Source organism: Krasilnikovia cinnamomea, from assembly GCF_004217545.1.
GTDB lineage: Bacteria > Actinomycetota > Actinomycetes > Mycobacteriales > Micromonosporaceae > Actinoplanes > Actinoplanes cinnamomeus.
Genome location: NZ_SHKY01000001.1, coordinates 2,065,607 through 2,122,034, shown reverse-complemented (window position 1 = coordinate 2,122,034; position 56,428 = coordinate 2,065,607). Strand labels below are relative to the sequence as shown.

Annotated in this window: 53 protein-coding genes and 1 pseudogene (2 of these 54 cut by a window edge); 31 read left to right on the top strand and 23 right to left on the bottom strand. The window is 71.1% G+C overall.

What is annotated here, in order from left to right:
* Nucleotides 1-36: the final stretch of a nucleotide sugar dehydrogenase gene (locus tag EV385_RS09395; protein WP_130509118.1), read on the top strand. 1,263 nt of this gene lie to the left of the window's left edge; the window shows 36 of its 1,299 coding nt (coding positions 1,264-1,299); the start codon falls outside the window, past its left edge; the stop codon is at nt 34-36.
* 253 nt (nt 37-289) lie between these two features.
* Here the strand turns inward: EV385_RS09395 and EV385_RS09385 are convergent, their stop codons facing one another.
* Together EV385_RS09385 and EV385_RS09380 are read right to left on the bottom strand one after the other, a co-directional pair.
* A complete protein-coding gene (locus EV385_RS09385) occupies nt 290-904 on the bottom strand; it encodes a TetR/AcrR family transcriptional regulator (RefSeq protein WP_130509117.1) in 615 nt (204 codons plus the stop codon).
* Entirely contained in the window at nt 901-1,971 is a 1,071-nt protein-coding gene (locus tag EV385_RS09380; RefSeq protein ID WP_130509116.1) for a saccharopine dehydrogenase family protein, read from the bottom strand. The genes EV385_RS09385 and EV385_RS09380 overlap by 4 nt, the downstream gene beginning before the upstream one ends.
* Before the next feature lie 430 nt (nt 1,972-2,401).
* Between EV385_RS09380 and EV385_RS09375 the strand changes: the two genes are divergently transcribed.
* Complete coding sequence (locus EV385_RS09375; RefSeq protein ID WP_242624794.1) at nt 2,402-3,490, top strand: glycoside hydrolase family 26 protein; 1,089 nt, start codon at nt 2,402-2,404, stop codon at nt 3,488-3,490.
* A 272-nt stretch (nt 3,491-3,762) separates the two neighbouring features.
* On the opposite strand, the gene EV385_RS09370 is transcribed toward EV385_RS09375, so the two are convergent.
* Nucleotides 3,763-4,383 (bottom strand): DUF6518 family protein, encoded by a 621-nt coding sequence (locus tag EV385_RS09370; RefSeq protein ID WP_130509115.1) that lies wholly within the window; start codon nt 4,381-4,383, stop codon nt 3,763-3,765.
* 320 nt (nt 4,384-4,703) lie between these two features.
* Entirely contained in the window at nt 4,704-4,853 is a 150-nt protein-coding gene (locus EV385_RS33840) for a hypothetical protein (protein WP_165449430.1), read from the bottom strand.
* 596 nt (nt 4,854-5,449) lie between these two features.
* On the opposite strand from EV385_RS33840, the gene EV385_RS09365 reads away from it, so the two are divergent.
* From EV385_RS09365 to EV385_RS09350, 3 genes are all read left to right on the top strand, one after another.
* Entirely contained in the window at nt 5,450-6,088 is a 639-nt protein-coding gene (locus EV385_RS09365; RefSeq protein ID WP_242624793.1) for an RDD family protein, read from the top strand.
* Between the two features lie 986 nt (nt 6,089-7,074).
* On the top strand, nt 7,075-8,463 hold the full coding sequence (locus tag EV385_RS09355) for an NsdA family TPR-like regulatory protein (RefSeq protein ID WP_242624792.1): 1,389 nt from the start codon (nt 7,075-7,077) through the stop codon (nt 8,461-8,463).
* A 32-nt stretch (nt 8,464-8,495) separates the two neighbouring features.
* The gene (locus EV385_RS09350) at nt 8,496-8,978 is read left to right on the top strand and encodes an SAM-dependent methyltransferase (protein ID WP_130509113.1); all 483 of its coding nucleotides are present in this window, start codon (nt 8,496-8,498) and stop codon (nt 8,976-8,978) included.
* Nucleotides 8,979-9,346: 368 nt separating this feature from the next.
* On the opposite strand, the gene EV385_RS09345 is transcribed toward EV385_RS09350, so the two are convergent.
* Complete coding sequence (locus EV385_RS09345) at nt 9,347-9,580, bottom strand: hypothetical protein (protein ID WP_130509112.1); 234 nt, start codon at nt 9,578-9,580, stop codon at nt 9,347-9,349.
* A complete protein-coding gene (locus tag EV385_RS09340) occupies nt 9,577-9,918 on the bottom strand; it encodes a hypothetical protein (RefSeq protein WP_242624791.1) in 342 nt (113 codons plus the stop codon). Before EV385_RS09340 ends, EV385_RS09345 begins: the two co-directional genes overlap by 4 nt.
* Before the next feature lie 193 nt (nt 9,919-10,111).
* Between EV385_RS09340 and EV385_RS09335 the strand changes: the two genes are divergently transcribed.
* The 5 genes from EV385_RS09335 to EV385_RS09315 all read left to right on the top strand — a co-directional run bounded on the left by EV385_RS09335 (nt 10,112) and on the right by EV385_RS09315 (nt 15,307).
* Complete coding sequence (locus EV385_RS09335) at nt 10,112-10,984, top strand: helix-turn-helix domain-containing protein (RefSeq protein ID WP_130509111.1); 873 nt, start codon at nt 10,112-10,114, stop codon at nt 10,982-10,984.
* 15 nt (nt 10,985-10,999) lie between these two features.
* A complete protein-coding gene (locus EV385_RS09330) occupies nt 11,000-11,197 on the top strand; it encodes a DUF397 domain-containing protein (RefSeq protein WP_130509110.1) in 198 nt (65 codons plus the stop codon).
* Between the two features lie 107 nt (nt 11,198-11,304).
* Entirely contained in the window at nt 11,305-11,907 is a 603-nt protein-coding gene (locus EV385_RS09325) for a GNAT family N-acetyltransferase (RefSeq protein WP_242624790.1), read from the top strand.
* A 227-nt stretch (nt 11,908-12,134) separates the two neighbouring features.
* Nucleotides 12,135-14,660 (top strand): P-loop NTPase fold protein, encoded by a 2,526-nt coding sequence (locus EV385_RS09320; protein WP_130509108.1) that lies wholly within the window; start codon nt 12,135-12,137, stop codon nt 14,658-14,660.
* The gene (locus tag EV385_RS09315) at nt 14,657-15,307 is read left to right on the top strand and encodes a hypothetical protein (RefSeq protein ID WP_130509107.1); all 651 of its coding nucleotides are present in this window, start codon (nt 14,657-14,659) and stop codon (nt 15,305-15,307) included. The genes EV385_RS09320 and EV385_RS09315 overlap by 4 nt, the downstream gene beginning before the upstream one ends.
* 7 nt (nt 15,308-15,314) lie before the next feature.
* On the opposite strand, the gene EV385_RS09310 is transcribed toward EV385_RS09315, so the two are convergent.
* A complete protein-coding gene (locus tag EV385_RS09310) occupies nt 15,315-16,208 on the bottom strand; it encodes an ATP-binding protein (RefSeq protein ID WP_130509106.1) in 894 nt (297 codons plus the stop codon).
* A gap of 175 nt (nt 16,209-16,383) precedes the next feature.
* Nucleotides 16,384-17,124: an ATP-binding protein gene (locus EV385_RS09305; protein ID WP_130509105.1), complete on the bottom strand. Its 741-nt coding sequence runs from the start codon at nt 17,122-17,124 to the stop codon at nt 16,384-16,386.
* 183 nt (nt 17,125-17,307) lie between these two features.
* Here EV385_RS09305 and EV385_RS09300 point away from each other — a divergent pair, with 183 nt between their 5' ends.
* The 4 genes from EV385_RS09300 to EV385_RS09290 all read left to right on the top strand — a co-directional run bounded on the left by EV385_RS09300 (nt 17,308) and on the right by EV385_RS09290 (nt 19,610).
* Nucleotides 17,308-17,838: a TIGR03086 family metal-binding protein gene (locus EV385_RS09300; RefSeq protein ID WP_165449429.1), complete on the top strand. Its 531-nt coding sequence runs from the start codon at nt 17,308-17,310 to the stop codon at nt 17,836-17,838.
* Between the two features lie 128 nt (nt 17,839-17,966).
* Complete coding sequence (locus EV385_RS33835) at nt 17,967-18,119, top strand: hypothetical protein (protein ID WP_165449428.1); 153 nt, start codon at nt 17,967-17,969, stop codon at nt 18,117-18,119.
* A gap of 106 nt (nt 18,120-18,225) precedes the next feature.
* Nucleotides 18,226-18,873: a G5 domain-containing protein gene (locus EV385_RS09295; RefSeq protein ID WP_130509103.1), complete on the top strand. Its 648-nt coding sequence runs from the start codon at nt 18,226-18,228 to the stop codon at nt 18,871-18,873.
* Entirely contained in the window at nt 18,870-19,610 is a 741-nt protein-coding gene (locus EV385_RS09290) for a class I SAM-dependent methyltransferase (RefSeq protein ID WP_130509102.1), read from the top strand. The genes EV385_RS09295 and EV385_RS09290 overlap by 4 nt, the downstream gene beginning before the upstream one ends.
* Before the next feature lie 19 nt (nt 19,611-19,629).
* Here the strand turns inward: EV385_RS09290 and EV385_RS09285 are convergent, their stop codons facing one another.
* The 4 genes from EV385_RS09285 to EV385_RS09270 form a co-directional block, all read right to left on the bottom strand.
* Complete coding sequence (locus tag EV385_RS09285; RefSeq protein ID WP_130509101.1) at nt 19,630-19,950, bottom strand: hypothetical protein; 321 nt, start codon at nt 19,948-19,950, stop codon at nt 19,630-19,632.
* A gap of 155 nt (nt 19,951-20,105) precedes the next feature.
* Nucleotides 20,106-20,843: a class I SAM-dependent methyltransferase gene (locus tag EV385_RS09280; protein ID WP_130509100.1), complete on the bottom strand. Its 738-nt coding sequence runs from the start codon at nt 20,841-20,843 to the stop codon at nt 20,106-20,108.
* Nucleotides 20,844-20,886: 43 nt separating this feature from the next.
* The gene (locus EV385_RS09275; RefSeq protein ID WP_130509099.1) at nt 20,887-21,534 is read right to left on the bottom strand and encodes a hypothetical protein; all 648 of its coding nucleotides are present in this window, start codon (nt 21,532-21,534) and stop codon (nt 20,887-20,889) included.
* Nucleotides 21,535-21,649: 115 nt separating this feature from the next.
* A complete protein-coding gene (locus tag EV385_RS09270) occupies nt 21,650-22,501 on the bottom strand; it encodes an oxidoreductase (protein WP_130509098.1) in 852 nt (283 codons plus the stop codon).
* A 67-nt stretch (nt 22,502-22,568) separates the two neighbouring features.
* Between EV385_RS09270 and EV385_RS09265 the strand changes: the two genes are divergently transcribed.
* Entirely contained in the window at nt 22,569-23,096 is a 528-nt protein-coding gene (locus tag EV385_RS09265) for a P-loop nucleotide/nucleoside kinase family protein (protein ID WP_207229786.1), read from the top strand.
* Nucleotides 23,097-23,753: 657 nt separating this feature from the next.
* Here the strand turns inward: EV385_RS09265 and EV385_RS09255 are convergent.
* The 3 genes from EV385_RS09255 to dapD form a co-directional block, all read right to left on the bottom strand.
* Complete coding sequence (locus tag EV385_RS09255) at nt 23,754-24,917, bottom strand: helix-turn-helix transcriptional regulator (protein WP_423203029.1); 1,164 nt, start codon at nt 24,915-24,917, stop codon at nt 23,754-23,756.
* A 124-nt stretch (nt 24,918-25,041) separates the two neighbouring features.
* Nucleotides 25,042-27,747 (bottom strand): alpha/beta hydrolase, encoded by a 2,706-nt coding sequence (locus tag EV385_RS09250; protein ID WP_130509096.1) that lies wholly within the window; start codon nt 27,745-27,747, stop codon nt 25,042-25,044.
* A 123-nt stretch (nt 27,748-27,870) separates the two neighbouring features.
* On the bottom strand, nt 27,871-28,818 hold the full coding sequence (gene dapD, locus EV385_RS09245) for a 2,3,4,5-tetrahydropyridine-2,6-dicarboxylate N-succinyltransferase (protein WP_207229785.1): 948 nt from the start codon (nt 28,816-28,818) through the stop codon (nt 27,871-27,873).
* Nucleotides 28,819-28,895: 77 nt separating this feature from the next.
* Between dapD and dapE the strand changes: the two genes are divergently transcribed.
* The gene (dapE, locus tag EV385_RS09240) at nt 28,896-29,969 is read left to right on the top strand and encodes a succinyl-diaminopimelate desuccinylase (protein WP_130509095.1); all 1,074 of its coding nucleotides are present in this window, start codon (nt 28,896-28,898) and stop codon (nt 29,967-29,969) included.
* Between the two features lie 39 nt (nt 29,970-30,008).
* Here the strand turns inward: dapE and EV385_RS33830 are convergent, their stop codons facing one another.
* Entirely contained in the window at nt 30,009-30,185 is a 177-nt protein-coding gene (locus EV385_RS33830; RefSeq protein WP_165449330.1) for a hypothetical protein, read from the bottom strand.
* A gap of 193 nt (nt 30,186-30,378) precedes the next feature.
* Here EV385_RS33830 and EV385_RS09235 point away from each other — a divergent pair, with 193 nt between their 5' ends.
* The 4 genes from EV385_RS09235 to EV385_RS09220 all read left to right on the top strand — a co-directional run bounded on the left by EV385_RS09235 (nt 30,379) and on the right by EV385_RS09220 (nt 38,767).
* Nucleotides 30,379-31,149 carry an LOG family protein gene (locus EV385_RS09235; protein ID WP_130509094.1) on the top strand — a complete coding sequence of 257 codons (771 nt, stop codon included), beginning with the start codon at nt 30,379-30,381 and terminating at the stop codon, nt 31,147-31,149.
* A gap of 1 nt (nt 31,150) precedes the next feature.
* Entirely contained in the window at nt 31,151-31,696 is a 546-nt protein-coding gene (locus EV385_RS09230) for an LOG family protein (RefSeq protein ID WP_130509093.1), read from the top strand.
* 112 nt (nt 31,697-31,808) lie between these two features.
* Nucleotides 31,809-35,321 carry an ATP-dependent helicase gene (locus EV385_RS09225; protein ID WP_130513179.1) on the top strand — a complete coding sequence of 1,171 codons (3,513 nt, stop codon included), beginning with the start codon at nt 31,809-31,811 and terminating at the stop codon, nt 35,319-35,321.
* Nucleotides 35,318-38,767, top strand: coding sequence for an ATP-dependent helicase (locus EV385_RS09220; protein WP_423203028.1), 3,450 nt, complete (start codon nt 35,318-35,320; stop codon nt 38,765-38,767). Before EV385_RS09225 ends, EV385_RS09220 begins: the two co-directional genes overlap by 4 nt.
* A gap of 55 nt (nt 38,768-38,822) precedes the next feature.
* Here EV385_RS09220 and EV385_RS09215 read toward each other — a convergent pair whose 3' ends face one another.
* Nucleotides 38,823-40,493 carry a GGDEF domain-containing protein gene (locus EV385_RS09215; RefSeq protein ID WP_130509092.1) on the bottom strand — a complete coding sequence of 557 codons (1,671 nt, stop codon included), beginning with the start codon at nt 40,491-40,493 and terminating at the stop codon, nt 38,823-38,825.
* A 398-nt stretch (nt 40,494-40,891) separates the two neighbouring features.
* Between EV385_RS09215 and cspE the strand changes: the two genes are divergently transcribed.
* A complete protein-coding gene (gene cspE, locus EV385_RS09210) occupies nt 40,892-41,095 on the top strand; it encodes a transcription antiterminator/RNA stability regulator CspE (protein WP_130509091.1) in 204 nt (67 codons plus the stop codon).
* Between the two features lie 150 nt (nt 41,096-41,245).
* Here cspE and EV385_RS09205 read toward each other — a convergent pair whose 3' ends face one another.
* On the bottom strand, nt 41,246-41,956 hold the full coding sequence (locus tag EV385_RS09205; protein WP_130509090.1) for a lysophospholipid acyltransferase family protein: 711 nt from the start codon (nt 41,954-41,956) through the stop codon (nt 41,246-41,248).
* A 103-nt stretch (nt 41,957-42,059) separates the two neighbouring features.
* On the opposite strand from EV385_RS09205, the gene EV385_RS33825 reads away from it, so the two are divergent.
* Genes EV385_RS33825 through nudC form a run of 5 tightly spaced genes read left to right on the top strand, consistent with a single transcriptional unit; the run spans nt 42,060 to nt 46,766 of the window.
* Nucleotides 42,060-42,200 (top strand): hypothetical protein, encoded by a 141-nt coding sequence (locus EV385_RS33825; RefSeq protein ID WP_165449427.1) that lies wholly within the window; start codon nt 42,060-42,062, stop codon nt 42,198-42,200.
* 52 nt (nt 42,201-42,252) lie between these two features.
* A complete protein-coding gene (locus EV385_RS09200; protein WP_130509089.1) occupies nt 42,253-43,122 on the top strand; it encodes a hypothetical protein in 870 nt (289 codons plus the stop codon).
* A 34-nt stretch (nt 43,123-43,156) separates the two neighbouring features.
* On the top strand, nt 43,157-44,464 hold the full coding sequence (locus tag EV385_RS09195; RefSeq protein WP_130509088.1) for a M16 family metallopeptidase: 1,308 nt from the start codon (nt 43,157-43,159) through the stop codon (nt 44,462-44,464).
* Nucleotides 44,461-45,780, top strand: a complete 1,320-nt coding sequence (locus EV385_RS09190; protein ID WP_242624789.1) for a M16 family metallopeptidase — start codon at nt 44,461-44,463, stop codon at nt 45,778-45,780. Before EV385_RS09195 ends, EV385_RS09190 begins: the two co-directional genes overlap by 4 nt.
* Nucleotides 45,777-46,766: an NAD(+) diphosphatase gene (nudC, locus tag EV385_RS09185; RefSeq protein ID WP_130509087.1), complete on the top strand. Its 990-nt coding sequence runs from the start codon at nt 45,777-45,779 to the stop codon at nt 46,764-46,766. The genes EV385_RS09190 and nudC overlap by 4 nt, the downstream gene beginning before the upstream one ends.
* Before the next feature lie 88 nt (nt 46,767-46,854).
* Here nudC and EV385_RS09180 read toward each other — a convergent pair whose 3' ends face one another.
* Complete coding sequence (locus EV385_RS09180; protein ID WP_130509086.1) at nt 46,855-47,118, bottom strand: mycoredoxin; 264 nt, start codon at nt 47,116-47,118, stop codon at nt 46,855-46,857.
* 82 nt (nt 47,119-47,200) lie between these two features.
* Between EV385_RS09180 and EV385_RS09175 the strand changes: the two are divergent.
* The 3 genes and pseudogenes from EV385_RS09175 (at nt 47,201) to EV385_RS09165 (ending at nt 50,261) form a co-directional block, all read left to right on the top strand.
* Nucleotides 47,201-49,373 (top strand): annotated as a pseudogene (locus EV385_RS09175) (ATP-dependent DNA helicase UvrD2).
* A 106-nt stretch (nt 49,374-49,479) separates the two neighbouring features.
* Entirely contained in the window at nt 49,480-49,761 is a 282-nt protein-coding gene (locus EV385_RS09170) for a hypothetical protein (RefSeq protein ID WP_242624788.1), read from the top strand.
* 140 nt (nt 49,762-49,901) lie between these two features.
* Nucleotides 49,902-50,261 (top strand): WhiB family transcriptional regulator, encoded by a 360-nt coding sequence (locus EV385_RS09165; RefSeq protein WP_130509083.1) that lies wholly within the window; start codon nt 49,902-49,904, stop codon nt 50,259-50,261.
* A 294-nt stretch (nt 50,262-50,555) separates the two neighbouring features.
* Here EV385_RS09165 and EV385_RS09160 read toward each other — a convergent pair whose 3' ends face one another.
* The 3 genes from EV385_RS09160 to EV385_RS33820 all read right to left on the bottom strand — a co-directional run bounded on the left by EV385_RS09160 (nt 50,556) and on the right by EV385_RS33820 (nt 53,482).
* On the bottom strand, nt 50,556-51,902 hold the full coding sequence (locus EV385_RS09160; RefSeq protein ID WP_130509082.1) for an ABC1 kinase family protein: 1,347 nt from the start codon (nt 51,900-51,902) through the stop codon (nt 50,556-50,558).
* An 88-nt stretch (nt 51,903-51,990) separates the two neighbouring features.
* The gene (locus tag EV385_RS09155; RefSeq protein WP_130509081.1) at nt 51,991-53,106 is read right to left on the bottom strand and encodes a ThiF family adenylyltransferase; all 1,116 of its coding nucleotides are present in this window, start codon (nt 53,104-53,106) and stop codon (nt 51,991-51,993) included.
* A gap of 214 nt (nt 53,107-53,320) precedes the next feature.
* Nucleotides 53,321-53,482 carry a DUF5679 domain-containing protein gene (locus EV385_RS33820; protein ID WP_015625326.1) on the bottom strand — a complete coding sequence of 54 codons (162 nt, stop codon included), beginning with the start codon at nt 53,480-53,482 and terminating at the stop codon, nt 53,321-53,323.
* A 475-nt stretch (nt 53,483-53,957) separates the two neighbouring features.
* Here EV385_RS33820 and EV385_RS09150 point away from each other — a divergent pair, with 475 nt between their 5' ends.
* Together EV385_RS09150 and EV385_RS09145 are read left to right on the top strand one after the other, a co-directional pair.
* Nucleotides 53,958-54,491, top strand: coding sequence for a M48 metallopeptidase family protein (locus EV385_RS09150; protein WP_130509080.1), 534 nt, complete (start codon nt 53,958-53,960; stop codon nt 54,489-54,491).
* Nucleotides 54,492-54,579: 88 nt separating this feature from the next.
* A complete protein-coding gene (locus EV385_RS09145) occupies nt 54,580-55,176 on the top strand; it encodes a hypothetical protein (protein WP_130509079.1) in 597 nt (198 codons plus the stop codon).
* Nucleotides 55,177-55,371: 195 nt separating this feature from the next.
* Here EV385_RS09145 and EV385_RS09135 read toward each other — a convergent pair whose 3' ends face one another.
* Nucleotides 55,372-56,428: the 3' portion of a zinc-dependent metalloprotease gene (locus tag EV385_RS09135; RefSeq protein ID WP_130509078.1), read on the bottom strand. The gene runs 209 nt beyond the window's last position; only the last 1,057 of its 1,266 coding nucleotides appear in the window; its start codon lies off the right edge, out of view; its stop codon occupies nt 55,372-55,374.

The window sequence follows — 56,428 nt, the reverse complement described above, 5'->3', positions numbered from 1 at the left end:
CGGCTGGGGGAGCTGACACACCGCAGCGTGCTCTGAGCACCGGCCCCTCGGACATGGCACCGCGTGGGTCTTCCCGCGTGCAAGGCGCCATGTCCGAGGGTGATCCCCTACCTACTGCCACAGTCCATCCTTCGCCGGTTCCACCTCACCGATCCGACGGACCTCAACCTCGGCGCTCGCCGCCCCCGTGACAACCCTGCCTGGCCCGAGGTGGGCATCTTCGGGCACCGCATCAACTGGCTCGGGGTCTCCCGTTGCCGCCTGACGAAGCCGGAGTAAAGACAGCCACTCAGGTTTCGCCGTCGTGGCGGCTGTTGTCGGTCAACAGGGTGCCTGCCAGGCGGCGCACCAGTGCGTCGCTGCGGCCGTCGGCGTCTGCGATCAGTCCGGAGCGAAGCAGCGACATTCCCTCGAGCAGGCCGACGAAGACTCGCGCCCGTGCGTGCGCAGTGCTGGCGGGCACGTTCGGCGCGACGGTGCTGATCAGCTCGGCGACCGCGGTGAGATAACGGTCGTAGAAGCCGCGCACCGCCTGCGCCACGGCTGGGTCGTGTGCGGCCATCGCCCAGAGTTCGTAGAACACCGCGGCGATGTCGCGGTCGCACTGCTCAGCGAGCAGCATGTCGATGGCCGCGTGCGGGTCCGCCGGCGCGGACAGCGGGGCGCTGATCCGGTCGGACGCGGCGCTGAGATGCCGGTCGAGCAGGGCGGTGACCAGGTCGGCGCGAGTGCGGAAGTAGTACTGCAGGTTGCCCAGGCTGATGCCGGCAGCGGCGGCGACCGACCGTACGGTGAGCGCGGCATGGCCGTGCTCGACCAGGATCCGGGCGGCGTGGTCGAGCAGCGCGTGGCGCCGCGCCAGGCCCTTTGCGGTGCCGGGCGTGCCGGGGCGGCGCTGGCTCATGCCGCCCGCTCGGTGTTGTGGGTGGCGAACTCCGCGTCCACGTCGACGCCCAGCATCCGCAGGTCGGCGAGCAGGTCCGGCGTGGCGGCCAGTTCGGGGAAGGCGACACCGGCGCTGGCATCTGGGTTGAGGGCGTCGCGCAGCGACAGCAGCGCACCGACCGCGGTGAGATGCGCCTGGCCCGCGGGATCCCGGACCGTAGCGGCGACGGCGCCCTCACGGCCGGCGACGTCGACGCGCAGTCGCGCCTCGCCGCCGGAGCCGGGGCGGTGCAGCAGCGCCCGCCGCAGCCCGCGCAGGCGCTCGCCGGTCGCGATCCGGAAGAAGCCGAGCCGGCGCAGCGCCAGCAGGCCGGCCGTCGCCGAGCCGTCGCTGAATCCGAGCCTGGTGACCGCCTGCCGGAGGCCGAGGGTCAGCGGCAGGGTGAACTGTTCCGGAGTGTCGATCCGGGCGACCTTGACCAGGTCGGCGCCGATCGCCACTCGACGCACATCGGTCAGGGGCGTCACGGTGCGCTCGGCACCGGTGGCGCCCGCCTCGAAATCGAGGCCGAGGCGGTCCATGAAGTCCACCGAGTCGGCACCGGAGCGGTCGGCGGTGTCGTAGCGCACCGCGACGTCCACGTCCACGGCGCCGCCGACGAGTCCGCCGAGGTGCCCGGCGAGGCGGGGAACCAACCCGCCCATCCAGCCGGAGGAGAGCATCACGCAGGCGCCGCCCGGCTGGGCGGCGACCACCGCGAGCGCCCGCTGCAGCCGGGCCGTCCAGCGCGTCACGTCGACATACGGGATAGCGGCGGCCAGGCAGGCCCGCATCGCCGTGTCGGTGTTGTCGTTTGCCACGGTCACGACCGCCCGCACAGCGACGTCGGGCACCACGGCCGAGTCCAGATCCCACCGCAGGACGGTGACGCCGGGCTCGGTGGCCCCGGCGCGTTCGGGGTGGCGCCCAGTCAGGACGAGAGGCCACTGCCCGTGGTGGCGGCGCAGCAGCGCGGTGAGTTCGCGGCCCACCACGCCGTATCCGCCGGCGAGCAGCACCGGCCCGTGTGGATCGAATGTCAGCATGAACCACACATTAGGTCACCTGACCTAGAAGCGCCAGCTGAGGGTGTCGGTAAGGAACGTGTCAGGAACCGCAAACGGAGGCGGCTCTCCCCACGCGCCTGTTCCTCAACCTTCTCGACCATGGGCGAGGGCGGATAGGCGGTTGCGGGTTCCGGCTCGTTGTCAGTCATACGCCCAGGGGCGGGACGACGCGCTCGACGCCAGAGCATCCCCCGGGCAGGGCTCAGCCTCGCCGCCGTCGCTGAGCTGCATCTTCGCGACCGCGAATCTCTTTAGATGGGCATGTGGCCTGCCGATAGGCCAGGCGACCAGACCCGGTTTTGAGTGCAACCGTTAGGAAACCTTCCTGGACCCGGGGGTGCTCCCCCCGACCCCGAATCTTCTTCATGTGACCGGCCGACGTGGGCCGGACCAAACGGAGGAGATTCGCTTGAGCCGCAAGGTTCGCAAGGCCGTCACCCTGCTCGGCGCGATGCTGGCCGGCACCACCGCCGTGATCGGCGCCGCCGGAGCCGCGCACGCCGCCCCGGCGAAGGCGGGTAAGACGACCAAGCCCACCGCGCAGCGCTGCGTCACCGACGCCAAGCTCGTCCCCTCGTGTGGGGTGCTGTGGGGCGCCGCCGCGGGTGGGTTCACCAGCGCGCCGCGTGACGCGGAGCTGAAGAAGTGGGAGAAGCTGTCCGGTCGTACCGCGTCGATCTTCCACACCTACCACAAGGGTGACGAGGTCTTCCCGACCAAGAGCGAGATCGCCATGACCTCGGATCCGGCCAAGCCGCGGGTGCTGCTGGTCAACTGGAAGGTCGCCTACGGCTCCACCTGGGCCAAGGTCGCCAAGGGCGAGCAGGACGCCCGGATCGACAAGTTCGCCCAGCGGGTGAAGAGCACCTACGGCGACAAGAAGTTCTTCCTCGTGCTCAACCACGAGCCGGAGAACGACGTGAACCCGCGCAAGGGTTCCGGGATGGAGGCCAAGGACTTCAAGGCCATGTACCGGCACACCATCGCGCGCCTCGACAGCAAGGGTGTGGACAACGCGATCAACGTGATGGCGTACATGGGTAACGAGAAGTGGATGGCGCAGTCCTGGTGGAACGACCTGTACCCGGGCGACGACGTGGTGGACTGGATCGGCCTGGACTCGTACGTGTCCGCGGAGAAGGGCTACTACCACTACGGCCAGTTCGCCGACCTGCTTGACCGTAAGGCCAAGGGCGGTAAGGGTCAGGGTGGTCTGGGCTGGTACGACTGGGCGGTCAAGAACCACCCGTCGAAGCCGATCATGATCGCTGAGTGGGGTGTGTACCACCGCATCGGCCAGCCGGTCGACAAGACCGCCGGCTACAACAGCGTGCTGCCGGAGCTGGCCAAGCGGCCCGGGATCAAGGCGATCGTGTACTTCGACACCAAGCACGACGACGAGGGCAACCGCGACATCAGCATCGACTCCACCAAGAAGAACCTGGCCGCGTTCCGGACGCTGGCCGCGAACCCCATCTTCAACGTGAAGATCGCCTGACCCAGGAGCACACAGCAACCCCACGAGCCGCCCGGCACCAGCCGGGCGGCTCGTGCCATGCCCGGCCCAGCGCGAGGGCAGCGGCCGGGTGATTCTGACGGTCTAACTGTCCCCCGGACGGCTCCACCGCAGCCACAAGCGTTACTGGGGTGGATGGCGTTGAGGCGCTGCGCGGCCAGCCGGTAACTCCCCGGTTATGCCAATTGCCGGGGTCATATTGGACAGGAACTGAATCATCATGGTGGGGCCAACTAACAGCCTGCCTTCAATCCCTAGCGGAAGCCGGTGAGCAACAGCAGGACGTATCCGACCGCGGTCAGCGGCAGGGTCAGCAGCAGTGCGATGCCCCGCTGGCGCCAGGAACGGCACACCAGGAGGGTGACCGCCACGCCGGAGGCGAGAAGGACGGCGATGTACCCGACGAGCGACGCGGTCTCATAGTTGGGGTCGCCGATGCGCCGGCCCTGCATCACGGCCTCGGCGAACAGCACCGCGCCCGGCATGGCCGCGGCGGCCAACCGGACGAGGCCGTCCCCGGTCCGCGCCAGGACGCCGGCCGCGCCGAACACCGTGCCGGCCACCACGCCGAGCCCCATCCAGAGCAGCGCGACCGCGTTGTACATGTTCGCCGGGTTGTCATTCTGGATCAGCGTGGCAGCGAGGTAGTAGCTCGGCACCGCCACAACCAGGCAGATGGCGCCACCGAGAATGCCGGCGGAGAGCGTCCATCGGTTACCGAAGGTGAGCAGGAACGCGACGACCGCCCAGACGGCGATGGAGTTGCCCAACTCGCCGAACGGTGACGGTACGTACTTGATCCAGACGAAATCGAGGACCCCGAGCGCCACGCCGGCCAGTGGTGCCACCAGGGCAACATTTCGGCTTTTCACCATGATCACTGTACTGGAGAGGGCAAAGCTGATCGACGCTCCACTGCAGACGGAGTCGGCAAGGGCACCGTTCAGGAATCCAATCCCTGGTTCACCGAGTTCGGCCCGCGAGGCGAGGTCAGCCAAGCGGACTGGTCGACGAAGATGCTTTCGGTGTCGGGCTACGGCTTGAAGTGCAGAGCCATGTACGCCACCGAATACATAGAGCTCGTGGCCGAGCTGACAGGAACGGCCGACCACACGCAGTCACATCGGCAGACCCGGCCAAGTCCGGATCTGCCGATGTCTGGACGCGGCGAACGCGGCACCGGGCCGAGGATGAACTACTTGCCACCGTCGGCCAATCGGTTCTTCACGTTGTAGAACGCCTTGTCCCCGAGGCCGTCGACCGGCTCCGCCAGGGTGCGGAACGACTTGGTGAACGAATCTTCGGTCCAGCCGTCGCCGTTGGGGTGCTGATACCAGGTTTCCAAGGCCCCCGTTCGCACCACAGGATCGGCTTGTCATTGGCGAAGCACTATAGGGGGTGTTCGCGGGTCAAGGACTGTTCCCATTGGGGCAGCCTCGATGTCGTCGACTCTGCCCGTTCGGGCCGTGATGGGCACCCGAAAGCTCCACCGCGCTGGAACGGCATTTGCCCGTTCCAGCGCCAACGGCGGCCCAGCAGCTGTGGACCCGTCCGCCGTCCGGGACGCTGGCGTATAACCCTTCCATGTGGGCGAACCAACCCATCCCTGAAGCGCATAGCGCCTGCTAGCTGCTCTGCGCGGCTGCTGGCCCCAGTAATCCAGCCGCACTCATCTGGAGCGCCAAAGCCGTCGATGCGTGGTTGAGCTCGTCACGTTGTGTGTCGGCGAGGTGCCAGCATGTGCGTTCACGATATGCCCGACGGCTGCCCCGCGTGGAGGCGGCGGGCGTATTGCGTCTGGGCTGGTGGCCGAGCTGGCCCGTCATAGCGCTTGGAGCCGAAAGTCGAGCACGCGCCACATGCAGGAAAGTGTCTAAACTGCTTCAGCTTCTCACGGGCGTCTCCCCAACCGGGACGTAAACCGCACCGTACCTACCAGAAATGGAACACAAGATGGCCAATCCCGACCCCTTCGCGGGGCCACACGGCAACGAGTCGGCACCTCCCGCATCTCCGCCCCCGCCGCCTGTCTACGGTGCTCCGCCATCGGCGACCGGTTACACACCGCCACCCTTCACCTCGCCAATGAGCGGCGCTCCGGGAATGCCCATGAACGCAGTTGGCCAACCGGGCAGCTTGATCGACCGGTTCGTGGCGAGGTTCATCGACGGTGTCATCGTCGGTGTCACGGGCGTGATCCTCAACATCGTGCTCGCGTTCATCTCGGATTCCTGGCTCCTCACCGGGTTCATCTCTGCAGTTGCCACCGCAGCCCTGTATCTCGGCTACTTCGCCTACCTCGAGTCCAGCCGGGGCCAGACGATCGGTAAGCAGGTGATGAAGCTCAAGGTGTTCGGCCCAGATCACGTCAGCAACCCGACGCTGGAACAGGCCGCCCGCCGGAACATCTTCATGGCGTTCGGCATCGCCGGCGTCGTTCCGATCATCGGCAGCCTCCTGGGCGGGCTGGCCACGCTGGCAGCGGTGGTCTTGATTTTGGTCAACATCAACAGCGACCCGCAGCGTCAGCACTGGTTCGACCGGTTCGCCGGTGGCACCCAGGTCCTCAAGGTCGGCTGAGCGGTGTCACGCTCACGTCGGTGACATGTTCACGCCCGCCAGCCGGTGCTCAAGTTGCCTTCGCCTGAGCACCGGCTGAGCGGGCGCCGGCATGAGCTCAAGCCGGCCGCTACCGGCCAGCCGTGCCAAGCGCGAACGGGTCCCGCAGACGTCAAGCTCGAACCGTTCGACCCAGCCGAGGCAATTCCTTCCGCGCATCGCGTCCGCCATGGACAGGCGGCGTCTCGCTGGCGCGTCCGAGCACGTTGGACAACGGGCCAGACGCATGCGGCGAACGCGCGATGAGCCAAAGCGGTTCCGGTGGAGGACTACCGCAGCCAGCCGAGGAACCGGTCGTACAGATCTCGTACTGGTCCGGGGTTCTCGGTCAGATCCTCCAACGCGTCGTACATACATGAAGCGAGGTAGAGCGTGAGACTCGTTGGGCAGCCGTGGTGCTGCTCTGCGAGGTTGATTCGGGCATCAGCACACGGCCATGGATCTTCGCACTCTGCACAGCGCCAGGACGGGCGAGCGGCAACATGCTCGGAAGCCGTACCCGGCATCACTTTCGCCGCATGGCGAGGCGAGCGGCGCCGTCGGGGATTGGCTCGCCTGATTGCCAGGCGCCGCCGTCGGGGCACGGCAACCTCAGGCCGCATGAGCAATGGCGTCGCACTCCACGCCATATCTTGCGGTGCGGCGACACACCTCGGCCGGCCTTGAGCTCCGCGATCGCACTTGGGTGACCGTCTCGCCGCCGCTGCCATGAGGAAAGTCCCACCCCTATCCAGCGGGCGATGGCTGGGGGAATCCCATTCAGGTACAAGCGCCAGACCTCCTCGAATTGACTCTCAACGCTTCGGGGGCCTCCACCGGAGGCTTCTCCTGCGCTACGTTGAGCCAACCGCGGATCACCTGCCATGGGCACTATGTCATGCGGGCCACTGTGGTGAACGAGGTGAAAGATCGACAGGCGAAGGGGGCCGACCGTGCGGGCACGGCGGGTGACCAATGCCAAGCTTCTGTCGATGATCGCTGCCGCTGATCTCACCCACGGCCAGGTGGCACGCGATATCCAGCGCGTTGCCGGGGAGATCGCGGACGACAGCTCGCCTCCGACTGACGTGGCGGGCATCGGACGCTCCCACGTCTCACATTGGGTCGCGGGCGTGACGCCTTCCGGTCGCCTGCCCGCACTGCTGTGCGAAGTTCTCTCACGCCGACTGAGGCGGGCGGTAACGCCCGAGGAGATCGGCCTGACCTGCGCTGCCCGGCCAGCGGACGGCATGCTGGGATGGGATACGGATACGCTGGTCTCGCTGAGGGATCTTGGGGGAGCGTACGTGGACGCTGCGCGACGGCGCGTGCTTGCCACCACCGCCTACTCGCTGGCCGCGTTGGCGTTGCCCGATCCGGCCTGGTGGGCACGCATGGCAGCGCTCGTGCGCGCGCCGTCCGAGGGAGCCCAGGTCGGCAGGGGCGACGTTGCCGCCGTCCGGGAGGCCGTCGCGTTGTTCTCCCGGATGGATCAGCGGCGGGGCGGCGGACATGCTCGATCCGCTGTGGTTCAGTACCTGAATTCGGACGTTGCGGTCTTTCTTCGTGGTAGATATTCGGACGACGGTGTTCGCCGCGACATTTTTTCGGTCGGCAGTGAACTCGCATATCTGTCGGGTTGGATGGCATTCGACAATGGCGAGCACGCTGCCGCGCAGGGCTTTTTCAATGTGTCCGTGAAGCTTGCCGCTGAGGCTGATGATCCTGCTATGGCCGCGCATGTGCTGCGAGCGATGGCGCATCAGGCTGTCGACCTTGGTCATCATCGTGAGGCGCAACAGCTGGCGGCGGCCTCAATGGACCGGAATAGATACAACGCTGCCTGTTATCGGGAACGCGCACTGTTGGGCATCGTGAACGCACGCGCCCTTGCGGCGGGCAAGCAAAGCAAGGATGCCGCGCAGGCGCTACTGCGTGCCGAGTCCGACCTGAGAAGCGCGGAATCCGGCGATGATGAGCCGCAGCGCGTGTTCTTCTTCGCCGAGGCGAGCCTGGCCCATGAAACCGCATGCACCCTGCGTGACATGGGAGACCTGCGTGGAGCGGTGCAGCAGTTCAGGCGCAGCGTACGGACCCGAAGCGCAGCCTCCTTCACCCGCACTCACGCCGTGACCTTGGGGTACCTGGGTGCGGTGCAGGCGCGCCAGGGGGAAGTTGAGGCGGCTTGCAGAAGCTGGGGCTGTGCACTCGACGCGATGGAAGGCGTCAGGTCCGGCCGGACCCGGCAGGTCGCTGCAACGATTCGCGGGACGCTGTCTCCGCTGCGTGGGCGCCGAATCCGGCTCATCGACGACGTCGACGCCCGCGCCGCAAGTTATCTAGCTGCACATTCGTAGCGCGTAGCGGAATGCTGGGGAGGAGTTCAAGGATGACGGCCGAGGCGTTCATGGTCGAACCGGTGGGGCACGTGGTAGGTGGCCGCGTCGAACCGACCGATGACTACTGGGGAGGGACGCAGGCGATCATCCGGATAGACGCCGACAGGTTCACGCCGGATTCCACGAAGGGCCTGGAGGCGTTTTCCCACTTGGAGATCGTGTTTCGGTTCCACCTCACCGATCCCACCGATCTCCACCTCGGCGCGCGACGTCCTCGGGACAACCCGGCCTGGCCCGAGGTGGGGATCTTCGGCCATCGCAACATGCGCCGCATCAACTGGCTCGGCGTGTCCCGGTGCCGCCTGACGAAGGTCGACGGCCTCGACCTGCACGTTGAGGAACTGGACGCGGTCGACGGCACGCCGGTGTTGGACATCAAGCCCTGGTTCACCGAGTTCGGCCCGCGCGGCGAGGTCAGCCAAGCGGACTGGTCGACGACGATGCTCTCGGACTACTTCGCCCCCGAGCGGTAGCAGCTCCTGCCTTCCCCTGCAGTTCCTCGGTGCAGGGCGTCGGGTGGGGGCGCGGATAGGCCTGCCGCCGGGGGGTTCAGCGGCGCCATCGTCCGCTGGAGCGATGCTGTTGCCCCGGAGTAAGGCTTCCCGGCCGACCCACCTGCGGGTAGGCCTGCGTGACGACGGTCCAATGCGGGGCGTCAGTCGGTGCTGAGAACGTCGAAGACCGGCGGAGCGCTTGCAGCTTCAGCTCAAGGCACGGCCAAGGCAATCCGCAGGTGCAGCGTGCGCGGCGCAGGATCCGGCGCCTCCTCTGGTGCATCCTTCACTCCCGTCAGCTCGCGAGATGCGAGAACTCGGATTCGCCGACTTGTCTTGCTGACGATTCACGTGGCCGAGACGATTCGGCGGACCGCTTCGGTCTTGGCGAAGGTGCCTAGCAGCCGACCTGGAGTGGTCGGGCCGGTTCGCTGGTAGGCGTTCCATTCACCATCGCGGCTGGAGTGGATCCAACCTTTGAAGACGCCGTCGACACGTATGGCGTAACCACCCAGCACGCTGCGGGACAGCTCGACGCCAGCCGGAAGGCCGTCGTCGTGCGGCACCGGGCGCGTGGTCACACCATCCCCGTCGCCGGTCGTTGCCGCTGCTGGGGCACGGCGGCGCGGACCCATCCGAGGAAGCGCTCGTGCAGATCGCGAGGCATCTCGCCGGTCTGCGCGACCAGATCCTCCAAGGCCTGGCCGTGCTGAGCGCTCAGATAGACGGCCAGGCTCGGCGAGTGGCCCGCGTACTCGGCCGCGAGCGCCTCGCGGGCGGGATCGCACGGCCACGGGCGGCCGCAGGCGAGGCAGTCCCAACCGGGGCGGCCGGGTAGGTGCTCGCACCTTGGTGCCGGCGGGTGTATCGATGGCTTGACCAGGGCTTCTGTGCCCGCTCGGCCGTGCCGGTGCTGCATGAGTTGCCTCCTGACGGGTGCTCGGCAGGCGGCGCCCAGCTGGCCTGGGCGTCATCGGAAAGATCACCAGCTGTGTTCAACCATGCGCAGGAGTGAACCATACAAGTATCACTGATACTTTTGCTACGCGCTCTAATGTCACCCCGCCGGGGGCGCGCTGCGGCATCGCGGGACACTCGTGAGAGGACAACGGATGGAGATCGAGCCCATGCCGACGCGCAGGCAGCCACCAACGGTCCGCCGACGTCGACTCGCCGCGGAGCTTCTCAGCCTGCGCAGCGAGGCGGGATTGACCAGAGAGCAAGTTGCCGTTGAGACAGGGCTGTCGACCGGCGCCCTGTTCCGCATCGAGAAGGCCCAGACCCGACCGCAGAAGCGGACCCTCCGCGCCCTGCTCGATCTCTACGGCGTCAACGCCAAGGACCGCCGAGACGAGCTTGAGGCCCTCCTCCGCCAGTCCGGCGAGGTTGGATGGCTCCAGCTGTTCGAGGGCAACCTCGTCGAGAGCTACGCCACGCTGATCAGCTTCGAGGCTGAGGCGTTCCGGGAGTCGGTCTTTGAACTGAGCTTCGTGCCAGGGCTCCTTCAAACCGAGGCGTATGCAGAGATGGTCACCCGAGCGCTGATGCCCGAGGCCGAGGACGACGAGATTGAGCGGCGGGTCGAGGTGCGGATGAGGCGTCAGCAAGCGCTCACCAAGCCCTCGAAGCTGTCCCTCTGGGCGATCCTCGACGAGGCAGTGATCCGGCGTAAGGTCGGAGGTGACGCATTAATGCGCGAACAACTGGAGCATCTCATTGCAGCTTCGCGCCGACCGAACGTCACAATTCAAGTCGTCCCCTTCGGCGCGGGAGCACACCTTGGTATGCCTGGGTCCTTCCTCACGCTGGAGTTCTCGGATCCCGACCCGCCGCTCATCTACACCGAGAACTCGGGAGGGGGTCTGTTTCTGGAGCAGGACGCAGACGTTGCCCGGTACCGCTCAAGCTTCCAGCGCCTCGCAGCGCAGGCGCTGAGCCCGGACGACACCTTAAGAATGATCAAGGAAGCGGCGGAGGCCGCATAGCGGAAGGAGCGACCGATGGATCTCACCGGTGCGCGCTGGCACAAGAGCACCCGCAGTGGCGCCAACGGCAACTGCGTCGAGGTAGCAGAGAACCTGCCCGGCATCGTCGCGGTTCGTGACACAAAGGACCGCGACGGCGGAACGCTGGTCTTCACCGACGCCGAGTGGGCTGCGTTCATCGGCGGCGTCAAGGCTGGCGAGTTCGATCTCTAGGCCCCACGGAGGTCTGATCGGGCCCGGCCCCACCAACGTGGGGTCGGGCCTCGTTTGCCAGGGGAATTCCGGCATGCTGCCGGGCGCGCAATGACACGATGATCGACGTGTCATCTGAGCAACAGCGGGAGCTGCATCCCACCTATCCGATCCGTACCGAGCGCCTGCGCCTGCGCCCGCTGACCCCCGACGACGTCAACGCCCTGCTGGCCTATCGGAGCCTGCCCGACGTCTGCCGCTACGTACCCTTCGCCCCGATGGACCGCCAGCAGGTCCTCGACCGGATGGCGACGATCTGGGCCAACACCGGGCTGACCGACGAGGGCCAGGCCCTGACGCTCGGCGTCGAACTGGCCGCCAGCGGCGCCCTCATCGGCGATGTGATCCTGTTCTGGCACAGCCGCGAACACCTGGGCGGGGAGATCGGGTACGTCTTCAACCCCGATCACGCCGGCCACGGCTACGCCACCGAGGCGGCGCACGCGATGCTGCGCCTCGGCTTCGAGGGGCTCGGCCTGCACCGCATCATCGCCCGCCTCGACGAGCGCAACGGCGCGTCCGCGAACGTCGCCCGCAGGCTGGGGATGCGCCAGGAGGCCCGCCTCGTACACAACGAATTCTTCAAGGGCGAGTGGAGTACGGAGCTGGACTTCGCGATGCTCGCCGAAGAATGGCCCTCCCACCGAGAGCTCCCGGCGGGACGTCGCTAGTCCGCGTCGCCGGGCGACGAGAAGCGGCGGCCTCCTCGCCGCGCCGGCGGATCGTCAAATCCTCCTGCGAACCCGCATAAGTGTCGGGTGAACGACAGTCGCGGTCTTTCCCGCGGAAGAACCGCACGTCTGTCCACATCGTTCGACGAATGCGCACGTGCCGTCCGGTACAAGACAGGTAATCTCTGTAAGCGTGTAGTGCCGGACGGTACGTTCCGGGAGGATGCATGGCAGTCCAATTCGGTCATTTCGTTGAATCCGGACCAGTCGAGCCTGAAGATGACGTCCTGTTCAGTACCAGACCCGATTTCGTGCACAATCTCAGAAGCATCGCCGAGCACATCGTAACGGCGAGTCGCGCACCGCGCCCGTCGCCGATGATCTTCGGGCTGTATGGGAAGTGGGGTGCTGGGAAGTCTTCCGCATTGCGGCTCGTGGAAGATCTGGTCAGGGAAGCGGCGGAGCAGGCGGGCGTGAGCGTCTTCATTTCTGAATTCGATGCGCCTTTGTGGGAACAGCACAACAACGTTCGGGCCAGTCTGGCACTGCAGATTCTGCTTAGCAGTCCGGACGTTCTGACCAGGGCCACCGATCTGCTTTCGGAGCTACGGCCGGCAGATGCCGGTAGCCTGTTGGCGAACAACGGAGCCCAGTGGGACCTGCAAAGTTCGATCAAGTTTCTCGATGCCCTTGCGCGGTATGAGGGCGCACCGCCAATGCTTGAACATTGGCTGCGCGAGATGATTGGTCGCGGCCGCGACAACGACGAGGGCCGGCCAATTCATGTCATATTCATCGACGACCTCGACCGGTGTTCCGCGGAATTCACGGTCCAACTCCTCGTGGCCACAAACTACTGGGTCAGCGCGCGGGGTGCGGGTATCTACTTCGTCCTGGCAGCAAATCGGGCGCATCTCTTGGAGTCTCTCCAGCAGAGTACCTTCCCGCTTGGGCCGCGAAGCCCGGCGGAGGCGCTCGAGAAGTACGTCCACCTGGGTTTCGAGGTCCCGGACATGTTGACGAACTCGCGCGAAATCTCGGCATTCTTGAGCCAGCTCCTCGAGACCGCGGTTTCCAGCGTCGACCGCCAGCGGATCGGCGAACTTCAGCGTTTGCTTGAACTGGAGCCGATGGATCACCCACTCGATTCGGTGTTCGCTCCGGTGCTGCACTCGGCGGACGGGAGGACGACGCCACGGGCGGTGAAGTACAGGTTGAATACGTTTCTGGCCGAATTTCGCCCGCAGCCGCAAGTCGAGTTGACGCCGGAACTAGTCAAGCGGTGGATCCTCAAAGCGTTCTGGCCGGATTTCTGGTGGCGCATGATCTGGCCGGCTGAAACGCTTGACGAGGTGAGCGCGTCGAGGGTTACGACATTGCGCACCATTGGGCGCAAGCTTACTCCGTTGTGGGGCATGGAAGGGGAGAGCCTCCGGCAGCCATTCGAACATCTGGCAGATGCCGAGGGCCTGATCCTGAATCCGTTGGACGACCCGGCGGTCGCCATCTACCTGGCGGCAGAACCGGCCTGGGAACCGCCGAGAGCGCAGCAGGCGGACGCCGACAAGCTCGGTAGCGAATCAGGAAGCGCCGGGGAGACCAGGTCCACGGATGTGCCCACCCTGGACGCCAGGGACCTGGAGCCGGTCGATCAGCGGACTCCCGTCAGTGACCGGGACGTCGACGCGGGCAACCTCCCGCATGACCCGCAGAATCGTCTGATCATGAGCTACATGCTTGCCCGGCAGGAGGAGGAATCCGACCCTTCCGAGGCGCTCGCAAAAACACGAGACGTCCTGCAGATCGCTCGAGGAATCCATGATCTTTCCGGGGTTTCCGGCACGGTCGGTAACGCCGCGCTAATCGCCGAGCGGTTAGATGACGTCGATCTGGCGATCGACCTTCACCGTTTGGCGATTCACGCCAGCCCGGATCGGGAGAACCTGAATCTCAACTTCGTGCAATGCATCTTGGTGAGTGAACGGACCAGCTACCTGAAGGAAGCGGGGGAAGCGGTCGAGCGAGCCCTGGCACTACCTGATCGGCAGCAGGAGTTCCGCGCGAGGACGTTGGCCCTCCGGGTTCGGCTTGCCCTGCAGGATGGGCTTTCTGATATCGCCTCCGATTTCGAGACCCTGCGGATCGCGCTGACACGTGACCCGAACCCGTCGGATCTCGGACGCCTCCTCGGAGTCACCAAGAAGAAGCACCTTCGGTGGCTGATGAATCTCGACGCCCTCCATAAGACATGCCAAACAGTCTTTTCCGCGTGTGGGACCGATGCCGAGCGCTTCCGCACGCTGAAACTGTTGGCCGACACCCTGTTTCAGTGGGGAGAGAATCTGGAGACCGAGACGGATGCCGCGCGGCTGTTGCTCTATCTTCTGCGTACCGGCACCATGGCGAGGTTTGGTGAGCCCGCAAATGCGGAAAAGGATATAGCGTACGTCCTGGGAAGGCTGGGGTACAAGAATGCTGCGCTAGCCATCTATCTTGATGTCTATGCGGTCCTGGCGGCGAACAACTGGCTTCGCCGCACCCTGGCTCTCAATCTGAACGACCGTGGATACGGAAAGGCGGCCGCCGGCGCGCTGCTCGGCCAGGAGCTGCCCAAGATTCCTATCGAGTCGGAGGCCTTGCCAGTCGACCTGCTCGATCCGACCGGGCAGTGGTGGGACAACCTCAGTTGGGACGAGTCATACCCGCAGTACACCAGCAAGGCGCTGGAGCTGATCGGGCCGGGTCCGCAATGAATCGAGATGCTGGTGACCCGGACCGGATCGATTGGACGCGGATCTCTCTGTTCGGTGTTGGTGGAGTTGCGCTCACTCTGTGTGGAGCACTGATTCGCTGGGACTACCTGCAGAGCGTCATCGTGAATCTTGGGACAACCGTATTCCTCTTCGGCTATATCTGGGTAGCGGAGCAGCGGCTGGGCAAGCGGATCGATGCGCTTTCCAAGCCGACCACACTTGCTGATGCGCAGCTCCAGGCGCGAAGCGCGCTCCGGGCATTATCGAAGTTGAATGAAGACCTGGTGTCTCGCGATGAGTTGATTGAGACATCCTTGACCACGGCCAGCGCCAGAATCATGCACGCTGGCTTCGCCCAGCAACGCCCTGCAGCCGAACATGAATCGATTCGGATGTACCACTACGACGCATCCGTCAAGTGGGACCTGGAGCGAACTGGCGACAGACTCAGACACCACATCAAATTCCCGGACGGCGGCGAGTTCGTCACGGATTCAATTGACATCGGCTCGGACAAGGCCGTTGAAGATCTCAGGCACTCCCTGCGGCAGTTCGAGGATCAGGTATTTCATGGCTTGCTCGTGATTATCGAGGGCGCGGGCCTCCGGGACGACGGGCGCGGCTTCGGCTGGCGCGCGCGCGGATAGGCGGGGGCTATCTGCGGCGCGGGCCGGTCGTACCGGGGATCGCGGAGGGGCGGAGGCTGCGCTCGCTGGTGCCCTTGGTGGTGAGGACGGCCCACACGATCTTTCCCGTACGGGTGGGCAGGGCGCCCCAGGCGGTGGCGGAGGTGTGGACGAGGCGGAGCCCGTCGCCGTGTCGGGCGGGGTCGCCGGAGCCGCCGGGCGCGGCGCCGGGCAGGTGCGGCAGCCGGGGGTCGCGGTCGTGGACGGCCAGGTGTAACCCGGACGGGCGGCGGGTGACGGCGACGTCGATGCGCGTCCCGGCGTGCTCGATGGCGTTGCTGACGAGTTCGGTGAGCACGGCGCTGGCCGCGCGGTGCAGGGGCATCAGGTCCCAGGCGGCGCAGGCGTCGCCGATGGTCTGCGCGACCAGGGGAAGGATGTCGACCTCGGGTTCCAGGTGCAGGGTCATCCGCTGGGCCCGGAGCGTGTGGCATTTCAGGGCGGCGCGGGCCTCGGGCAGCGACGGGTAGACGGGCACGTTCCATTGGGCGGCGCGACAGGTGATGATCGCGGCCAGGGGAGCGGCGGTGGGCAGGCACACCACGACCGGCACCGGGGACGGGGTGTGCGCGCCCCAGGTACGGGCGGCGCACCACAGAGGAGTGCTCTCCCCGGCCGGGTCGGAAAGGTCGTGCAGGTCGGCGATGACTCCGGCGGGCTGGCCGACGAGGCAGGAACGCAGCATGTGGGCGGCTTTGGCCTTCAGGTGGGGATCCCAGCGGCCGTGCAGCCCGACCTCGGTGAGTGTGGTGTCGAAGTCGCCGACGACGGTGACCGACTGGTCGGGCGTCCTGGATGCCCACGCCGCCGCGTGGTTGCGGCGGGGATTGGCCAGCAGGAACGGTAGCTGGTCGCGCCTCATGAGTCCCCCAGAGGATGGGTGGGGCAGGGGTGGGCCGGGGTCGGCCCCAGCGTTGGGGTCTCTACCGACCTTGCCCGCGATCATCACGCGTGTAAATAGGGCATTGTGCCCCTTGCGTCCGGCACAGGACCCGCCGACGGCCGAGCGCGTCGACCAAGATGGACGGATCCGCAGGTCAGGGCGTAGGGGCTTCCCGGGTTCGCAGACTGGCCCACACCACCTTGCCTCCCTCGATCGGGAGACATCCCCACCGGTACGCGGTCGCGTCCACCATCAGCAGTCCCCGGCCGGCACCGGGATCGGTCGGCGGTGCCCACCCGAGGCGCGGCTCGGCGGTGGACCCGTCCCGTACGCTGATCATCAGGTAGCGGCGGCCGACCGCGAAGCGGATGTCGGCCAGCGTGCCGGCGTGGACGGCCGCGTTGATGGCCAGTTCGCTGGCGATCAGGCAGGCCGGGCCGGCCAGGTGGGGCAGTTCCCACCGGTCGCAGACCTCGGTGGCCAACTGGCGCGCATGACCGGCGGAGCTGGTCACCGGCAGCAACGTGTCGCACACCAGGTTCATCCGGCGTGGGGCGGGCGCCGACAGGGCCTGCTCGACCGAGGCGAACACCGGCAGCCGGCCGTATCCGTCCTGGGTGAGCAGCGGCACCGCCTCGTCGTCCTCGGTGCACACCAGCAGCGGAGTGCCGGGCCACATCGCGGCCTGCCGGGCGACCGCCGCGAACACCGACACCGCCGTCGGCTCGCGCACCACCAGGTCGGCCAGATCCACCACCACCGCGTCCGGCTGTCTGACCAGGGCTCGCATCAGCTCGGCCCGCACGCGCGGGGCGCTGGCCATGGATAGCTCACCGGACATGTGTACGAGCAGCCGGATGCCGACCTGCTCGACCATGCACCTGATCGACGCCATAACCCACATGGTCACGCCACAACCGGCGTTGTGCTATCCGGAATGCGTACGGACACGATCCGACTTCACCGGCGTAGTGAAAGTTTCGGATTAATTGCAATTTGCAATTCCTACGTGGTCCACGGCCGTCGAGGGATCGTCGTACTTATATGCTCCCGGAATGTCCATAAAGGAGGCGTGAGTATGAGTGAGCCCACCGTCGATCAGCTCGCCGACGTCGTGGAGCGGACCGGCCGGCTGATCGCGGGCATCACCCCGGAGCAGTGGACCGACCCGACCCCCTGCGCCGAGTGGGACGTGCGCGCGCTGGTTACCCACATCGTCGGCGGCAACGCGCTGTTCGCCGCCCAGCTCTCCGGTGAGACCGGCACGCCCGAGGGCTACGGCGACAGCGCCGACCGGATGCTGGCCGCGTTCCGTGCGCCGGGCGCGTTGGACAAGGTCGTCACGGTGCCGTTCGGCCAGGTGCCCGCCACGATCGCGCTGCATCTGCGGCTCGCCGACCTGATGGTGCACGGCTGGGACCTGGCCCGCGCCACCGGCCAGCGCGCCGACTATCCCGACGACGTGGTGGAGCAGGCGTTGGCGTTCAGCCGGTCCGCGCTGCCGCTGGTGCGCAAGCAGGACGGCCCGTTCGCGCCGTCCGAGCCGGTGGACGACGACGCCCCCGTACTCGATCGCCTCGCGGCTTTCCTGGGGCGCAAGGTCGGCTGAGCGGCGCCACGTCCCGGCGGCCGACGACCCGCCGTACGAAAGAGGCTTAAATGAATGGGCTCTTTCGGCGGGGTGGGCGCCCGAAGGGCTGACCACCCCGTCGGCGGGGGCCCGGGACACTGGACCGCGTGACGAACCCTACCGGTCCGAACTGGAGCGGACAGCCCGGCAACAACGGCTGGTCCAACCTCGCTACCAGGCAGAAGGTCGGTGTGGTAGCCGCCGTCCTGCTACTGATTCTCTTCTGTGGCCTGATGGTCGTCGGCACGGTGCGGTACTGAGCGCCGCAACCGGTGGGAAAGAGGCTTAAGGCAGTCGGATCTTTCGCAGCCGGGCTTCGCCCGATCGGCCGATCTCCGGACGGCGGTGGGCGCTCACACTGACCCAGTGACGAACCAGACACCCGCCCATCCAGGCCGCCAATCGGGCACAACGCCGAGCCCCTGGGCCGAGCTGACGCCGTTGCAGCGGGCCGGGCTCGTCATGACCGTGCTGCTGCTGCCCTGCCTCGGCGGCATCGGCGTGATCGGCACCGTGGCCGGGCTCTCCTCGGTCAGCGACGGCTCGGTCGGCGGCGGCTTGGTTGGCGACGGTTCGGTCGGCGACGGTTCGGTCGGCGACGGCGAGGCGCTGCCCTCGACGCGCCGGTTCGCCGAGGTGCCGCCGTTGAACGAGCCCGAGGCTTCCGAGGGGAAGCTCCCCGCCGCGAAGCCGTCGCCCACCCGCGTCGCGCGGACCCGGACGGTCACGGTGACCAGAAGGATCCCGTACGCCACCCGGACCGTTCGCGACAAGTCGCTGCCGAAAGGCAAGAAGATGGTCCGGACGAAGGGCCGGGCTGGCGTGCGGGTGCTGACGTACCGGGTGACCGTCACCGAGGGGCGCCCGGGGAAGCGGCGCCTGATCCGCAGCGTCGTCGCCCGGCGACCCGTGACCCGCGTGGTCGTGGTCGGCACCGGCAAGCGCGGCGCCGTCCTCTGTGACCGGAGCACCGTGCGGATCATCGGGTCCATCGCTCGTAGAGTGCTCGGATGAGCACCCTCTTCGGCGAGGTCGCCGCACTCTACGACGACATCCGGCCCGGATACCCCGGGGAACTGCTCGACACCGTCCGCGCGTATCACGGCGGCACCCCGCACGCGGTCGTGGACATCGGCGCCGGGACGGGACAGGGGACGGAACTGCTGCTGCGGCTCGGTGCGCCGGTCACCTGCGTCGAGCCGGACACGCGGATGGCCGCCGTGCTGGCCGCGAAGTTCCCGCAGGTCCAGGTGGAGGCGGTCCGCTTCGAGGACTGGGCACCGCCGCCGGGCGGCGCCGACATGCTGGCCTGCGCGAGCGCCTGGCACTGGATGGACCCGCCGACCCGCGCCCGGCGGGCGCACGACGCGCTCGCGCCGGGCGGCACGCTGGCCGTCTTCCACAACCGCTTCGAGTACGCCGCCCCGGCGGCCAGTCACGCCATCGACGAGGTGTACCAGGCCGTCGACGGACCGGAGGCGGTTCCCCGGCGGTCCGCGGGGTTCGCGTACGACGACATCGTGGGCAGCGGGTTGTTCGCCGACGCGCGGGCCGTGGAATGGCACCGGTATCCCGAGCTGACGACGCAGGGGTATCTGCGGCTCACCGAGACGTTTGCGCCGTTCCGGCAGCGCCCGGAACGCGAACGGCAGACGATCCTCGCGGGGCTGGCCGCCGCCATCGACGGGCTGGGCGGGCGGATCACCATGGACATCCGTACGGTGCTGGCGATCGGTCACCGCCCACGCTGAACGGTGACCGATCGGGGTGTCATCGCGGGGTCTGCGCCCGCACGCGCCGGTCGGGGCCGATCCGGTACGTCTTCGCGTACAGCAGCTCGTCGCGCACGAAGTGGCGGCCGGACTGATCCGGTGACTCCGTCGTGTGCCGCGCATGCCCCTGCGGGGAGCCGGGTTGCGCCGTGCCGTACAAGCGCGCGATCGGTGTGGCGCGGTCCGGGTGTGCGGACGCCATGGGCCGCCACGGTGCCCGGCGGCTGGCGCGCACGCGCGCGTACACGGCGCTGGCGGCGCAGGTGGCCACGGCGATGAGACCCAGTCCGATCAGGAGGTCGGAGGTGGAGAGATCCATGAGCTCCAACGTAACGAATCACGTTGAGAGAATGACCCTCCGTGTCGGCCGGGGTCAGAGGCGGCCGTCCCGGATACCGTGCACCTTCGGGCGACCCGCATCGGAGGATGCATTCTGATCCCCTGGCGTCACCCGGCCGGGGGCTGCCCGGTTGCCTATCCGGGTCGCTCGGCGCGGACCAGAAAGCGGTGCGCGGTCACGGTCAGGCCGCCGTACGTGCGGATCAGCGCGTCGAGGCGGCGCAGCTGCCGGTCGTACCGTTGCGGGGTGAAGTCGTGGACCTGCCACGGCACCGAACGCAGCTGGTAGACCACCGCCCCGATGTCGCGGAACGTCAGCGTCGGCCGCTCCTCGCGTACATCCGTGATCTCCAGCCCGGCGGCGGTCAGCGCCGCGACCGCGTCGTCGGCCGCCCACCGCTGGGCGTGTGGCGGCGGCGCGCCCAGCTCCGCGTTCAGCTCGGCCAGGTCGTCGCTGCCGACCTGCTGGCTGAGCAGGATGCCGCCCGGGAGCAGCAGCCGGGCCAGGTCGGCCGCGGGCAGCCGGCCGTGGCGGCTCAGCGCCACGTCGAACTCCTCCTCGCCACCGGGCAGCTCGGTGACCACCGACACCCCGAACGGCGTCAGGCGGTCCCGGGCCACCGGCACGTTCGGCGGCCAGCCCTCGACCGCGACCGTGTGCGCGGGCAGCGGAGCCAGGTCGGCCAGCAGCTCACCGCCGCCGGTGTCGAGGTCGAGCAGGCTGCGGGCGCGGCGCACCAGCGGCCGGGCAAGGTCCGGGAAGGACCACGAGGGCTCGGCGCCGATGGCGCGGCCGTCCAGCCAGGCGAACTCCCAACCCGTCAGGGGTACGCCCGCCGCGGCGCCGGCCAGATCCTCGAAGAGCCCTTCCACGCTCCCGACCGTAGCCGCGCCCCGTCGCGTTGCCGTTCGCGGTTCACTCTGTCGTGTCGCGGGGCACTCCCGGACGGTCGGCGGAGCCCCAACCGTCATTCCAGGGCGCTGTTTCACATTTCGGCGGAGCGCCGACGGACGGGAACGGCGCCTTGTTAACGCCGGTCCACTCGGCGGACGAGTTCGGCGAGAAACAATATGGTTCGTCAGCCCACAACCCGTCGAAGAAGACGCCTCGCTCGCCGTCGTCCTTGTCGTTGTAGCGCCGATACCAATGCCCGCAGATGCCTGGACTGGGCAGGGCCCGGCCGTCCAGCCGGACGGGTGTGTCATCGCGGTGGGAAACCCCGTACCGTCCGGTCACCTCGAGCAGGCCGAAAGAGGTTCGGGGATCGTTGTCGACCCACCTCACCGAGGCGGACACGCGTCCGGCAAGGGTCGGAGACCTGGTCCATTCGACGAATACCTGGCCCGGTGGGCGCAACCTGGTGGAGGAATCCCCGGCCTCGATCATCTGCACGGGCGCGCACGCCGCGACAGCGTCCTTCTCGCTGGCATCGGCGTCGCCCGCCAGGTCGTTGACGTAGGCGAGAACCGCCACGACAAGCGCGAGGGCTCCGATGATCGCCGAGCCGGCCGTCCACGGATGGCTCCGTATCGTCTCCTCAGCAGACTTGATCGTTCCTGCCATGTGGTGCCCCGCTTGCCCCGGTCAAGGCTTGTGGCGTTCCGGCTGAACGCCGCCAAACCTGGCTCAACGAGCTTCGGTTGCGTGGGTTACGCGGCGCGCTCGACAGGTCAGGCCGTCACAGGGGGACGGCGTCCAGGACCTTGCGCGCGTCGTCGTCCAGGCGTACCCGCGCCACCGCCACGTTCTCCTCCAGGTGCGACAGCGACGACGTGCCCGGGATCAGCAGCACGTTCGGGGCCAGGTCGAGCAGCCACGCCAGCGCCACCTGCGACGGCGTCGCGCCCAGCCGCTCCGCGGTCGCCTCCACGCCCGGATGGGTGAGCAGCCGGTTCGCCTCGCCGAACGCCGAGCCGAGCGGGAAGAACGGCACGAACGCGATGCCCAGCTGCTCACACTCGCGCAGCACCGGCAGCGACGCGCGTTCCAGCAGGTTCAGCGGATTCTGCACGCAGACGATCTCGGTGCGTTGCACCGCGTGCACGAGCTGCTCGATGGAGACGTTGCTGAGCCCGATGCCCGAGATCAGGCCCTCGTCCCGGATCGCGATCATGGTTTCGAGCTGCTCGTCGAACGCCTGCCCGTCGTCCATCAGCCGCAGGTTGACCACGTCCAGCCGGTCCACCCGCAGCGCCCGCAGGTTGTCGTGCACACCGGCGCGCAACTGATCCGGCGCCAGTGCCGGCAACCACCGGCCCTCGGTGTCGCGGACCGCGCCGACCTTCGACACCAGCGCCAACCCCTCCGGGTACGGGTACAGCGCCTCCCTGATCAGATCGTTGACCACTCCCGGCCCGTAGTACTGCGCCGTGTCGATGTGGTCGACGCCCAGCTCGACGGCGCGGCGCAGGACGGCCAGCGCCGCGTCCCGGTCGCGGGGCGGCCCGAACGCGCCCGGGCCGGCGAGCTGCATGGCCCCGTACCCGACGCGGTGGACCGAGCGGTCACCCAGGGGGAATGAATCCGTCATGCGGGTAACCCTACGGCGATTTCGGGCATCGCGCCGCCGCCTCGGGAGACGTGCGATCCTGCCCGCTGTGGCGCGCGACGTGGTGTTGGTGAACGGCCTGCCCGGCTCCGGCAAGAGCACCCTGGGGCCAGCGCTGGCCTCGGGTCTGGGGGCGGAGTTTCTCAGCAAGGACCGGATCAAGGAGGCGCTGGCCGGCGCGATCGGCGTCGTGCCGCCCGGTCTGGGTGTGGTGGCGATGGAGACCGTGTGGGCGCTCGCCGCCCGCATCCCCGGGGCGGTCGTCGTGGACTCGTGGTGGTTCCGGCCGCGCGATCTCGAGCACGCCCGCGCGGGACTGCTCGGTGCGGGAGCCGCCGCAGCGGTCGAAGTGTGGTGTGACGTGCCGTCCGAGGTGGCCCGCGCCCGGTACGTGGCCCGGCGCCGCGCGGCCGTGCACGCCGACGCGCAGCGGCTCGCCACCGACTGGGCCGACTGGGCCGCGCGGGGCGAGCCGCTGGCGCTGGGACCGGTACTGCGCGTAGACACCACCCGTCGCGTCGACCTGCCCGCACTGTGCGCGGACGTCCGCCGGGCTCTTGGCCCAACTCCGCTCTGAGCTGCAAAGCGGGGCACGCTAGGGGCGGCGTGGGTGGGGATCGTCGCGTTCAGCCGGTCCAGCGGAGGAAGCGCTCGAACATCTCGCTGGGCAGGCCCTGGGGCATGTCCTGGGCAGCTATCTCCAGCCGGATCCACATGTGGATGCGCAGTGCCGTGGGCGACAACGTGGCGGCCAGGTTCGCTTGGGCCTGGTCGCACGGCCAGGGCTCGCCACAGGATCGGCACCTCCAGCTCGGGCGTTCTTCGATGTGCTCGTCGTTCAACGCGCTACTCGCCGCGAGCGGGCGACGTGGACGGCACCTGGCAGCGGCTGGTCCGGTTCCGCCCGGTCGGAAGCAGGCGACGGCCTTACCGCCAGCCGTGCGGTTGCCTGCTCCAGCAACCGCCGCCGTGCGGCCTGTTGCTCGGCCGTCTCGGCGGCCGCTGCAGCGTTGAGCGCCGCCTGTCGCCGCTGCTCGGACCATCGTGTGAGCGGCCATCTTCTGCGCCGTTGGGGCACGAAACCCGCCTCCTCGATCGACTGTGGCGGGGCGCATCCGACGGTGCGGGTACGGGGCGCCCGCCCTCACGCCGATCGTCACCGGCGGATCACAGCCGGAGAAGGGGTGCGGTGTCCGCGCCGCCCGGAGACTGTCCGCGGACAGGCGCAGGCAGGTCAGGACTGGGCGGGCCGAAACGTCTCGTAGGCGTCGCGTAGGTCGCGGCCCTCACGCACACCGGAAAGCCGGACCCGGCCGACGACTTCACGTGCACGCCACCAGCTCGACGGCGCGATCCGCCCGGACGCGATCGCCTCGGCGGCGACAGTCGCGGCCTCGTCCGGCCGGTCGGCGGCGACCAATGCCAAGCCGAGATCCAGCCGGGCCGTCGCCACGCGACGCGGGCGGCCACCGGCAACCTCCAGCTCGGCGATGACTTCGCGGGCGAGTCCTTCGGCGGCGGGATCGCCGGACCACGCGAGCGTCGTCGCCGCGTACGAGCGGGCCTTGCCAGGGTCGTACTGGAAATGGTGTTCGGGGTGATCCGGCGCCGGACGGCTGTCCGCCATGCGCTCCACTCGGTCCAGCGTTCGGCGGGTCTGCTCACGGTCGCCGAGTCGCGCCCACGCCCGCCCTTCCTGAGCGGTCGCCTGGACCAGCGCTGATCCACCGCGTGGCGCGACCGCCTGGGCGTGCTGGGCCAATTGCACCGCAGTGCGGAAGTCGCCAGAGGTCAACACGTGCCAGGCTCGGGTTTCGAGGCACCATGCGGCGATCTCCGAGTGACCGGCCTGCCCGGCAAACTGCTCGGCGGTCAGCAGGAAGGCATGTGCGGCCGGGTCCTGTCGCAGGTCGACGTGCACGGTCGCCCGCAGCAGTGCCAGCCAGCCGCCCACGACCAACAGCCGCCGGTGCTGTTCGAGGGTCTTCCTCGCGTCGAGCAGCGATGCGACATAGCCGAGGTGGCGGTGGACACGGACGAGCAGCTGATCAGGCGGCGTGGCCGCATAGGCCATGGCGAGTTCGTCCGCGGCCTGTTCGAGTCGGTCGAGAGTCTCACTGCCGAGATCGGACGCGGATACCCGCCGGGCCAGTTCGACGGCCTCGACCTCGGCAGCGTCGGTGGGCTCGGACTCGGCGGCCATGGCTGCGGTTAGCCGCCCGGCGGCGCCGAGCACCTGGTCGAGGCTGCGGGCCACGCGCATCGTGGGACCACGGCGGCCGGTCTCCAGGTCGTGTACGTGTGACTTGCCGACGTGGGCCATGGCGGCGAGTTCCCGCACCGACATACCCCGCGCAGTGCGCAGCCGGCGCAGCATCTCGGCGAACTCCGACAGCATCCGATCACCACGTCCCAAGGGGTAGAGGCTCGACTGCGCGAGCAACGCTACCCGGTCGACGTTCAGCCGTCAGGACAAGCGCAGGCGGGCGGGACGGCGACACACGCCGCCCCGCCCGCCTGTGCTACGGCGTGACCTTGCCCGTCAGGGTGCCGAGCGGAATCGGGTCGCCGAACTCGCGGGGTAGCAGTCCCGCCGCGAACTCGACATGCTCCTCGGGCTCCTTCGTGGCGTCCTTGACCGTCGGCACGGTGAGTTCCGCCGAGGTCACCCCGGCGTCGAGCACCACGTACGGCTGCAGCTGCGTACCCGACAGCGGCCGCGACGGCTCCGGCTCCTCGCCCGAGTTGGTGATGAACCACTCCGAGTCGACGTCCGTGCTGGACAGTTCCGCACCGGCCGCCGGGGGCCTCGGCACGAACTGCACGAACAGCGGACTGTCGGCCGGGGCCGACGAGGTGATCTTCCAGGACAGCGTGCCGCCCTCGGCCACCTTGTCGCGCACCGGCTTCACGGTGACCTTCGGCTGCGGATCGTCGTCGCGGACCTTCAGCGCGCCGACGTACCCGCCGACCACCAGCCCGCGTACCGCCTTGGCGTTCAGGGTGTGTTCGCGATCCTCGCCGTACCGGGTGTTGCCCTTGACCTTGATCGGGACCCGGATGCTGCGGGTGCCGGGCTTGACCTTCGCCACCCAGGAGGTCGGCTTATAGGTGAGCGGGTCGGTGAGGAACAGCCGCACCGCGCCGGAGCCGCGCCCGGACACCCGCACCGGGATCGTGTACGTCCTGCTGCCCTTGTCACCCTCCTTCACCGTCAGCGAACCCAGGTCGACGCGCGGCAGCGCCGCCGGGCGCGGCGCGGGTGAGCCCGGCCGCCACGCCCACGCGTCCACCAGGAACGCCGCGCCGGAGCCCTGCTTGGGGGTCAGGTGCAGCGCCGCGACGTCGCGCACCCCGGCCGGGACCGCCACCCTGACCTCCCGGCCCCAGTAGGCGGCCGAGGAGTCCGAACCGGGCAGCCCGTCCACCGTGACCGTGCCCAGCTCCGTACGCTTGCCCGCCCGGTCCGTCACCGCCACCGCGAACGGCGTCCCGGTGGTGTTGGGCGCGACCACGATCCGCAACGCGAGCTGCCGTGCGCCGCCGAGCGACACCGGACGCGCGGGCCGTACCGTCGCCTGCCTGCCCGGCGCCGACCAGTCCAGCCGGACCGCGTACCGGCCCGCCTCGGGCACCACGAACGGCACGAAGTGCGGCGACGTGGCCGAGACGGTCTGCGGGTCCAGGCAGGCGTCCGCGGCCTCGTCGGTCGACTGCGCGCACACCCGGGCACCGCTGACCTTCGTCTTCTCCTCCGGCACCAGCACCGGGGTGCGGGCCCCGCCGAGCGCGTGGGTGAACACCCGCGCCGGGTCGGCCGACGGCGCCCGCAGCCCGGAGCCGTCGAGCAGCGGCCGGACCCGGTCGTCGCCCGTCACGAACAGCCGCGCGGCGGCCGCAAGGTACGTCGCCCCGACGGTCTGCTCCTGCCCGGCGGTCAACCGGGTCGGCTTTCCGGCCGAGCACAGCGGGTCGTCCTCGGTGGAGTAGTCGTCCCACGCGGGGGCGGCCGCCTGGCCGGGAGTCCACTCGGTGTTGAAGAAGTTGTGGTTGGCGCCGACGACGTACACGGCGCTGTGCAGGGCCCGGCCGCCGCCGACCCCGCGCGTGGCGTCCACGTACATCTGGCCCTGCAGGTCGGAGACGTCGCCGTCGCAGCCCGGCAGGATCGTGGCCGACGGCACGTCCGGGGTGGGATTCTGCCCGAAGATGGTGGGGCCGATGAGCAGCGTGCCGCGGATCGTCCAGCGCACCTTGCCGGGGTATCCGTCGCGGGCCGCCGGGGGCGGGGACAGGCTGTCCAGGGCGGCCCGATTGACCCCCTCGCCGCCGCGCGAGTGGCCCATGAGCAGGACCTTCGACAGGTCGGCGGGCGGCGCGGAGCGCACGACCGCGGGGGCCTTCCCGCGGCCGCCGCCCGCCCAGTCCGCCCAGTGGGCCAGGTGCAGCCGGACCAGCGAGGACCGGGCCTGGGCGCCGCCGTCCTCGGCCGCCCAGTCCTGGCCGTTGACGCCGTTGGCCGAGATGGACACGGTCACGTAGCCCTGCGAGGCCAGCAGCTTCTGCGCCTGCAGGTAGCCGCGGTGGCTGGGGATCGACTCGGTGCCGGCGGGGCACGGCCAGTCGCCGCTCACCTTGTCCTCGTCCTTGCCCTGGAAGCAGGTGTAGTGGCGCCCGTGCAGCAGCAGCGCCAGCGGGCGCCTACCGGGCGCGCCCTTGGGGGCCACCACCACCGCCCGCATCTCCACCTTCTCCCGGAAGTCGGGCAGCTTCACGCCGGGCAGGTCGTACTCGCCGGTGACCGTCGCGTACGGACCCGGGCGGCCCGGGTCGACCGCGGCGGCCGGGCCCGGCGGCAGTTGCCGCGGGGGTGGGGCGCTGCGGTTGCGCAGCCGGGACTCGGGCGCCGCCGCGTCGAGCCGCCGGCCACCCGAGCGGACCTGCAGGCCGTCCAGGCCCGGGACGGCACCGACGTCGAGCGTGAACGTACGGTCGCCCCGGTGCGGCCGGGCCCGCCCCAGCAGCCGGTCGCCGGAGTAGAACTCGACGGCCGCGTCACCCATCGGCACCCGCCGAGGTGCCTGCCAGGTCAGCCTGCCGTCCTCGAAGGACCACCCGGACGGCAGGTGCGCCGCCGTGGGGGGCTCGGGTGGGTCCGCCCACGCCTGCGCCCCCGTGCCCAGCACCAGCACCGCCGCCAGCCCGGCGGTCACGATCGTTCTCCGCATTATCGCCTCTCTTCTATACACACGCCCTCGTGTGTAGTCGAGGCGGGCAAACCGGTCGACAGTCCTCTAACCACGCACGCCCCCGGCCGATAACCGGCCGGGGGCGCGCGACGATACGTGGCTTCAGTCGTTGGCGTGCAGGGCCGTGTTCAGCTCGATGCCGGTGCCCTTGCGGGGGCGGGCCTCCAGCGCACCCGACTGCGAGTTGCGCCAGAACAGCAGGTTGTCCAACCCGGACAGCTCCCGGGCCTTCACGATCCGGCCGTCGGGCAGCGCGATCTTCGACGCTGCGGTGATGTAGCAGCCCGCCTCGACCACGCAGTCGTCGCCCAGCGAGATGCCCACCCCGGCGTTCGCGCCGAGCAGGCTGCGCTCACCGATGCGGATCTTGTCCTTGCCGCCCCCGGACAGGGTGCCCATGATCGAGCTGCCGCCGCCGATGTCGGAGCCGTCGCCCACCACCACGCCCTGCACGATGCGGCCCTCGACCATCGAGGTGCCCAGCGTGCCCGCGTTGAAGTTCACGAACCCCTCGTGCATCACGGTCGTGCCCGACGCCAGGTGCGCGCCCAGGCGAACCCGGTCCGCGTCGGCGATGCGCACCCCGGAGGGCACCACGTAGTCGGTCATCCGGGGGAACTTGTCGACCCCGTACACCGACAGGTGGCGGCCCGCCGCGCGCTCGATGAGGCGCAGCTCCTCCACCCGGTCGGCCGGGCACGGCCCCGCCGAGGTCCAGGCCACGTTCGCCAGGGCGCCGAAGATGCCGTCCAGATTCTGCTCGTTGGGCCGCACCAGGCGGTGCGACAGCAGGTGCAACCTCAGGTACGCGTCGGAAGCTCCCTTGATCGGGTCGGCCAGCGAACCGACTGTGACCCGTACCTCAACGGTCGACACCCCCGGCAGCAACCGGGGGCCGGTCAGGCCCGCGGGCAGCGCGGGCGCGTTGGCGGGCTCGCCGCCCAGGCCGAGGAAGCCGGGCGGGAACCAGGTGTCCAGCACCTGGCCCTCGGCGGTGACGGTGGCGAGGCCGATGCCCCAGGCAGGCGAGGTGGAGATGTCCGTGTGCACGAGGCGCACCCTACTAAAGGCCGGCTCCGACCTGGCACGGCCCGGTGGATTCACCACCGGCCGGTATCGTGCCGCGTATGGCGAACCCGCTCAGCCCCGACGTCCTGGTCGACCCGGTCGTGCTCACCCGGGCCCTGGTCGACATCGAGTCGGTCTCCCGCAACGAGAAGGTCATCGCCGACTGTGTCGAGGAGGTGCTGCGGCAGGCGCCGCACCTGCACACCGAGCGGCACGGCCACACGTTGATGGCGCGCACCGACCTGGGCCGCAAGCGGCGGATCGTGCTGGCCGGGCACCTCGACACGGTCCCGCTCAACAACAACTTCCCGTCGACTGTGGTCGACGATCTCATCTACGGCTGCGGCACCTCGGACATGAAGTCCGGCGTCGCGCTGGCCCTGCACCTGGCCGCCACCCTGCCCGACCCCTGCTACGACATCACCTACCTCTTCTACGAGGCCGAGGAGATCGAGGCGAGGTACAACGGCCTCAACCTGGTCTCCGAGGCCCACCCGGAGTGGCTGGCCGCGGACTTCGCGGTGCTGCTGGAACCGACGTACGGGGTGGTGGAGGCCGGGTGCCAGGGCACCCTGCGGGCGCGGATCCGGACCACGGGGCGGCGGGCGCACACCGCGCGCTCCTGGCGGGGGGTCAACGCGATCCACGCGGCGGGCGAGGTGCTGCGGCGGCTCGAGGACTATCGCCCGCGCACGGTCACCATCGATGGATGTACGTACCGTGAAGGGCTGAACGCCGTCCGGATCGCGGGCGGCGTGGCGGGCAACGTGGTTCCCGACGAGTGCAGCGTCGAGGTCAACCTGCGCTTCGCGCCCGACCGTACGGAAAAGCAGGCTCTGGAACACATACACGAGGTGTTCGAGGGCTACGACGTCGAGCAGACCGACTCGGCCCCGGGCGCGCTGCCCGGCCTGGCCGCCGCACCGGCCCGCGAGTTCCTGGCCGCGGTCGGCGCCGAACCGGCCGCCAAGCTGGGCTGGACGGACGTGGCCCGCTTCGCCGCCCTCGGGGTGCCCGCGCTCAACTACGGGCCGGGTGATCCGCTGCTGGCCCACGCGCCGGACGAGCACGTGGAGATCGGCAAGATCCGCGACGGCGCGGCGACCCTGCACCGCTGGCTCGCCCCCCGGTAGGCGGCTGGCCCCGGACACAGGCCGGCCCGCTGGTCGGTGTCAGGGGCGCGGGATGCGCACCCGGCCGATCGCGCGCTGCGGAATCTCCAACGTGGCGTCCGGGTCGACCGCGACGGTCCCCGGCCGCTGCGCGAACGCCATCCGCCGTTCCTCGACCACCAGGCGGATGCGCCGCTGCATGCGGCGCTGCATCTTCGCGCGCTCGTAACGGATCACGGTGGCTCCCTCTGCCCGGATGCCCGACCGCGGTCGGGGCGCCGTGGCTGCCGTGGGGTTCGTGACTGTACAGACGCCGCAGAGCTACCGTCCGTTGCTTCAATCTGGCAAAAAGCCTTCGGCGCCGCAATCGTCTTGTCGAAACCCGCCCGGTTATTCACCGGTCCTGACCGTCCGAACTACGGTGGGTGCCATGACGGACAGCACAGACGGGCGGCGGGGGACGCCTCCGGAGCGTCACCGGGGTGCCGTGACACTGCGGCGCGAGTCGATCCCCCCGAGCACCGCCGACGAGAAACTGCTCGACTCGCACCACCGCAGCGAATGGAAGACCAAGGACGCCTGGCGCGCGCTGCGCATCCTGTCCGAGTTCGTCGAGGGCTTCGACACCCTGGCCGACCTGCCCCCGGCCGTGAGCGTCTTCGGCTCCGCCCGCAGCAAACCCGACAGCCCCGAATGCGAGCTCGCCGCCGATCTGGGCGCGGCCCTCGCCGAGGCCGGGTACGCGGTGATCACCGGTGGCGGCCCCGGCGTGATGGAGGCCGCGAACCGGGGCGCCACCGAGGCCGGCGGGATGTCCGTGGGCCTGGGCATCGAACTGCCCTTCGAGCAGGGCCTCAACGACTGGGTCGACATCGGCATCGACTTCCGCTACTTCTTCGTCCGCAAGACCATGTTCGTCAAGTACGCCCAGGCGTTCGTCGTGCTGCCCGGCGGCTTCGGCACGCTCGACGAGCTGTTCGAGGCCATCACGCTGGTGCAGACCAAGAAGGTGACCCGGTTCCCGGTCATCCTCATGGGCCGCGACTACTGGAGCGGGCTGATCGACTGGCTGCGCGCCGGGCCGCAGGCAGACGGCAAACTCGGCCCGCACGACCTGGACCTGCTGCAGGTCACCGACGACGTCGACGAGGCGGTCCAGTTCATCGTGGAAGCCGACGCCGCGCTGTCCGGAACCCAGTGACGTGGCCGCCATCTGCGTCTTCTGTGCCTCCTCGACCAGCCTCGACCAGCGCTGGCTCGACCTCGCCCGCGACACCGGCCGGGAACTCGCCCGCCGTGGCCACGGCCTGGTCTCCGGCGGCGGCTGCGTCGGCATGATGGGCGCCGTCGCCGACGGGGCCCGCGACGGCGGGGCGCACACCCTCGGCGTGATCCCGCAGGCCCTGATGGACCGCGAGGTGGCCGACGTCGCCGCCGACGAGCTGATCGTCACCGGCGACATGGGCGCCCGGAAGAACCTGATGATCGAACGGTCGGACGCGTTCCTCACCCTGCCCGGCGGCCTCGGCACCCTCGACGAACTCTTCGAGGTCTGGACGACGGCCACCCTCGGCCTGCACCGCAAACCGATCGTGCTGCTCGACCCGGAGGGCTTCTACGAGGGCCTGATGAACTGGCTGGCCGGGCTCGCCGGAACGGAGTTCATGCGCTGGGCCGCCCTGAAACAGATCACGGTGGCCGACTCTATCCCCGCCGCCCTCGACGCGATCGAGGCGGCCATCGCCTGAACGGTCGGGCTGACCGGGGGCGGCGTCGTACCCGCGTGGTCTCATTGACGCCGTGAGCACCCAGGCGTCGGTCCCGGGCGCCGCCGTCCGCGCCCGCGTCGGTGGTGGCGCGGTGCGCCGCCCTGCGTACCGGCTGGTCCGGCGTCCCGCCGTGGCGCCGGCGCCGCTGCGGGACGACCCGTCGCAGGGGCGGATCGTCGCGCACACCAGCGGGCCGCTGCTCGTCGTCGGCGGCCCCGGGACGGGCAAGACCACGGCGCTGGTGGAGGCCGTCGCGGCCCGCGTCGCCGAGGGCGTCGACCCCGAGCGGATCCTCGTACTCACCTTCGGTCGGCGCGCCTCGGCGGCGCTGCGCGACCGCATCGAGGCGCGCATCGCGCGGGTGCCCGGGCGCATCCTGCACGAGCCGCTGGTGCGCACCTTCCACGCGTACGCGTTCGGCCTGCTCCGCCGCGCCGCCGCCGAACGCGGCGAACCCTCACCCCGGCTGCTCACCGGCCCCGAGCAGGACCTCATCATCCGTGAGCTGCTGGCCGCCGTGGGTGACGAGGAGGCGCCCGACGACGTGCGCTGGCCGCCCGCGCTGCGGCCCGCGCTGCCCACCCGGGCGTTCGCCCAGCAACTGCGCGACCTCATGCAGCGCGCCGCCGAGCGGGGCGTCGGCCCGGTCGAGCTGGCCCGGCTCGGCGAACGCCTGGGGCGCGACGACTGGCCCGCCGCCGCCCGCTTCCTGCGGCAGTACGTGGCCGTGCTCGCGTTGCGCGACGTCACCACGCGCGGCTCGACCGCGTACGACCCGGCCGAGCTGGTCCGCGCCGCGTCCGGGCTGCTGGCCGACGACCCGGCCCTGCTGGCCACCGAGCGCCGCCGCCTCGCGTACGTGTACGTCGACGAGCTCGCCGAGACCGACCCCGCCCAGATCGAGCTGCTGGCCCAGGTCGCGGGCGGCGGCAAGCCGCTGGTCGCGTTCGGCGACCCCGACTCCTCGGTGTACGGCTTCCGGGGCGCCGACCCCGGCGTCGTGGCCGCCTTCCCGGACCGGTTCGTGAGCGCCGCGGGCGCCGCCGCCGGGACCGTCACGTTGCACACCAGCTACCGGGCGGCCCCCGAACTGCTGACGGCCACCGGCCGGGTGGCGCGCCGGATGCGCGGGCCGATCCGCCACCGCCCGCTGTTCCCGCCCACCGGCGACGAGGCGGAGACGGCCGGTACCGGGCCGGAGCCGGGGGCGGTGGTGCGGACGTTCCGGTCGCCGACCGCCGAGAGCGCGTACGTCGCCCACGTGCTGCGCGAGGCGCACCTGCTGCACGGCGTCCCGTGGTCGCGGATGGCCGTACTGTTGCGCTCCACGTCGCTGCAACTGCCCCCGCTGCAACGCGCCCTCGCCGCGGCGGGGGTGCCGACCGTGACCCACGCCGAGGATCTGCCGCTGCACCTGCAGCCCGCGGTCGCCCCGTTCCTGCTGCTGCTGCGCTGCGCGCTGGAGCCCGCCGCCCTGGACGAGGAGGCCGCGGTCGCGCTGCTGCACTCGCCGCTGGGCGGGGCCGATCCGCTGGCCGAACGCCGGCTCCGCCAGGGGCTGCGGGCGCTGGCCCTGGCCGCGGGCGACCGGCGACCCTCGGGCGACCTGCTGCTGGACGCCGTACGCGATCCGGCGGCCCTGGACGTGGTCGACCGGCGCTGGGCCGTTCCGGCGCAGAACGTCGCCCGGCTGCTGGCCACCGCCCGGGAGGCCGCCGCGGCGCCCGGCGCGAGCGCGGAGCAGGTGTTGTGGTCGGTGTGGCAGGCCAGCGGCCTGGCCGAACGCTGGTCCGCGCTGAGCGCCCGCACGGCACCCCCCGCGCCGGAAGGGGCCGCGGCCGCGTGGGGCGGGGAGGGGGAGCAGGCGCGGCAGTGGCGTGCGGCGGCCGCCGACCGGGATCTCGACGCGATGGTCGTGCTGTTCGACGCGGCCGCCCGGTTCTCCGACCGGCTGCCCGGCGCCCGCACCGAGATCTTCCTCGACCACGTGCTCGGCCAGGAGCTGCCGGCCGACTCGATCGCGCCCAGCGGCGACCGTGGCGACGCGGTACGCCTGCTCACCGCGCATGCGGCCAAGGGCCTGGAGTGGGACGTGGTCGTCCTGGCCGGTGTGCAGGAGGGCATCTGGCCCGATCTGCGGCTGCGCGGCAGCCTGCTCGGCTCGGAGCGGTTCGTCGACGTCCTCGCGGGGCGGGCGGTCGCCGGTGCCGCCGCCGTGGCGGGCCAGACCTCGGCGCTGCTGGACGAGGAACGGCGACTGTTCTATGTGGCCGCCACCCGGGCGCGGCGGCGGCTCGTGGTGACCGCCGTGGCGTCCGCCGGTGTGGGCGGCTCCGACGGGGAGGAACAGCCCAGCCGCTTCCTGTCCGAGCTGGCGCTGCCCGACGACCGTGGCGACGCCGCCCCGCCTCCCCCCGACACCCCGCCGCCCCCACCCGACATCTCGTCGCCCCCACCCGACACCCTGTCTCGCCCCGACATCCCGGCGCGCTCGACCGGCCCCGCTGGGTCCGCCGGATCTTGGTCAGTTTCGGCCCCCGGAGGGGCTGTTTCCGACCAAGATCCAGCGTTCACGCGCGCTGACGGGGACGGCGAGGTGGTGCCGATGGGGCGGGCGCCGCGGGCGCTCACCCTGGCGGCGCTGGTGGCGGAGCTGCGTACCGTCGTCGTGGCGGCCGGGTCGACCCCGGCCCGGCGGCAGGCCGCGGCCGCCGAGTTGGCGCGCCTGGCCCGCGCCGGAGTGCCCGGCGCGCATCCCGACCAGTGGTGGGGGCTGCGTCCGCTCTCGGACGACCGGCCGCTGGTCGACGAGGGCCGCCCGGTGAAGGTCACGCCGTCCGCGATGGACAGCGCGCTGCGGTGCAGCCTGCGCTGGCTGCTGGAACGCCACGGCGGTGCGGCGCCGCCCGGTCCGGCCCAAGGGGTCGGCAACCTGGTGCACGCGGCCGCGATGCTGGCCGAGGACGCCAACGCGGAGCGGGAGAAACTCGTCGAGTACGTCGCCGCGCGCTTCGACGCGATCGAGTTGGCCGCGCGCTGGCTGGCCGGTCCGGAACAGGAACGCGCGCAGGCCATGGTCGACAAGCTGCTGCGCTGGCTGGCCCGCAACCCGCGCCGCCTGCTGGCGATCGAGCACGAGTTCACGGTCCGGCTGGACGACCCGACCCGGCCGATCCAGCTCACCGGGCGAGTGGACCGGCTGGAGGTCGACGAGCGCGGCCGGCTGGTGGTGATCGACCTCAAGACGGGCAAGTCGACCGCGGTCACGGCGTCCGACGTGGACGAGCACGCGCAGCTCGCCGGGTACCAGGCGGCGGTGGACGCGGGGGCGTTCGCCGACTACGGGTCCGAGAGCGGCGGGGCGGCGCTGGTGCAGCTCGGCCCCGGCAAGGAGGCCCGCGAGCAGATGCAGGCCCCGCTGGCGGAGGCCGAGGACCCGGACTGGGCATACGCGATGGTCCGGCGTACCGCGGACACGATGGCAGCGGCGACGTTCTCCGCCGTGGTCAACGCGAAGTGCCGGGTGTGCCCGGTGCGCACCGCCTGCCCCGTCTCCGGCAAGGGACGCCAGGTGGTGGAGCCCCCGCCGGAGGCGGCGACGTGACGCGGCCGCGCCAATCGTCGGCCCGGCCGGGGCGGGAACCGGGCCTGCTCCCCGAGGTGCCGCCCCGGCGGCCGCGGCAGGCCGACTCCGGTCCCCGGTTCACGCCGCTGGAACTCGCCCGGCTGCTGCGGCTGCACCCGCCCACCCCCGAGCAGGCCGAGATCATCGCGGCGCCCGTCGAACCGGTGCTGGTGGTCGCGGGCGCCGGATCCGGCAAGACCGAGACGATGGCGTCGCGGGTGGTCTGGCTCGTCGCCAACTCGTACGCCCACCCGGACGAGATCCTCGGCCTGACCTTCACCCGCAAGGCGGCCGGGGAGCTGGCGCACCGCATCCGTACCCGGCTCGGGCAACTGGTGCGGCGGCTCGGCCGCGACGAGGCGTTCACGGGCGAGGCGACCGTCGCGACGTACCACTCGTACGCGGCGCGGGTGGTCACCGAGCATGGCCTGCGCGCCGGGTACGAGCCGTCGGCGCGGCTGCTCACCGAGGCCGCCCGCTGGCAGATCGTCGACTCGCTGGTGCGCACGTACACCGGGGAGATGACCGGGCTCAACCGGGCGCCGGGCACGGTGACCGACGATGTGCTCGCGCTCGCCGGGGAACTGGCCGAACACCTGGTCACCGCCGACGAGCTGGAGGAGTGGACGCAGGGGTTCGTCGCCGAGGTGCAGGGGCTGCCCGGGCGGGTCTACCGGGACGTGGCGGAGATGCTGCAGCGGCAGGGGCAGCGACTCACGCTGCTGCCGCTGGTCCGGGCGTACGAGCAGCGCAAGCTGGACCTCGCGGCGTTGGACTTCGGTGACCAGATGGCCCGCGCCGCGCGGGTCGCCCGCGACCATCCCGAGGTGGGCGAGATCGAGCGCGGCCGGTACCGGATCGTCCTGCTCGACGAGTACCAGGACACCAGCCACGCCCAGGTGGTGATGCTGAACGCGCTGTTCGGCGGCGGCCACCCGGTCACCGCGGTCGGCGACCCCTGCCAGTCCATCTACGGCTGGCGGGGCGCGTCCGCGGGCACCCTGGACCGTTTCCCCACCGAGTTCACCGGGCCCGGCGGACGGCCCGCCGGGGTGCTCAACCTGACCCGCAGCTTCCGCAACCGGCCGGAGATCCTGCGGGTGGCCAACGCCCTGTCCACGCCGCTACGGGCGGCGGGCGCGCGCGTCGCCGAGCTGGTTCCGGCGCCCCGGGTGGCCGCGCGGGTCGGCGGCCGTACCGTGGCCTGCGCGCTGCTGCCCACGTACGCCGACGAGGCCGCCTGGATCGCCGACGGTGTGCTGGCCGCGTGGCGTGCCGCGGCCGGGATGCCGGAGTCGCACGCGGCCGAGATCCCCCTCGAACGGCGCCCGACCAGCGCGGTGCTGGTGCGCGTGCGCAGCCAGATCCCCGTCATCGAGGAGGCGTTGCGCGCCCGTGGGCTGCCGGTCGACGTGGTCGGCCTCGGTGGCCTGCTGGACACCCCCGAGGTACGCGACGTGGTCTGCACGCTGCGGGTGCTGGCCGACCCGACGGACGGCGCCTCGCTGCTGCGCCTGCTCACCGGCGCGCGGTGGCGGATCGGGCCGCGTGACCTCGTGGCCCTGCACCGGCGCTCGCGGGCGATCGCCGCCGCCCGGGCCACGGCCGCGACGGGACCGCGCCCGGACGGGGAGCGGCCCGAGGACGTGGTGGCCGACCGGCTCGACGACGCCACCCTGGTCGAGGCGATGGCGGATCTGGGCGCGCCGGAACAGTACTCGCCGGACGGGTACGCCCGGCTGCGCGCGTACAGCTGGGAGCTCAGCGAGCTGCGGCACCGCCTCGACCAGCCCCTGCCCGACCTGGTCGCCGACATCGAACGGACCATCGGGCTGGACGTGGAGGTCGCCGTGCGCGGCTGGGCGGCGGGGGACGCCGGGCTGGCTCGCGGGCACCTCGACGCGCTCGGCGACGTGGCCGCCCGGTACGCCGCGGAGACCGACGGCGGCACGATCGCCGGGTTCCTGGCGTTCCTGGCCGCGGCCGAGGAGGAGGAGCGCGGGCTGACCCCGGGCCAGGTCGACGTGGTCGAGGGCGCGGTACAGATCCTCACCGCCCACGCCGCGAAGGGACTGGAGTGGGACGTCGTCGCCGTCGCCGGGCTGACCAAGGAGACCTGGCCCGGCACGATCCGTGGCTCCGACCACTACCTGCGCGGCATCGGGGTGCTGCCGTTCCCGCTGCGCGGCGACGCCGACGGCCTGCCGCGGCTGGACCTGGCGGCGGCGGGTGATCAGAAGGAGGCGATGGCGGCGCTGACCGAGTTCGGCCGGTCCTGGCGCGAGCACGACGAGCGGGAGGAGCGCAGGCTCGCGTACGTGGCGATCACCCGGCCCCGCCGCCTGCTGCTCTGTTCCGGCTTCTGGTGGGGTGACGGGGTGAAACGGCCGCGTGGCCCGTCGGTGTTCCTGGAGGAGATTCGGGACGCCTGCGAGAGCGGCGCCGGGGTGGTCGACGCCTGGGCGCCGCAGCCGGTCGGCGACGCGGAGAATCCGCAGGGGCGGCTCGTCGCCACGGCCGAGTGGCCCGCCGACCCGCTGGGTGCCCGGCGGCCCGCGATGGCAGCGGCGGCCGACCTGATCCGCCGCCTCATCGCCGACCCGGGTTCATCGCCCCGGCCGGAGTTCGCCGGTCCGGGTTCATCGCCCGGGACGGAGTTCGCGGGGCCGGAGCCAGCGGCGGTGACGGCGCAGGCGGATCGCGTGGACGGGCCCGAGACGGAACCGGCGGATCCGGAGGTCGCGCGGTGGCGGCGCGAGGCGGATCTGCTGCTGGCCGAGCAGGCGGCCCAGGAGCACCGGGAGGGCCCGCTTGAAGTCGCCGTGCCGACCCATTTGTCGGTTTCCCAGCTGGTCGTGCTGCGCCGGGACCCGCAGGCGCTCGCCCGTTCACTGCGCCGCCCGATGCCGCAGCGCCCCACCCCCTACGCGCGCCGCGGTACGGCGTTCCACGCCTGGTTGGAGCAGCGGTTCGGTTCCGTGCGGCTGCTCGAGGTCGACGAGCTGCCGGGCGCGGCCGACGACGACGCGGCGGCCGACGAGGAACTGGCCGCGCTGCAGGCGGCGTTCCTGGCCTCGGAGTGGGCACTCCGTACTCCGGTCGAGGTGGAGGTGCCGTTCGCCACGACGGTCTCGGGAGTAGTGGTCCGGGGCCGGATGGACGCCGTGTTCGCCGATCCGGGTGGCCGCTACGACGTGATCGACTGGAAGACCGGGCGGCCCCCGTCCCCCCCGGGAGCCGCGGCTGCGGCGGTGCAGCTGGCCGCGTACCGCATCGCCTGGGCGGCGCTGGCCGGGGTGCCGGTGTCGCGGGTCCGGGCGGGCTTCCACTACGTCCGCGACGGGGTGACCGCGCGCCCGGCCGATCTACCCGACGCCACGGCCCTCGCCGCGCTGATCGGCGACCTCCCCGAGGCCGGAACCTGAGTGGTGGGCTCTCGGCCTGTTACCGCAGCGGTATGCGCTGGCGGGAGGTGGCCGCTCAGCTGGGTTTGGGGGCGTCGCGGTAGCGGCGGGTGCCTTGGTGGGGTGGTGGGTTGTTGATGACGCGGTCGCGGCCGGCGTGTTTGGCGGCGTAGAGGTTGCGGTCGGCGTCGGCGAGCATGCCGGCCTGGGTGGGATCCGGTGCGGTGGCCGTCGTGGTCGAGCCCATGCTGACGGTGACGGGTAGGTCTCCGGTGATGGGTTGCCAGTGGTGGTTGCGGATGGCCAGGCGCAGGGTGTCGAGGTGGGCCGCCGCGGCGGCAGGGTTCGCGTCGGGAAGGACGAGCAGGAATTCCTCGCCGCCCATGCGGGCGATGAAACCGACGTCGGTGATCTCGGCGAGTGCGTCGCGCAGGATGGTGGCCACGGTCGTGAGTACCTGGTCGCCGGCGTCGTGCGAGAGGGTGTCGTTGATGCGTTTGAAGTGGTCCAGGTCGGCCAGGGCGACGGTCAGGTTCGCCCCGCGGGTGCGGGCCTCGTTGATCATGCCGGGCAGGTGTTCATCGACGTAGCGGCGGTTGCGCAGCCCGGTGAGGGGATCGGTGCGGGCCTGGTCGCGGAACTGGGCGGCCTGGGTGCGTGCCTCGGCGGTTTCGAACATGGCCTGGCGGGTGCGGGCCTGGGCTTCCTGTTGGGCGCAGCGCAGCTTGTCCGAAGCGTCGAGGAAGTCTTTGAGGACGTCGTAGGCGCGGACGTGGTCGCCCGTGGCGGCGTGCAGTTCGGCCTGCTCGCGCAGGATCTGGGCGGCGAGGTCGGCGAGGTCGTGTTCGGCGCAGATGGTGCTGCTGCGGTTCAGGCTCTGCTGAGCCAGGCGCGTCTTGCCTAGGTGCCGTTGCGCCTTGGCGAGGGTGAGCAGGAACGCCGCGTGCCCGTAATGATCAGCGGTGCCGGATTCTTCGTGTAACTGAAGGCAGCTCTGCATCGTCTGTTCGGCATCGGCGTACCGGCCGAGGGCGATCTGCACCGCGGCGAGGGTGTCGATTTCCTCCAGGTGCAGCATGGCCAGGTCGAACGCGATGCCCGCAGGGGTGACGGCGGCCATCAGCCGCTCCAGGGTCTCCGATGCCCCCTGCGGGTTTCCGGCCTCGAGCTCGGTGTACGCGCGGTCGTTGAGCGCCATCCGGAGCCAGCTCAGATCACCCATGTCGGTGGCGAACTGCTCGGCCTGCTGGACCCGCTGCAGGGATTCGGCGTGGGAGCCGACGGCGGCCAGGGCCGCTCCGAACCGCAGCAGGCACCCCACCCGGATACCTGGCGGGGTGTCGTCGGTGAGCAGCTCCGCCGCGCTGACGGCGTGCGTGAGCATGGTCGGCGCGTCGCCGAGCTCGGTATGCAGCGTGCCGAGCACGGAATGACTGCGGATCAGCAGTTGTCGGCGATCGTTCTCCACCGCCCACTGATGGACTTCCTGAGCGGTCCGGGCCATCTCGGCCAGGTCGCCGTTCAGCCGCCCGCGCAGATACGCGGCAAGGAGGCGGGCACGCTGCCACAACTCGATGTCGCCGAGCTCGGCGGCCTCCCGTGCGATCTCGGTGGGACGAGCCCTCCGCGCGACTTCCAGCTCGTGGAACGGCACGGTCTCCATGGCGATCAGTTCGGTGAGCAGCTGTTGCGCCCGCTCGCCGGCCGAGGTCTGTACCTCGCCGGGGGTCAGCATGTCACCGCTCACATCTGTTAGATATCGGCTGTCGCGCCCTGTCGCTGAATGCTGTGGCCGACTCGCCAGCACCCAGATTCTGTCGCTGCTGGGCTGCCAGAAGGCAGGAGATTCGGCCCCTCCGGCCCGGCGCGGCGGCTTGCCCGGCGGCCATTTCGAGTTCTTGGGCAAGTCGCTCGGAGATCGCCATCTGGCCGCCGTAGCCGTGCTAGGCTGCGAGCGTTGTCAGTTTTGGTTTGCCAGGTACTCAGGAGCGCCTGTGGGGTCCTGCCCCAGGCGCTCTTTGTCGTAACCCGGGTTTCTCCGGTACGGGCGATCAGCACGACGACACGAGATCCGCAGGACGCGGTTCTTACTACTTCGCTCCCGTCCAGCCTGGCGCGGAGCGATCGACCGTCGAGGAGACGAAAATGGTTACCGGCGTTGTGAAGTGGTTCAACGCGGACAAGGGCTTCGGGTTCATCACCCCGGACGACGGCGGCGCTGACGTCTTCGCCCACTTCTCCGCAATCCAGACCTCGGGGTACCGCACCCTGGACGAGAACCAGCGGGTCGAGTTCGAGGTGACCCAGGGCCAGAAGGGCCCGCAGGCCGCCAACATCCGGCCGCTCTGATCTCAGATTCGCGCTGACGCACCGGCGTCGGTCCTCCGGGCCGGCGCCGGTGCCGTCAGAGTCCTGGCCGTGGTGACACCAGACCGGCCAGGCTGATGGAAGAAGCACTCGGCGCCCACCGCCGCCCGGGAGGCGGTGGGCGCGATCGCCTCAGTGGGTGGGTGCGTGCGGCGGCTGCGGGGCGGTGCCGCCCAGGTGGGCGGGCTGCCACCAGGTGTCGTCGGGGCCGGAGGGCTGCTCCGGGTACGCCCGCTGCACCTTGTCCAGCAGCGCCCCGAGGCGGGTTCGCAGCTCGGCCGTGGTCGCCTCGGTGTCCGGGCGGGTGGGCACCGGCTCACCGACCGCGATGAGTACGGGCACGTGCCGCTTGGTGAGCTGGCGCGGTCGACCCTTCGTCCACAGCCGGTGCGGGCCCCACACCGCCATCGGAACCAGCGGCACCCCGGCGTCGTGGGCCAGCCGGGCCGCGCCGGACTTCAACTGCTTGACCGTGAAAGACTCGCTGATGGTCGCTTCCGGGAACACCCCGATCACCTCCCCGGACGCCAGGGCCCGGGTCGCCTCCTTGAACGCCCCGCCGCCCGCGCCGCGATCGACCGGGATGTGGTGCATGCCGCGCATGAGCGGCCCGCTGATCTTGTGGTCGAAGACGGACTTCTTCGCCATGAACCGCACCAGCCGCTTGGACGGTTGCGCGGCCAGCCCGCAGAAGATGAAGTCCAGATAGCTGACGTGGGCGCTGGCCAGGACCGCCCCGCCGGTCGCCGGGACGTGGTGCGCGCCCTCGACGACGATCCGCAGATCCAACGCGCGGAACATCGCCCTCGCGAGCCCGATGATCGGGGGGTACACGATCTCCATGTCGCAACCGTAGCGGCGCCGCCCGAACCTTTGCATGGAACGTGCAACCCGACGGACCGTACTCGCGTCTTATGGACGACAGGTCTTGTCGGGGAGGCGAGGGATGGACCGCAGGTACACCCGCGCGGCGCGCAGCGAGTTCGCGCTCGTGTTCTACCTGGCCGCGGCGGGTATCGCCGTGGTACTCGTGGTGGCGTTCGCGCCCTGGTACGACCCGGTGGTGACCGGCGCCCTCACCCCGTGACCTCGCTGACGCCGTGACCCACCCGTACCTCAAGTGGTGTTCACTGGAATTCATGTCGGACCCCGTCGCGCCCCGCCCGACCGGCTCCTGGGGCTCCGGCATGGTCACCGCGATCGGCGTGCCCCCACCCAAGCCCCCGCCACCGGGCGCCCCGCCCACCGGGCCCGGGCCGGACGGCCCGCGCCGCCGGCGGCGGCAGCTGATGCTGTTCGGCGGCCTCGCCGCCGCGATCCTCGCGGTCGGCCTGACCGTCATCCTGGTGCTGGCGCTGTCCGGCGGCGGCGACTCGCTCGGGCGCCGGGCCGACAAGCCCACCGACGTACGTCCCCCGCTGGCCCAGGCATGCCCCGCGCCGACCGTGGTGCCGAGCGAGGCACCGACACCGCCCGCGGCCCCGCCGGTGCCGGGCCCGCGCACCGTCGACGACCACGCGGGCATCTCGTACCGGGCGTACGGGGCGCCGTGGCAGCGGTGGGACGAGGTGTGGCGGGCCGGGACGCTGCGCGTGCAGTACCGGGTGGGGCAGCACTTCATCACGGAGAACTACCCGGGCGGGCAGTACCACGCCTCGATCCTGTCGGCGGCGGTGCCGGCCGCGGACAACGACGCGGTGACGCTGGACCTGCAGTGCGTGGGCCGCCAGGTGGTGTCGGACGTACGCGCCGAGTACTACCCGCAGCCCAACACGTTGGACCGGCTGCGCGACGAGCTCACCACCCTGGGCGGGCGGCCCGCCTGGGTCAGCGAGTTCCGGCTGCACTTCCAGGAGCCCGGCCTGTCGGCCACCGACGAGCTGTCGGCGGTCGCGGTGATCGACGTGGGCCGCCCCGCCGCCGCGGTGCTGTACGTGTCCATTCCCGGCACCCACCGGCAGTTCGACCACGTGGTCGACGAAGTGCTCGCGTCGGTGCGCCCGGTGTGACCGCACCCGGTGACCCGCGCGCTACTGTCACTTCGTGGCCCGCACACTGAAGATCCCCGCGACGAAGTATCCGATCGAACGGCTCACTCTCGACAACGGTCTGCGGGTGGTCCTCGCGCCGGACCGCAGCGCGCCCGTCGTCGGCGTCGCGGTCGTGTACGACGTGGGCATCCGCTCGGAACCGCAGGGCCGTACCGGCTTCGCCCACCTCTTCGAGCACCTCATGTTCCAGGGCTCGGAAAACCTGGAGAAGCTCGCCCACTTCCGGCACGTCCAGGGCGCCGGCGGCAGCTTCAACGGCTCCACCCACCTGGACTACACCGACTACTTCGAGGTGCTGCCGGCGGGCGCGCTGGAACGGGCGTTGTTCCTGGAAGCCGACCGGATGCGCGGGCCCCGGCTCACCGAGGAGAATCTGCGCAACCAGGTGGACGTGGTCAAAGAGGAGATCCGGGTCAACGTCCTCAACCGACCGTACGGCGGTTTCCCCTGGCTGAAGCTGCCCCCGGTGATGTTCTCCACCTTCCCGAACGAGCACGACGGGTACGGCTCGTTCGAGGACCTGGAGAGCGCCACGGTCGCCGACGCGCAGGAGTTCTTCCAGCGCTACTACGCCTGCGGCAACGCGGTGCTCTCGGTCGCCGGTGACTTCGACGTGGCCAAGGCGACCGCAATGATCGAACGGCACTTCGGCGACGTACCGGCCCGCCCGGCGCCGCCGCGCCCCGACTTCGACGAGCCCGACCTGTCCGGCGAGCGCCGCGAGGCGTACACGGACCGGCTGGCGCCGCTGCCCGCGGTGGCCAGCGGCTGGCGGGTGCCCGACCCGATCGGCGACTTCGCCGCCTACCTGCCGTACGTGGTGCTGGCCGAGGTGCTCACCGACGGCGACGCGTCGCGGCTGGTGGAGCGGCTGGTGCAGCGCGACCGGACGGCCACGAACGTGGGCGGCTACATCGGCTTCATGGGCGATGAGTACCAGGTGCGCAACCCGACCGCCATGCTGCTGCAGGCGCACCTGCCTCCGGGCGGGGACGCCGACAAGGTGCTGCGCACGGTCGACGAGGAGCTGGACCGGCTGGCGTCCGAGGGGCTGCGGCCCGGCGAGCTGGCCCGTACCCAGGCCCGGATGGCCACCCACCTGCTGCGCGACACCGACGCGGTGCTGGGCCGGGCGCTGCCGATGGCCGTGCTGGAACAGCAGCGCGGCCGCCCGGAACTGCTCAACGAGCTGCCCCGCCTGGTCGGGCAGGTCACCGAGGCGCAGGTCGTCGCGGCCGCCGCCACCCTGCGGCCGGAGCGCCGCGCCACCGTCGAGGTCGTACCGGGAGCCGCCCAGTGAGCGCGAAGACGTTGCCCGACCTGATGCCGGACGCCCAGCTCAAGCTGCCCCGGCAGGCCGAGCGGACGCTGGACAACGGGCTCACGGTGATCGCCATCCGGCGTGCCGCGGTGCCGCTGGTGGAGGTGCGCCTGCGGGTGCCGTTCGGGCGGGCGCCGCTGGCCCGGGCGACCCTGCTGTCGCAGGCGCTGTTCACCGGCACGGGCACGATGTCCAGCGTCGAGATCGCCGCCGAGCTGCAGGCCGTCGGTGGTGGACTGGCGGCAGGGCTGGATCCGGACCGCCTGCTGGTCACCGGCAACGCGCTGGCCGGGGGCCTGGAGCGCACCCTGGAGATCCTGGCGGGAGTGCTGACCGACCCGGCGTACCCGGCGGAGGAGGTGGCGACCGAGCGGGAACGGCTGGTCGACCACATCCAGGTGGCCCAGAGCCAGCCCGCCCACCTGGCCCGCACGGCGCTGCTCAAGCGCATGTACGGCCGCCACCCGTACGCGGTGCAGACGCCCGAGCCGGAGCAGGTGCGCGGGGTGCGCCCGGCGCAGCTGCGCGCCCTGCACGCCGACCGGGTGCGCCCGGACGGCGCCACGCTGGTGCTGGTCGGCGACCTCAATCCGGAGAAGGCGATCGACGCCGCCGAGAAGGCGCTGGGCGGCTGGATCGGCCCCGGCCGCGACGGCACGATCGCGGCGGTCCCGCCGCTCGAACCGGGCCCGCTGTTGCTGGCGGACCGGCCGGGCTCGGTGCAGTCCTCGCTGCGGATGGCGCTGCCCGCGGTGCCGCGTACCCACCCGGACAGCGCGCCGCTGCAGCTGGCCAACCTGGTCTTCGGCGGCTACTTCTCCTCGCGGTGGGTGGAGAACATCCGCGAGGACAAGGGCTACACGTACGGGCCGCACACCTCGATCGAGCACTTCGTCGCCGGTTCCGCGCTGATCGTGGCGGCCGAGGTGGCCACCGAGGTGACCGGCCCCGCCCTGCTGGAGACCCTGTACGAGCTGGGCCGCATCGCCAGCCTCCCGCCGGGCGAGGAGGAGCTGGAGCAGGCCCGCCGGTACGCCCTGGGCACGCTGCGCCTCGGCATGTCCACCCAGGCCGGACTTGCGGGCCTGGCCAGCATGTACGCGAGTTTCGGCCTGCGCCTGGACTACCTGCGTGAACACTCGGCGGCGCTGGCCGCGGCGACCCGCGAGCAGGTGGCCGAGGTGGCCTCCCGCTACCTGGCCCCGTCGCTGGCCGTGACGGTGGTGCTGGGCGACGCGGACAAGGTGGCGGCGCCGCTGGCCGCGCTGACCCCGGTGGAACGCAGCGACGCATGAGCGGCAGCACCTCCACCGACGGCGCGCAGCCCGACGTCGGCGAGCAGCCCGGCGCGGAGGGGCCGCCGCTGGCCCGTACGTTGCTGGACCGGGCCGCGCACCGGCGCCAGGACGCCGACTGGCTGGCCGAGGCGTGGCAGCGGGGCAGGGTGCTCGTGATCGACATCGCCAACGGCGGCCGCGCCCCGGTGCGGGAGGCGGGCGGCGGCGCCGAGCTGGTGCTGCTCGACCCCGCGCACGCGCCGGACGGCGAGCGGATGTTTCTCGGCGTCGACCCGGACGGCACCCCGGTGTTCATGATCGACGCGGCGTTGCCCGAGCTGCCCGGCACGCGTCCCGCGACCCTGCGCGACATCGGGCACCTGCTCGGCGCCCGCGACGCCGGGGTGTTCACGGCGGCCGCCGCGCTGGGCAACTGGCATGCCACCCATCTCTACTCGCCGCGCTCCGGGCAGCCGACCCGGACGATCGAGGGCGGCTGGTCGAGGGTGGACGATGCCGGTGGCCAGATGTGGCCGCGTACCGACCCGGCGATGATCGTGCTGGTGCACGACGGCGTGCCCGGCCCCGAGGGCCGGTGCCTGCTCGGGCACAACGCGGCCTGGCCGCAGGTCGGCGAGGTGCGCCGGTTCTCCTGCCTGGCGGGCTTCGTCGAGCCGGGCGAGTCGGCCGAGGCGGCCGTCGTGCGCGAGGTCGCCGAGGAGGTCGGGGTACGGCTCAGCAGCCTGCACTACGAGGGCAGCCAGTCGTGGCCGTACCCGGGATCGCTGATGCTGGGCTTCACCGCCGTCGCCGACCGCGCCCAGCAGTTCGTGCTGGATCCCACGGAGATCGACGAGGCGCGCTGGTTCACCCGCGCCGAGGTGACGGCGATGATCGCGGGCGAGTACGCGGACCCGGACACCGGGGTGCGCATGGGCCTGCCGATGCGTTCCTCGATCGCGTTCTTCCTGGTCGAGCGCTGGCTGGCCGGGCCCGGCGACTGAGCGGAGGGCGGCCCGGCCCGAACGCCGGAAGAGCGAAGACCCCGGCGCAAGGCCGGGGTCTCGGGTCCTCGATCGGATGGTGCTCGGGTCAGCCCGCTACGCCTGAGCCGGCCAGCGCGCTCTTGACCTGGACGATGGTCGGGTTGGTCATGACGACCTCGGCGCCGCCGTCGGCGGGCACGATGCGTACGGTCGGCACGGTCTGGTTGCCGCCGTTGACGCTCATCACGTAGTCCGCGGCCGCCGGGTCCTGCTCGATGTCGACCACGTCATAGGCGATGCCCTCCCGGTCGAGCTGCGACTTCAGGCGGTGGCAGTAGCCGCACCACGGCGTCGAGTACATGGTCAACATCGGAGGTCGTCCCTTCGCAGAGGATCACATGGCACAGCGCCATCGGTGGAAACGTCGGACGGGGGTGCCATGATTCCCGGTTGTGACAGCGGAGCGCGTACTTGCCGGGCTCGACCCGGAGCAGCGTACGGCGGTGACCGCGCCCGCCGGGCCGGTCTGTGTCCTGGCCGGCGCGGGCACCGGCAAGACCCGCGCCGTGACGCACCGGATCGCGTACCGCGCCGCCACCGGCGAGATCAGCCCGCGGCACGTGCTGGCGGTCACCTTCACCGCCCGGGCGGCGGCCGAGATGCGGGCCCGCCTCGCCGGGCTGGGCGCCGCGGGCGTGCAGGCCCGTACGTTCCACGCGGCGGCGCTGCGCCAGGTCCGCTACTTCGCGGCCCGGCTGCTGGCGGGCCGGGGCATGCCGGAGCTGGTGGAGAGCAAGGCCCGGCTGGTCGGCCTGGCCGCCGCCCGCGCCGGGGTCCGGGTCGACCGCAGCGGCGCCCGCGACCTCGCGGGGGAGATCGAATGGGCGAAGTCCTCCCTGGTCGAGCCAGGGGAGTACGCGGTCGCCGCGGCCAAGGCGCAGCGTGAGCCGCCGCACGAGCCCGCCAAGGTGGCGGAGGTCTTCGCGGCGTACGAGTCGCTCAAGCGCCGGCAGGGTGTGATCGACTTCGAGGACATGCTGCGCGCCGCGGTCTGGGGCATCGAGGAGCACCCGGACGTCGCCGAGCAGATCCGCGCCCAGTACCGGCACTTCGTCGTCGACGAGTATCAGGATGTCAACCCGCTGCAGCAGCGGCTGCTGGAGGCGTGGCTGGGCGGTCGCGACGACCTGACCGTGGTCGGCGACGCCAGCCAGACGATCTACTCGTTCACCGGCGCCACCGCGTCGTATCTGATCGACTTCCCCCGGCAGCGCCGGGGCGCCGTGGTGGTCCGTCTGGTGCGCGACTACCGCTCCACGCCGCAGGTGGTCGGGCTGGCCAACGCGGTCATCCGGCAGGCGCGGGGCAGCGAGGCGCGGCTGCGGCTGGAGCTGGTGGGCCAGCGGCCGCCGGGTCCCGAGCCCGCCCTCAAGATCTTTCCGGACGAGCCCGCCGAGGCCGCCGCGGTGGCCCGCCGCTGCCGGGAACTCCTGGCCGCGGGCACCCCGGCCAGCGAGATCGCGGTGCTGTTCCGGACCAACGCCCAGTCGGAGGCGTACGAGGAGGCGCTGGCCGAGGCCGAGGTCCCGTACGTGGTGCGGGGTGCCGAGCGGTTCTTCGAGCGGCCCGAGGTGCGGGGGGCGATGGTCGCGCTGCGCGCGGCGGTGCGCTCCACGCCCGGGGATACCCCACTGGTGGACGCCGTGGTGGAGGCGCTGTCCGCGACCGGCTGGGTGCGCGATCGGCCCCCGGCGGGCGGGGCGCAGCGCGAGCAGTGGGAGGCGCTGGCCGCGCTGGTCACCCTCGCCGAGGAGTACGCGGCCGCGCCGGAGCTGGTGCCGGTCGGCGACGCGGCCGCCGTGCAGCGCGACGTGTCGCTGGCCGCGTTCTGCGACGAGCTGGCCCGCCGCGCCGACCAGCAGCACGCCCCCACGGTCGAGGGCGTCACGCTGGCCTCCCTGCATTCGGCGAAGGGCCTGGAGTGGGACGCGGTGTTCCTCGTGGGGCTGGCCGAGGGCACCCTCCCGACGACGTACGCGAAGACGCCCGACCAGGTGGAGGAGGAACGCCGCCTGCTGTATGTCGGGGTGACCCGGGCCCGGCAGTGGCTCTGGCTGTCGTACGGGCAGTCCCGCTCGCCGGGCGGCCGGGCCCGGCGACCCTGCCGCTTCCTGCCCCAGCTCGACGGCACCGGCGGCCCCGAGCGCGCCCGGCCGCCGGGCAGTCGCAAACCCGACCGGCGTCCTCCCCGGGTGGTGTCCTGCCGGATCTGCGGCTCGACCCTGCTGGCCGGTGCCGACCGCAAGCTGGGCCGGTGCGCCACCTGCCCCTCGGACCTGGACGAGGAGCTGTACGAGCGCCTCAAGCTGTGGCGTGCCACCGCGGCGGCCGAGCAGAAAGTCCCTGCGTACGTGGTGTTCACGGACGCCACGCTGGTGGCGCTGGCGGAGCGGCGGCCGAGCAGTCCGGCGGAGCTGCTGGCGATCGGCGGGATCGGCCCCCGCAAGCTCGGCCAGTACGGCGACGCGGTGTTCGCGCTTGTGGCCGGCGTCACCCCCGATGAGCTGCCCGGAAAAAACTTTGCGAACTAGGCCGTTAATTCGTTTGCCCTCCCCGCCGGGGTAGGCATAGCCTCATGGCACACCTCGACGAGCGCGGGTATCAACCCTGCTCAACGGGGCTCCTGTAAGACATCAGCACCGAGCGCGAGGCAATGGAGGAGGTGGCACCGATGGAGATCTACACGATTCAGCGACCGTCGCTGCTGCCCGTTGCTGCCTGCGCTCCGTCCGCTTCCTGGCTGCCGTCCACCGCGCGCGTCGCGGTGCTCGCGGTCGAGCGGGCCCCGTTGTCGCAGGCGCACCAGGTCCAGAGCCAGGCCGAGCTGGCTCTGCTCGCGGGCGGCGTCGACGCGAAGTACGGGACCACTGGGTTCGTGGGCAGCAATGGCGTCTCCAAGAAGCGCATGACGGATGGCGCCAGCGGTGTCCCGCCTCGAGGAAGGCCGGTCTGATCAACCAGACCAACCGGCTCACCTCGAGGCCGCGGAACCCGTAACCGGGATCCGCGGCCTTAATTTTTTGCCGGCCCACCGGCCGGTGCACGAGCAGTACCGATCCAGAAGATCGAGAAAGAGAGAGGTGACCGGGCTTTATGAGTCTGGCGCTGGCCTCACTCGACGTGAGCGTCGACGTGGAGGCAAACCTGCCCTGTCGGAAGTTCGACCCGGACCTGTGGTTCTCGGACTCCCCGGCCCAGCTGGAGCTGGCCAAGTCGCTCTGCGGGGACTGCCCGCTGCGCGTCGAGTGCCTCGCCGGTGCGGTCGAGCGGAACGAGCCCTGGGGTGTCTGGGGCGGCGAGATCTTCGAGCGGGGTGCCGTGGTGCCGCGTAAGCGGCCGCGGGGTCGGCCCCGGAAGGTCGACGTCGCGCGCGACGCCGAGCTCAAGGTCGAGGTCGAGGAGCGGCTTGCCGCTAGCGGCCTCGAGCGCAACGCCGTGCGACTGGCGGCCTGACATGACCATCACCACCCCTTACCGAGAGACGAGCACCGTAACCGTGAACCCGAATGGAGCACCGAAGATGAGACTCATCCAAGAAGCGTTGTCCCGTGCCCGAATGCGTCGGCCTCAGGCGTACCGCACTGAGGCGCACCGTCCCGCCCGTCAGATCGCCACGGAGGCGCGTTACCGCGCCGCCGGTGAGCTGGGCGGAATCCGTTACTGACCGATCGGGCACCTGACGCTCCGATGTGAGAGAGGGCCCGTCCGCGACACGCGGACGGGCCCTTTCGCGATGTCTGCCGGGCGTCAGCTCACCGGGGCGAAGCCGGGCAGCCACTTCTCCACGATCGACCGGTACGGCGCCTGCGCCTCCAGCTGGCACAGCACCCCGATCGAGCCGAGGGTGACCCGGTGGATCAGCAGGTACGACGGCGGCAGATTCAGCTTCCGGCTGAGCTGGTACGCGGGGGAGCGCGGGCTGGACAACCGCCCGGCCTCGGAGCGCAGCCACGATCGGGTGAACCGGAACGTCTCACCGGCCAGTGGCTCGATCATCGGCCGCAGGAAGTTCAGGACGGCCACCGCGTCGAGCTCGTCGTCGGGCTTGATGAAGCCCTCGTCGCGCAGCCCGTCGGCGACCGCCTCGGCGTCGCCGTCCAGGGCGAGCCGGACGAGTCGGCCGATCGGCTCCGGGTGGCCGCCGGGCAGCCGGGCGACCGCGCCGAAGTCGATGACGCCGAGCCGCCCGTCCGCCAGGATGCGGAAGTTTCCGGGGTGCGGGTCGGCGTGCAGCAGCCCCGCCCGGGCGGGCGCGGAGAAGTGCAGCACGGCCATGAGCCGCCCAGCCTCGTCGCGTTGCGCCTCGTCACCGTCGCTGATCACCCGTGCCAGCGGCGTGCCCTCGACCCATTCGGTGACCAGCACGCGCGGGGCGGCGGTGACCACCTGCGGCACGAAGATCTCGGGGTCGTCGGCGTACGCGGCGGCGAAGGCCCGCTGCGCCTCGGCCTCCATGGCGTAGTCGAGTTCCTCGGTGACCCGCTCGCGCAGCTCGGCCAGCAGCGGCTTGATGTCCATCCCCGGGTGGATGAGCTTGAACATCCCGGCCAGCCGGGACAGCTGCTTGAGGTCCGCCAGCAGAGCCTCACCGGCCCCCGGGTACTGCACCTTGACCGCGACCGGCAGCGTCTTGGGCTTCGCGTTGCGGCGGGCCGGCGGCAGTTTCCACACCGCCCGGTGCACCTGCCCGATGCTGGCCGCGGCGGCCGGGCTGTCGTCGAACTCCGCGAAGTGGTCCCGCCAGTCGGCGCCCAGTTGCTCGGCCAGCGCCTTGTGCACCGTGGCGACCGGCATCGGCGGCGCCGCCTCCTGCAGCTTGGTCAACGCCTGCCGGTACGGCCCGGCCATCTCCTCGGGCAGGGCCGCCTCGAACACCGACAGCGCCTGGCCGAACTTCATCGCCCCGCCCTTGAGCTGGCCGAGGACGCTGAACAGCTGTTCGGCGGTGCGCTGCTGGATGTCGGCGGAGATGACCTCGGACGCCATGCCGACGGCCCGCTTACCGAACCCGAGCGCCGTTCGTCCGGCGAAGCCGAGGGGCAGCGCGGCAAGCTTCGCGGTCCGGGACGCCGCGCGACGCGGGATGTCGCTCACCAGATCATTGTGACCGACCGTGCCGAGGGTCACCGACCGGGATGAATGCGTTTGGCCCGCGCCGCGCCGCAAGTCCGGTTATCCCACCTCATCCGGGGCCGGCCGGAGCCGGGTTCTGGTCGGCGGGGACCCGGCGCGGGGCCCGGGTGCGCGCGCAGCCGCAGTCCGGATGTGGTGGCCAGGTGCGCCGCCGGATCCGCCCGGGCGCGGTGATCTCCACGGCGCTGCCGAGGGTCTCGGGGCGGCCGCCGTCGAGGTAGGTGAGCGCCTCCGCCGTCGCGTACGCGGCCGCGGCCAGCAGGGTGGTCACCGCGCAGGGCTCGGCGGCGGCGGGGACGGGCGCGGCGCCGGGCCAGCCGGTGTCGCGCTCACGCCGGTGCAGGTCGAGACAGTTCAGGCACGGCCCGCCCGTGGGCGGCACGAGCGGCCCCACGACCGCGACGCCGTCCTGGACGGTCACGGCGAGGTGCGCCTGGCGCCGGGCCGCGTGGGCGGCGGCCACCAGTGCGGCGGGTCGGTCGTGCCCGAGCTGGACGACGAGCGTGGCCTGGCCCCGCCGGACCGGGCCGGTCCGCGCCTCGGGTGCGGCGCGCTGTACGGCGGCCGCGACGGCCGTCCGCCGCGGTGTGCCCACGTCGTCGCCGGTCAGGGGGCCGCCGGGCAGGTCGGCGCGGCTGACCCGGCCCGGGAGATCCGGGTCGACGTGGCCGACCCCGGCGGCGGCGAGGGCCACGGCGATCGGTGCGCCGAGCCGACCCCGCCCGGCGACCACCACCTGCGCGGCCGCGCGGCGGCGCAGGGTGCGCGCGGGTGTCGGGGCGGAGGGCAGCGGTCCCCGTGGCGGCGGACCGGTACGGCGCAGCGCCAGGGCGGCGGCCTCCCCGCTGAGCCTGTCCCGGGTGTCGGGCGGGAGCGCCGTGGGCAGCAGGTGGCGCCCGGCCAGTACGTACCCGGCGGTGTGCAGCGCGTCCAGCAGGGCTCGGGCCTCGTCGGGCGGGACGCCGAGTGCCGCGGCACGGGCGAGGACCACCCGTTCCGGGCGGGTGCCGTCGAGGAGGTCGAGCAGCGTGGCGGTGCGCGGGTCCGGCAGTTCGAGCAGGATGGCCCGGCCGGGATCGAGCCCGAGCTGCAGCGTGTGCGACCCGCGCCAGATCCGCGGTACGCCGGGCAGCAGGGTCGGGCGCAGCAGAGGTGTCCGCGTCATGGGTGACAGACTGTCACCACGGTGGCGCTCTGCAGTGATGGTTGTCCACAGGGTCGCACCCGCCCGCCCCCGGTTATCCACAGGCAAACGCGAGTTATCCACAGCCATGGTGCGGCTGTGGGCGCCCCGCCAATCACCTAACGTGGCGGGGCCGCTACGGGTTACGGCCGGACGGGGCGACTCCGGCGCCGCCCCCTCCGGCCCGACCGGGCGATCAGGCCTTGGCCTTGCCCAGGATCCGGTTCACGGTCGTGCCGCAGACCGGGCACTTGCCTTTTGCCATGTTCATGCCGGTCTTGGAGACCTCCACGGTGCCCTGGAAGTCGCGCTTCTCCTTGCACTTCACGCAGTAGCCGTTGTACGTGTTGTCGGCCACGGTTCCTCCTCGTCTCGTTGTCGGCCGGGTCGGTCCCAGCGCCCGGACTGCGGTTGACCGCTTCCGGTGCGGCGCTGGACCGCTCCGCGACCACCTGGATATGGCCACTCGCTTCGGGGCGCTCCCTACCCAGGTCGGGCCGTTTCCATGTCGGCGCGGACGTCGACGGTGTCGCCGACGTCGTGAGTGTGCGATGCGAGATGTCCGAATAGGGGCAGATGTGCCGGGACACGCCGAGGAATACGCTCAGAAGCTCCCAAACAGTACAGATGGCCGTCGCCGATGCTCTGGGCCCATGTGAGCTATCGTGATCCGAGTTCGCCGTCTCCGCGTTGCGGCACGGAAAATTCTTCCGGGCGCATCGGTACAAACCTTAAATTTCTGCCGCGTGTCGCCCGCTGTGCTCTTGCGGTGACCTGGGGCTCTCGGATTAGCGTCTCAACGTGAACCCGAAACTGGGCCGCGCGAGCCGGTAATGGCCCGCACGCGCAAGCCTGTCGTCGAGGTGCGGCGCAGCCAGCGCCGCCGCCGGACGGTGTCCGCCTACCGCGACGGTGAACGGGTCGTCGTGCTCATCCCGGACCGGTTCTCCCGGGCCGAGGAGACCGAATGGGTCGCCCGGATGCTGGCCCGGCTGGCCGCCCGCGAGGAGCGCATCCGGCGCACCGACGACGAGCTGCAACTGCGCGCCCGGCGGCTGGTCAACCGCTACCTCGCCGACCACGCGCTCAACGCCGCGCCCAACAGCGTCCGCTGGGTGACGAACCAGAACGGCCGGTGGGGCTCCTGCACGCCCGACGACGGCACGATCCGGATCTCCCACCGGATCCAGGAGATGCCCGACTGGGTCATCGACTACGTCCTGCTGCACGAGCTCGCCCATCTGGTCGTGCCCAGCCACAGCGCCCGCTTCTGGGACCTGGTCAACCGGTACCCCAAGGCCGAACGCGCCCGCGGCTACCTGGAGGGCATCTCGGCCGCCACCGGCCTGGACCTGCCCGAGGACTGACCCACGGCCCCCGGGCGACCGTCCGGCCGCAGGCCCCACGGCTGGCGCCGGCCCCGGACCGGCCGGCGGCGCTCGCTAGCCTCGGCACGTGGTGAAGCGGATCGTCGTCGCGTTGCTCGTACCCGTGTCCTGGCACCCGCCCGGGACGGCCGCCGCCGCGTGGCGGGCCGCGCTGGCCGAGGACGTGGCCGACCTGCTGGCCCGGCTCGCCCAGGCGGAGTCCGCCATCGCGGCCACCGCCGCCGACCGGGCGCTCGCGGAGGAGATCGCCTGGCCCGGCATGCGGATCTACGAGGTGCCGACCGCGACCGTACGACCGGTGTTCGCCGCGGCCGCCGCCGACGGCTTCGACGAGGCGGCGATCGTCGCGGCCGACGCCCCCGACGTACCCGGGATGATCCTCGGCAAGCTGTTGCGCCCGCTGTCGGCCAAGCCGGTGGCGGTGGCCCCCGCCGTGCCCGGGCCGGGGGCGCTCGGTGTGGCGGCGCGGCTGCCCGCGCCCGACTGGCTGCCCGACCTCGACCTGGACGCGGCCGCGCCGATGGCGCTGCGCCGCGACGCGCCGCAGCCCAGCCTGGTCGAGTCGACCCCCGACTGGCACCGGCTGCGCGGCCCGGCCGACCTGTCCGCGCTCGACCCGGCCCTCGAAGGCTGGGAGGCCACCCGCGCACTGCTGGGCGGCTGAGCGCCGGGGAGGCCGGAGACGCGGCCCGGGTTTGGCCCGGCACCCGGGCCTGACCAAGCGGGAGCCGGGCCTGACCAAGCGGGAGCTGGGCCTGACCAAGCGGGAGCTGGGCCTGACCAAGCGGGAGCTGGGCCTGACCAAGCGGGAGCTGGGCCTGACCAAGCGGGAGCCGGGCCTGACCAAGCGGGAGCCGGACTACGCGGTCCCGCCGGGCTCGCCGTCCTGGCCGGGCTTCTCGTCGTCCTTGCCGAGCTTTTCGAGGTCGGTGATGTCCCAGTCGAGCTGGGCGCTGGCGAAGGCCTGCGGGTCGGCGAAGTCGTCGTCGGTCGGTAGCAGGTCCGGGTGCTCCCAGAGCGCGTCGCGCCCCTGAATGCCGCGCTGCTCGCCGAGCGCGGCCCACAGCGCCCCCGCCTCGCGCAGCCGCCGCGGCCGCAGCTCCAGACCCACCAGCGCCGCGAACGTCTGCTCGGCGGGGCCACCCGCGCCACGCCGCCGCCGGAACGCCTCGCCCAGCGCGGCCACCGACGGCAACCGCTCACCGGCCGCGCTGTCCACCACCGTGCCGACCCAGCCCTCGATCAGCGCCAGGGCGGTCTCCAGCCGGGCCAGGCTGGCCTTCTGCTGCGGGGTGTCCTCGGGCGTGAAGATGCCTTCCAGCGCCATGGCCTGCATCGACTCCGGGTCGGACGGGTCGACCCGGCTCATCGCCTCCTCGATCGCGTCCCGGTTGACCGTGATCCCGTTCGCGTACGTCTCGACCGCGTTGAGCACGTGCGCCCGCAGCCACGGGACGTGCTGGAACAGCCGCTGGTGGGCCGCCTCGCGCAGCGCCACGTACAGCCGGACCTGGTCCTCGGGCAGCTCCAGGCCCTCGCCGTACCCCTTGATGTTGACCGGGATGAGCGCGGCCGTGCCGGCCGGGCCGAGCGGGAGCCCGATGTCGCCGGCCGAGAGCACCTCGGCCGCGAGCTGGCCCAGCGCCTGGCCGAGCTGGCCACCGAACAGCGCCCCGCCCAGGGTCGCCACCATCGACTGCATCGGGCCGAGCTGGGCGCGCGCCTCCTCGGGCACCAGGTCGCCCATGGCGCCGACCATGCGTCCGGCGATCGGGTCGCACAGCTTGCGCCACACGTCGAGGGTGTTGTAGATCCACTCGTTGCGGTTCCAGGCGGCCGCGGTCTGGATGCCCGAGGGCAGCGCGGCGACCGGGTCGAGCCAGTGATCGGCGAGCCGCAGCGACTCCTCGACCTGG

Bases quoted from the DNA above. Each gene is read 5' to 3' on its own strand.
- EV385_RS09385 (WP_130509117.1), bottom strand. From the start codon at position 904: ATGAGCCAGCGCCGCCCCGGCACGCCCGGCACCGCAAAGGGCCTGGCG.
- EV385_RS09380 (WP_130509116.1), bottom strand. From the start codon at position 1,971: ATGCTGACATTCGATCCACACGGGCCGGTGCTGCTCGCCGGCGGATAC.
- EV385_RS09370 (WP_130509115.1), bottom strand. From the start codon at position 4,383: ATGGTGAAAAGCCGAAATGTTGCCCTGGTGGCACCACTGGCCGGCGTG.
- EV385_RS09365 (WP_242624793.1), top strand. From the start codon at position 5,450: ATGGAACACAAGATGGCCAATCCCGACCCCTTCGCGGGGCCACACGGC.
- EV385_RS09350 (WP_130509113.1), top strand. From the start codon at position 8,496: ATGACGGCCGAGGCGTTCATGGTCGAACCGGTGGGGCACGTGGTAGGT.
- EV385_RS09340 (WP_242624791.1), bottom strand. From the start codon at position 9,918: ATGCAGCACCGGCACGGCCGAGCGGGCACAGAAGCCCTGGTCAAGCCA.
- EV385_RS09335 (WP_130509111.1), top strand. From the start codon at position 10,112: ATGGAGATCGAGCCCATGCCGACGCGCAGGCAGCCACCAACGGTCCGC.
- EV385_RS09330 (WP_130509110.1), top strand. From the start codon at position 11,000: ATGGATCTCACCGGTGCGCGCTGGCACAAGAGCACCCGCAGTGGCGCC.
- EV385_RS09320 (WP_130509108.1), top strand. From the start codon at position 12,135: ATGGCAGTCCAATTCGGTCATTTCGTTGAATCCGGACCAGTCGAGCCT.
- EV385_RS09315 (WP_130509107.1), top strand. From the start codon at position 14,657: ATGAATCGAGATGCTGGTGACCCGGACCGGATCGATTGGACGCGGATC.
- EV385_RS09310 (WP_130509106.1), bottom strand. From the start codon at position 16,208: ATGAGGCGCGACCAGCTACCGTTCCTGCTGGCCAATCCCCGCCGCAAC.
- EV385_RS09305 (WP_130509105.1), bottom strand. From the start codon at position 17,124: ATGGCGTCGATCAGGTGCATGGTCGAGCAGGTCGGCATCCGGCTGCTC.
- EV385_RS09300 (WP_165449429.1), top strand. From the start codon at position 17,308: ATGAGTGAGCCCACCGTCGATCAGCTCGCCGACGTCGTGGAGCGGACC.
- EV385_RS09290 (WP_130509102.1), top strand. From the start codon at position 18,870: ATGAGCACCCTCTTCGGCGAGGTCGCCGCACTCTACGACGACATCCGG.
- EV385_RS09285 (WP_130509101.1), bottom strand. From the start codon at position 19,950: ATGGATCTCTCCACCTCCGACCTCCTGATCGGACTGGGTCTCATCGCC.
- EV385_RS09275 (WP_130509099.1), bottom strand. From the start codon at position 21,534: ATGGCAGGAACGATCAAGTCTGCTGAGGAGACGATACGGAGCCATCCG.
- EV385_RS09270 (WP_130509098.1), bottom strand. From the start codon at position 22,501: ATGACGGATTCATTCCCCCTGGGTGACCGCTCGGTCCACCGCGTCGGG.
- EV385_RS09255 (WP_423203029.1), bottom strand. From the start codon at position 24,917: ATGCTGTCGGAGTTCGCCGAGATGCTGCGCCGGCTGCGCACTGCGCGG.
- EV385_RS09250 (WP_130509096.1), bottom strand. From the start codon at position 27,747: ATGCGGAGAACGATCGTGACCGCCGGGCTGGCGGCGGTGCTGGTGCTG.
- dapE (WP_130509095.1), top strand. From the start codon at position 28,896: ATGGCGAACCCGCTCAGCCCCGACGTCCTGGTCGACCCGGTCGTGCTC.
- EV385_RS09235 (WP_130509094.1), top strand. From the start codon at position 30,379: ATGACGGACAGCACAGACGGGCGGCGGGGGACGCCTCCGGAGCGTCAC.
- cspE (WP_130509091.1), top strand. From the start codon at position 40,892: ATGGTTACCGGCGTTGTGAAGTGGTTCAACGCGGACAAGGGCTTCGGG.
- EV385_RS09205 (WP_130509090.1), bottom strand. From the start codon at position 41,956: ATGGAGATCGTGTACCCCCCGATCATCGGGCTCGCGAGGGCGATGTTC.
- EV385_RS33825 (WP_165449427.1), top strand. From the start codon at position 42,060: ATGGACCGCAGGTACACCCGCGCGGCGCGCAGCGAGTTCGCGCTCGTG.
- EV385_RS09200 (WP_130509089.1), top strand. From the start codon at position 42,253: ATGTCGGACCCCGTCGCGCCCCGCCCGACCGGCTCCTGGGGCTCCGGC.
- nudC (WP_130509087.1), top strand. From the start codon at position 45,777: ATGAGCGGCAGCACCTCCACCGACGGCGCGCAGCCCGACGTCGGCGAG.
- EV385_RS09180 (WP_130509086.1), bottom strand. From the start codon at position 47,118: ATGTTGACCATGTACTCGACGCCGTGGTGCGGCTACTGCCACCGCCTG.
- EV385_RS09170 (WP_242624788.1), top strand. From the start codon at position 49,480: ATGGAGATCTACACGATTCAGCGACCGTCGCTGCTGCCCGTTGCTGCC.
- EV385_RS09165 (WP_130509083.1), top strand. From the start codon at position 49,902: ATGAGTCTGGCGCTGGCCTCACTCGACGTGAGCGTCGACGTGGAGGCA.
- EV385_RS09155 (WP_130509081.1), bottom strand. From the start codon at position 53,106: ATGACGCGGACACCTCTGCTGCGCCCGACCCTGCTGCCCGGCGTACCG.
- EV385_RS09150 (WP_130509080.1), top strand. From the start codon at position 53,958: ATGGCCCGCACGCGCAAGCCTGTCGTCGAGGTGCGGCGCAGCCAGCGC.